The 57,671-nt window shown below is 47.9% G+C and carries 51 protein-coding genes, 2 tRNA genes, 5 pseudogenes and 1 riboswitch (1 of these 59 running past the window's edge); of the genes and pseudogenes, 23 read left to right on the top strand and 35 right to left on the bottom strand.

Annotation, left to right across the window (positions count from 1 at the left end; genetic code table 11):
* Positions 1-719, top strand: the 3' portion of a protein-coding gene (gene znuD, locus TW89_RS11520) for a TonB-dependent zinc receptor ZnuD (RefSeq protein ID WP_128581506.1). It extends 1,570 nt beyond the left edge of the window; only the last 719 of its 2,289 coding nucleotides appear in the window; its start codon lies off the left edge, out of view; the stop codon is at positions 717-719.
* 84 nt (positions 720-803) lie between these two features.
* Here znuD and TW89_RS11515 read toward each other — a convergent pair whose 3' ends face one another.
* Together TW89_RS11515 and TW89_RS11510 are read right to left on the bottom strand one after the other, a co-directional pair.
* Positions 804-1,616 carry a phosphatidylserine decarboxylase gene (locus TW89_RS11515; RefSeq protein WP_128581505.1) on the bottom strand — a complete coding sequence of 271 codons (813 nt, stop codon included), beginning with the start codon at positions 1,614-1,616 and terminating at the stop codon, positions 804-806.
* A 225-nt stretch (positions 1,617-1,841) separates the two neighbouring features.
* Entirely contained in the window at positions 1,842-2,108 is a 267-nt protein-coding gene (locus tag TW89_RS11510; RefSeq protein ID WP_128581504.1) for a hypothetical protein, read from the bottom strand.
* Between the two features lie 340 nt (positions 2,109-2,448).
* On the opposite strand from TW89_RS11510, the gene TW89_RS11500 reads away from it, so the two are divergent.
* Positions 2,449-2,775, top strand: a complete 327-nt coding sequence (locus tag TW89_RS11500) for a hypothetical protein (protein ID WP_128581503.1) — start codon at positions 2,449-2,451, stop codon at positions 2,773-2,775.
* A gap of 173 nt (positions 2,776-2,948) precedes the next feature.
* Here the strand turns inward: TW89_RS11500 and TW89_RS11495 are convergent, their stop codons facing one another.
* The 14 genes and pseudogenes from TW89_RS11495 to sdhC all read right to left on the bottom strand — a co-directional run bounded on the left by TW89_RS11495 (position 2,949) and on the right by sdhC (position 17,620).
* Positions 2,949-3,356, bottom strand: a complete 408-nt coding sequence (locus TW89_RS11495) for a phage holin family protein (protein WP_049330957.1) — start codon at positions 3,354-3,356, stop codon at positions 2,949-2,951.
* A gap of 110 nt (positions 3,357-3,466) precedes the next feature.
* The gene (locus tag TW89_RS11490; RefSeq protein WP_036491523.1) at positions 3,467-3,901 is read right to left on the bottom strand and encodes a DUF883 family protein; all 435 of its coding nucleotides are present in this window, start codon (positions 3,899-3,901) and stop codon (positions 3,467-3,469) included.
* A 193-nt stretch (positions 3,902-4,094) separates the two neighbouring features.
* Entirely contained in the window at positions 4,095-4,985 is an 891-nt protein-coding gene (sucD, locus tag TW89_RS11485; protein ID WP_070734676.1) for a succinate--CoA ligase subunit alpha, read from the bottom strand.
* Positions 4,986-4,995: 10 nt separating this feature from the next.
* Positions 4,996-6,161 (bottom strand): annotated as a pseudogene (gene sucC, locus TW89_RS11480) (ADP-forming succinate--CoA ligase subunit beta).
* A 71-nt stretch (positions 6,162-6,232) separates the two neighbouring features.
* A pseudogene (locus TW89_RS11475) lies at positions 6,233-6,519 on the bottom strand (hypothetical protein).
* A 124-nt stretch (positions 6,520-6,643) separates the two neighbouring features.
* A pseudogene (gene lpdA / locus TW89_RS11470) lies at positions 6,644-8,076 on the bottom strand (dihydrolipoyl dehydrogenase).
* A 259-nt stretch (positions 8,077-8,335) separates the two neighbouring features.
* Entirely contained in the window at positions 8,336-9,517 is a 1,182-nt protein-coding gene (gene odhB / locus TW89_RS11460) for a 2-oxoglutarate dehydrogenase complex dihydrolipoyllysine-residue succinyltransferase (protein ID WP_070825685.1), read from the bottom strand.
* Positions 9,518-9,616: 99 nt separating this feature from the next.
* Complete coding sequence (locus TW89_RS11455) at positions 9,617-12,445, bottom strand: 2-oxoglutarate dehydrogenase E1 component (protein WP_128581502.1); 2,829 nt, start codon at positions 12,443-12,445, stop codon at positions 9,617-9,619.
* Positions 12,446-12,654: 209 nt separating this feature from the next.
* Entirely contained in the window at positions 12,655-13,938 is a 1,284-nt protein-coding gene (gene gltA, locus TW89_RS11450; protein ID WP_128581501.1) for a citrate synthase, read from the bottom strand.
* A 124-nt stretch (positions 13,939-14,062) separates the two neighbouring features.
* Positions 14,063-14,311 (bottom strand): succinate dehydrogenase assembly factor 2, encoded by a 249-nt coding sequence (locus TW89_RS11445; RefSeq protein WP_003678830.1) that lies wholly within the window; start codon positions 14,309-14,311, stop codon positions 14,063-14,065.
* Positions 14,312-14,314: 3 nt separating this feature from the next.
* Entirely contained in the window at positions 14,315-15,022 is a 708-nt protein-coding gene (locus TW89_RS11440) for a succinate dehydrogenase iron-sulfur subunit (RefSeq protein ID WP_128581500.1), read from the bottom strand.
* 119 nt (positions 15,023-15,141) lie between these two features.
* Positions 15,142-16,905: a succinate dehydrogenase flavoprotein subunit gene (sdhA, locus tag TW89_RS11435; RefSeq protein WP_004519265.1), complete on the bottom strand. Its 1,764-nt coding sequence runs from the start codon at positions 16,903-16,905 to the stop codon at positions 15,142-15,144.
* Between the two features lie 2 nt (positions 16,906-16,907).
* The gene (gene sdhD, locus TW89_RS11430) at positions 16,908-17,249 is read right to left on the bottom strand and encodes a succinate dehydrogenase, hydrophobic membrane anchor protein (protein ID WP_003678837.1); all 342 of its coding nucleotides are present in this window, start codon (positions 17,247-17,249) and stop codon (positions 16,908-16,910) included.
* On the bottom strand, positions 17,243-17,620 hold the full coding sequence (sdhC, locus tag TW89_RS11425) for a succinate dehydrogenase, cytochrome b556 subunit (protein WP_004519263.1): 378 nt from the start codon (positions 17,618-17,620) through the stop codon (positions 17,243-17,245). Before sdhC ends, sdhD begins: the two co-directional genes overlap by 7 nt.
* Before the next feature lie 461 nt (positions 17,621-18,081).
* Between sdhC and TW89_RS11420 the strand changes: the two genes are divergently transcribed.
* On the top strand, positions 18,082-18,465 hold the full coding sequence (locus TW89_RS11420; RefSeq protein ID WP_049329785.1) for a YkvA family protein: 384 nt from the start codon (positions 18,082-18,084) through the stop codon (positions 18,463-18,465).
* 820 nt (positions 18,466-19,285) lie between these two features.
* Here TW89_RS11420 and TW89_RS11410 read toward each other — a convergent pair.
* The 4 genes from TW89_RS11410 to dapF all read right to left on the bottom strand — a co-directional run bounded on the left by TW89_RS11410 (position 19,286) and on the right by dapF (position 22,430).
* Positions 19,286-19,786, bottom strand: coding sequence for a membrane lipoprotein lipid attachment site-containing protein (locus tag TW89_RS11410; protein WP_371444493.1), 501 nt, complete (start codon positions 19,784-19,786; stop codon positions 19,286-19,288).
* A gap of 154 nt (positions 19,787-19,940) precedes the next feature.
* Complete coding sequence (gene cysK, locus TW89_RS11405) at positions 19,941-20,873, bottom strand: cysteine synthase A (RefSeq protein ID WP_094192812.1); 933 nt, start codon at positions 20,871-20,873, stop codon at positions 19,941-19,943.
* Positions 20,874-20,979: 106 nt separating this feature from the next.
* Positions 20,980-21,582 (bottom strand): hypothetical protein, encoded by a 603-nt coding sequence (locus tag TW89_RS11400; RefSeq protein ID WP_128581499.1) that lies wholly within the window; start codon positions 21,580-21,582, stop codon positions 20,980-20,982.
* Positions 21,579-22,430 (bottom strand): diaminopimelate epimerase, encoded by an 852-nt coding sequence (gene dapF, locus TW89_RS11395; RefSeq protein ID WP_128581498.1) that lies wholly within the window; start codon positions 22,428-22,430, stop codon positions 21,579-21,581. The genes TW89_RS11400 and dapF overlap by 4 nt, the downstream gene beginning before the upstream one ends.
* Positions 22,431-22,610: 180 nt before the next feature.
* Here dapF and TW89_RS11390 point away from each other — a divergent pair, with 180 nt between their 5' ends.
* Positions 22,611-23,096, top strand: coding sequence for a NemA protein (locus tag TW89_RS11390; RefSeq protein WP_128581497.1), 486 nt, complete (start codon positions 22,611-22,613; stop codon positions 23,094-23,096).
* A gap of 139 nt (positions 23,097-23,235) precedes the next feature.
* A tRNA-Asn gene (locus TW89_RS11385) sits at positions 23,236-23,311 on the top strand.
* A 260-nt stretch (positions 23,312-23,571) separates the two neighbouring features.
* On the opposite strand, the gene TW89_RS11380 is transcribed toward TW89_RS11385, so the two are convergent.
* The 3 genes from TW89_RS11380 to dnaX form a co-directional block, all read right to left on the bottom strand.
* Positions 23,572-24,138 carry a hypothetical protein gene (locus TW89_RS11380; RefSeq protein ID WP_128581496.1) on the bottom strand — a complete coding sequence of 189 codons (567 nt, stop codon included), beginning with the start codon at positions 24,136-24,138 and terminating at the stop codon, positions 23,572-23,574.
* Positions 24,139-24,325: 187 nt separating this feature from the next.
* Positions 24,326-24,661, bottom strand: coding sequence for a YbaB/EbfC family nucleoid-associated protein (locus TW89_RS11375; RefSeq protein ID WP_003678854.1), 336 nt, complete (start codon positions 24,659-24,661; stop codon positions 24,326-24,328).
* Between the two features lie 90 nt (positions 24,662-24,751).
* Positions 24,752-26,755 carry a DNA polymerase III subunit gamma/tau gene (gene dnaX / locus TW89_RS11370; protein ID WP_128581495.1) on the bottom strand — a complete coding sequence of 668 codons (2,004 nt, stop codon included), beginning with the start codon at positions 26,753-26,755 and terminating at the stop codon, positions 24,752-24,754.
* Between the two features lie 198 nt (positions 26,756-26,953).
* Between dnaX and TW89_RS11365 the strand changes: the two genes are divergently transcribed.
* Positions 26,954-27,667 carry an aldose epimerase gene (locus TW89_RS11365; protein ID WP_128581494.1) on the top strand — a complete coding sequence of 238 codons (714 nt, stop codon included), beginning with the start codon at positions 26,954-26,956 and terminating at the stop codon, positions 27,665-27,667.
* Between the two features lie 60 nt (positions 27,668-27,727).
* Here TW89_RS11365 and mltB read toward each other — a convergent pair whose 3' ends face one another.
* The 5 genes from mltB to rpsF form a co-directional block, all read right to left on the bottom strand.
* The gene (gene mltB / locus TW89_RS11360; protein WP_128581493.1) at positions 27,728-28,810 is read right to left on the bottom strand and encodes a lytic murein transglycosylase B; all 1,083 of its coding nucleotides are present in this window, start codon (positions 28,808-28,810) and stop codon (positions 27,728-27,730) included.
* A gap of 208 nt (positions 28,811-29,018) precedes the next feature.
* Positions 29,019-29,471: a 50S ribosomal protein L9 gene (gene rplI / locus TW89_RS11355; protein WP_003678862.1), complete on the bottom strand. Its 453-nt coding sequence runs from the start codon at positions 29,469-29,471 to the stop codon at positions 29,019-29,021.
* A gap of 16 nt (positions 29,472-29,487) precedes the next feature.
* A complete protein-coding gene (rpsR, locus tag TW89_RS11350) occupies positions 29,488-29,718 on the bottom strand; it encodes a 30S ribosomal protein S18 (protein WP_003678863.1) in 231 nt (76 codons plus the stop codon).
* 6 nt (positions 29,719-29,724) lie between these two features.
* Complete coding sequence (gene priB, locus TW89_RS11345) at positions 29,725-30,027, bottom strand: primosomal replication protein N (RefSeq protein WP_191620669.1); 303 nt, start codon at positions 30,025-30,027, stop codon at positions 29,725-29,727.
* Entirely contained in the window at positions 30,024-30,395 is a 372-nt protein-coding gene (gene rpsF / locus TW89_RS11340; protein WP_003686150.1) for a 30S ribosomal protein S6, read from the bottom strand. Before rpsF ends, priB begins: the two co-directional genes overlap by 4 nt.
* 245 nt (positions 30,396-30,640) lie before the next feature.
* Between rpsF and hscA the strand changes: the two genes are divergently transcribed.
* From hscA to fdx, 3 genes are all read left to right on the top strand, one after another.
* A complete protein-coding gene (hscA, locus tag TW89_RS11335) occupies positions 30,641-32,500 on the top strand; it encodes a Fe-S protein assembly chaperone HscA (protein WP_128581492.1) in 1,860 nt (619 codons plus the stop codon).
* Positions 32,501-32,576: 76 nt separating this feature from the next.
* Positions 32,577-32,939 (top strand): TIGR02328 family protein, encoded by a 363-nt coding sequence (locus TW89_RS11330; RefSeq protein WP_128581491.1) that lies wholly within the window; start codon positions 32,577-32,579, stop codon positions 32,937-32,939.
* Positions 32,940-33,031: 92 nt separating this feature from the next.
* On the top strand, positions 33,032-33,373 hold the full coding sequence (gene fdx, locus TW89_RS11325; protein WP_003686005.1) for an ISC system 2Fe-2S type ferredoxin: 342 nt from the start codon (positions 33,032-33,034) through the stop codon (positions 33,371-33,373).
* Between the two features lie 75 nt (positions 33,374-33,448).
* Here the strand turns inward: fdx and TW89_RS11320 are convergent, their stop codons facing one another.
* Positions 33,449-34,069: a hypothetical protein gene (locus tag TW89_RS11320; RefSeq protein ID WP_128581490.1), complete on the bottom strand. Its 621-nt coding sequence runs from the start codon at positions 34,067-34,069 to the stop codon at positions 33,449-33,451.
* 298 nt (positions 34,070-34,367) lie between these two features.
* On the opposite strand from TW89_RS11320, the gene iscX reads away from it, so the two are divergent.
* The 3 genes from iscX to metE all read left to right on the top strand — a co-directional run bounded on the left by iscX (position 34,368) and on the right by metE (position 37,984).
* Complete coding sequence (iscX, locus tag TW89_RS11315) at positions 34,368-34,565, top strand: Fe-S cluster assembly protein IscX (protein WP_003682097.1); 198 nt, start codon at positions 34,368-34,370, stop codon at positions 34,563-34,565.
* Between the two features lie 171 nt (positions 34,566-34,736).
* The gene (gene metF / locus TW89_RS11310; RefSeq protein WP_049330686.1) at positions 34,737-35,618 is read left to right on the top strand and encodes a methylenetetrahydrofolate reductase; all 882 of its coding nucleotides are present in this window, start codon (positions 34,737-34,739) and stop codon (positions 35,616-35,618) included.
* A gap of 89 nt (positions 35,619-35,707) precedes the next feature.
* Positions 35,708-37,984: a 5-methyltetrahydropteroyltriglutamate--homocysteine S-methyltransferase gene (metE, locus tag TW89_RS11305; protein WP_128581489.1), complete on the top strand. Its 2,277-nt coding sequence runs from the start codon at positions 35,708-35,710 to the stop codon at positions 37,982-37,984.
* 92 nt (positions 37,985-38,076) lie between these two features.
* Here metE and TW89_RS11300 read toward each other — a convergent pair.
* Both TW89_RS11300 and ilvE read right to left on the bottom strand, forming a co-directional pair.
* Positions 38,077-40,316: pseudogene (locus TW89_RS11300) on the bottom strand (right-handed parallel beta-helix repeat-containing protein).
* A 1,093-nt stretch (positions 40,317-41,409) separates the two neighbouring features.
* Positions 41,410-42,408, bottom strand: a complete 999-nt coding sequence (ilvE, locus tag TW89_RS11295) for a branched-chain-amino-acid transaminase (RefSeq protein WP_128581488.1) — start codon at positions 42,406-42,408, stop codon at positions 41,410-41,412.
* 213 nt (positions 42,409-42,621) lie between these two features.
* Here ilvE and TW89_RS11290 point away from each other — a divergent pair, with 213 nt between their 5' ends.
* The 3 genes from TW89_RS11290 to TW89_RS11280 all read left to right on the top strand — a co-directional run bounded on the left by TW89_RS11290 (position 42,622) and on the right by TW89_RS11280 (position 44,781).
* Entirely contained in the window at positions 42,622-42,945 is a 324-nt protein-coding gene (locus tag TW89_RS11290; protein ID WP_128581487.1) for a LapA family protein, read from the top strand.
* Positions 42,946-42,970: 25 nt separating this feature from the next.
* On the top strand, positions 42,971-44,140 hold the full coding sequence (lapB, locus tag TW89_RS11285) for a lipopolysaccharide assembly protein LapB (protein ID WP_003684462.1): 1,170 nt from the start codon (positions 42,971-42,973) through the stop codon (positions 44,138-44,140).
* A 185-nt stretch (positions 44,141-44,325) separates the two neighbouring features.
* Complete coding sequence (locus tag TW89_RS11280) at positions 44,326-44,781, top strand: GNAT family N-acetyltransferase (RefSeq protein WP_004521061.1); 456 nt, start codon at positions 44,326-44,328, stop codon at positions 44,779-44,781.
* Between the two features lie 76 nt (positions 44,782-44,857).
* On the opposite strand, the gene TW89_RS11275 is transcribed toward TW89_RS11280, so the two are convergent.
* Both TW89_RS11275 and recC read right to left on the bottom strand, forming a co-directional pair.
* Entirely contained in the window at positions 44,858-45,364 is a 507-nt protein-coding gene (locus TW89_RS11275) for a thioredoxin family protein (RefSeq protein WP_004521060.1), read from the bottom strand.
* A gap of 3 nt (positions 45,365-45,367) precedes the next feature.
* Positions 45,368-48,667, bottom strand: a complete 3,300-nt coding sequence (gene recC, locus TW89_RS11270; RefSeq protein ID WP_128581486.1) for an exodeoxyribonuclease V subunit gamma — start codon at positions 48,665-48,667, stop codon at positions 45,368-45,370.
* Between the two features lie 204 nt (positions 48,668-48,871).
* On the opposite strand from recC, the gene TW89_RS11265 reads away from it, so the two are divergent.
* A tRNA-Pro gene (locus tag TW89_RS11265) sits at positions 48,872-48,948 on the top strand.
* A 48-nt stretch (positions 48,949-48,996) separates the two neighbouring features.
* On the opposite strand, the gene TW89_RS11260 is transcribed toward TW89_RS11265, so the two are convergent.
* Positions 48,997-49,875 (bottom strand): lysophospholipid acyltransferase family protein, encoded by an 879-nt coding sequence (locus tag TW89_RS11260; protein ID WP_128581485.1) that lies wholly within the window; start codon positions 49,873-49,875, stop codon positions 48,997-48,999.
* 108 nt (positions 49,876-49,983) lie between these two features.
* Positions 49,984-50,094, top strand: a riboswitch (SAM-I-IV-variant riboswitch).
* A gap of 173 nt (positions 50,095-50,267) precedes the next feature.
* Here TW89_RS11260 and metK point away from each other — a divergent pair.
* The 7 genes from metK (at position 50,268) to TW89_RS11225 (ending at position 57,408) form a co-directional block, all read left to right on the top strand.
* Complete coding sequence (gene metK, locus TW89_RS11255; protein ID WP_049351011.1) at positions 50,268-51,437, top strand: methionine adenosyltransferase; 1,170 nt, start codon at positions 50,268-50,270, stop codon at positions 51,435-51,437.
* A gap of 171 nt (positions 51,438-51,608) precedes the next feature.
* On the top strand, positions 51,609-52,676 hold the full coding sequence (locus TW89_RS11250; RefSeq protein WP_128581484.1) for a DUF1176 domain-containing protein: 1,068 nt from the start codon (positions 51,609-51,611) through the stop codon (positions 52,674-52,676).
* A 124-nt stretch (positions 52,677-52,800) separates the two neighbouring features.
* Entirely contained in the window at positions 52,801-53,121 is a 321-nt protein-coding gene (locus tag TW89_RS11245; protein ID WP_003684455.1) for an accessory factor UbiK family protein, read from the top strand.
* A gap of 13 nt (positions 53,122-53,134) precedes the next feature.
* Positions 53,135-54,631 carry a YifB family Mg chelatase-like AAA ATPase gene (locus TW89_RS11240; RefSeq protein WP_128581483.1) on the top strand — a complete coding sequence of 499 codons (1,497 nt, stop codon included), beginning with the start codon at positions 53,135-53,137 and terminating at the stop codon, positions 54,629-54,631.
* A gap of 154 nt (positions 54,632-54,785) precedes the next feature.
* Complete coding sequence (locus TW89_RS11235; protein ID WP_128581482.1) at positions 54,786-55,886, top strand: SPOR domain-containing protein; 1,101 nt, start codon at positions 54,786-54,788, stop codon at positions 55,884-55,886.
* A gap of 11 nt (positions 55,887-55,897) precedes the next feature.
* Positions 55,898-56,539 carry a thiol:disulfide interchange protein DsbA/DsbL gene (locus TW89_RS11230; RefSeq protein ID WP_070608096.1) on the top strand — a complete coding sequence of 214 codons (642 nt, stop codon included), beginning with the start codon at positions 55,898-55,900 and terminating at the stop codon, positions 56,537-56,539.
* Between the two features lie 44 nt (positions 56,540-56,583).
* Positions 56,584-57,408 carry an undecaprenyl-diphosphate phosphatase gene (locus TW89_RS11225; protein ID WP_070608078.1) on the top strand — a complete coding sequence of 275 codons (825 nt, stop codon included), beginning with the start codon at positions 56,584-56,586 and terminating at the stop codon, positions 57,406-57,408.
* A gap of 72 nt (positions 57,409-57,480) precedes the next feature.
* On the opposite strand, the pseudogene TW89_RS11890 reads toward TW89_RS11225, so the two are convergent.
* Positions 57,481-57,671: pseudogene (locus TW89_RS11890) on the bottom strand (type IV pilin protein); the annotation flags it as partial.

Here is a 57,671-nt window from a genome sequence, read left to right as displayed (position 1 = left end):
ACGGCAAACACGTCGCCACCAATACCTTTGAAGTCGGCAACAAACACCTCAATAAAGAGCGTTCCAACAATATCGAACTCGCGCTGGGCTACGAAGGCGACCGCTGGCAATACAATCTGGCACTCTACCGCAACCGCTTCGGCAACTACATTTACGCCCAAACCTTAAACGACGGACGCGGCCCCAAATCCATCGAAGACGACAGCGAAATGAAGCTCGTGCGCTACAACCAATCCGGCGCCGACTTCTACGGCGCGGAAGGCGAAATCTACTTCAAACCGACACCGCGCTACCGCATCGGCGTTTCCGGCGACTATGTACGAGGCCGTCTGAAAAACCTGCCTTCCCTGCCCGGCAGAGAAGATGCCTACGGCAACCGTCCTTTCATCGCACAGGACGACCAAAACGCCCCTCGCGTTCCGGCTGCGCGCCTCGGCTTCCACCTGAAAGCCTCGCTGACCGACCGTATCGATGCCAATTTGGACTACTACCGCGTGTTCGCCCAAAACAAACTCGCCCGCTACGAAACGCGTACGCCCGGACACCATATGCTCAATCTCGGCGCAAACTACCGCCGCAATACGCGCTATGGCGAATGGAATTGGTACGTCAAAGCCGACAACCTGCTCAACCAATCCGTTTACGCCCACAGCAGCTTCCTCTCTGATACGCCGCAAATGGGCCGCAGCTTTACCGGCGGCGTAAACGTGAAGTTTTAAAACTAGATAGGCAAACAAAAAAGGTTTTCAGACGGCCATCTGAAAACCTTTTTCTTGTTTTAACCAATCATTTAAAACTGACTATTAATCTTTCAATACATCTTGCACAGCCGCTTGAATTTTAGCCGCCGCTGCTTCGATTTGCTGCTGTTCGGTAGATTGGCTTGCCACTGTTTCAGCCGGAGCAGCTTGTGAAACTGGCGCGGCTTGTAGAGCTGCGGCTTTAGGCTCAGATTCAGTTTGCGGCGCAGTCAGCGGCAAACGCGCCAATACAGTGCTGACACCGGTAACTTTATCGCCAATCGCCACTTGCGCCTGCGCATCGACAGGCAGATACATATCCACGCGCGAGCCAAAACGGATAAAGCCATAGCGTTCGCCACGGGACAGTTTCGCACCTGCTTGGGTGTAGCACAAAATACGGCGCGCCACCAAACCGGCTACTTGAACAAAAGTAATTTCACGACCAGAAGCCGTAGTCGCCAACACCGCATTACGTTCATTTTCCGTACTGGCTTTGTCCAAATCCGCATTCACGAATTTGCCTTTGTTATAGACCACTTTCGTTACCGTACAATCGGCAGGCGATTTTTGCGAATGCACGTTGAACACGTTCATAAAAATACTGATTTTCAAAGCATCGACATCACGATACGGATCGCGTGCGCGCTCAACCACCACGATACGGCCGTCAACCGGGCTCAACACCGCTTCAGGATTTTGCGGAATTTCACGCGCAGGGTCGCGGAAAAACTGCAAAGCAAATACGGTAAACACCCAAAACGGCAAAGACCACCAGCCGCAACACATCGACACTAGCAGGCTCAAAGCCAAACCGCCGCCGATAATCGGCCAGCCCTCACGGGCGATAATCGGGTGGGGATACAAACGGTTCATCACTTATCCTTCATTTAATAATTTCAAAATTGCCGCCATTATATCTGAAACTCCAAACATTGAGGCCGTCTGAAATGTTCAGACGGCCGGTGTCTTTTGTAAAAAATATTCAACATAGATAAAGTTTCAGTTTCAGCAACACAATGACGCAGCGTCCTCAACAAGCGGCTCACACGAGCCAACAACTCGCCGCAAATATCATTTTGACCAAACCTCCGCCCTCGATTATCTCGATAAACCCAGTATGACCGCCAATACCAGCCAAATCCAATGCCGACGGCGCGATGTAGAAAACAAAGAGCGTTGAGACAGCAAACGCGTTTGGCTCAACTGATACGCCACATCTGCGAGCTTAATCAACTGATTGCCCTGTCGTGTTTTGCTTTCTTCCGCTTTACGCAGTTTCAAATTTTCCGCTTCAATCCGCAGCCGCACCAGCTTAGCTTCTAAAAGCAGCAGCTCGCGCTCTTCTTCATACTCCTGTTGCTTCATCGTCCGCATCCTTATCTATCTCACCGCGCAAATACGCAATGTCTGATCGAATATCCTGCAAGGTTTCAGCCACACGACTGCCCTGCTCCCGATAATCTGCCGATACTGTTTAAAATGATACAGTATAATCAACAGCTTCATAAAAAATACCTAAAAATATCCTCAAAGCCACCAAATTTGACAATGCTATCTCAATATTATCTCTTTTCAGGAAAACATAAGGCTTAAACAAAAGAAGATGTAACTGTCCTAAAAAGTTAAAAATTTGAGAGTCTTTTTCCAATAAGAAATAACAACTCGAGATCTTCTGCTACCATAATACTCAAAGGAGGGAACCAGAATGAATAATGCTAAATTAGTGATTCCAAATTGTAATGAGTTTATGTCTATTTATGGGTTTGATTGCGAAATAGACGATGTTATTCAGACCGTTAAGTTTGTTAACGGTGATGAACAAGTTACTTTGAGCTTTGATCTGACAGTAAATTCTGTCCGACTCTTGTTTTACAGAAAAGATTATATTGTCATTGATCTTTATCTAGAAGATCTGTCGGAGCTATATGTGGATGAAAATGGTAATTACCTATCATTTGAATTTTCTAACAGTCTTCATATCCTGATAAAACTCTATCCCCAAATTAATATTACTGGAACTACCCTGCTATAGATAACCAGAACAAATCTTTCTTTACTGATTATTTGAGGACAACCCCTTATCATTAGAGAGCAAGTGCCTAATCAAGGTTTCAAGAGTATCTTAAAAGCTACGAGAATATTTTTATGTCTATCTATGACGGCATTTGCAATAAAATTGACATATTCTAATATTCTTAGAAAACTCTATACTCCTGTTGCTTCATCGTCCGTATCCTTATCTATCTCACCGCGCAAATACGCAATGTCCGATCGAATATCCTGCAAGGTTTCAGCCACACGACTGCCCTGCTCCCGATAGTCCGCTGATACTTTGCGGAACAATACGGCAATAATCAGCAGGCTCACGAAGAAAATGCCGAAAAATACCCACAAAGCGGCCACATCCGACAGCACGCGGTTCAAGCCGAACAGCAAACCGACCAAGCCCACCATCAACAGCGCGCCGGACAACACCAACCAGATCGCCAACCGGAACACATTCTCCGCCTGACGCGTCAAATCCAAGCTCAATACCTGCAAACGCAACAGCAGCAAATCCGCGCCCTGATTCAACAAAGCCTTGCCATGTTCAAAACGCTGGCGAATTCCCATCTTAACTATCCTTTTTTTCAGGAAAACATAAGGCAGAGGCCGTCTGCACGGCGCAATGAAATCCATGATTTCATGTGCACGCCTATTCAGACGGCCTTAACATATTCACATTAACGACGGTTCAACAACACACCGACAACCAAACCGGCCAATGCGGCAAAACCCATCGCATAATATGGTTTTTCATGCACCACTTCATCAGCTTGTTTGGCACCGCGTTTCAAACGCGCACCTGCATCGGCTTCAAATTCGGCAAAACGCTCTTTGCCTTCTTTCAAACGCTCCTGAGCTGCTTCTTCAAACTGCTCGTATTTCTCACGCGCACGCTCGGCATGATGGCGCAAACGTTCGCCGGCCTCTTCTTCAAAACGGCTCAAACGCTCTTTGGCCACGGCCAATTTTTCTTCCAATTTGGCTCGGGCTTTGCTGCCCTCTTCCGAACCGGCTTCAACACCATTGCGGTACAACTCTTCCACATCATCCATCACTTCTCGGATGTCTTTCAGCAAAGCCTCGCGACGTGCTTCAAAATCGTGTTTTTTCATGCTTTTCTCCTTGATATAGGTTGATATGGTTACAGACTGTTTATCTGTTAATAAATTATAACCGTTTATTCTAAAATAAACGTTAATTTAAATAAAATTAAGTGCTTATTATGAAAACAAGCAAATGAAATTTAAAAAAAGGCCGTCTGAAAACTTCAGACGGCCTTTTCAATTCAGCTTAAAGACTCAAGTCTTATGCCAAACCTTTTGCTTTCAACACTTCCAGCATGGTAGTGCCCAACTCGGCAGGGCTGCGGGTGTAAGCGATACCGGCTTTTTCGAAAGCGGCGAATTTTTCTTCGGCAGTACCTTTACCACCGGAGATAATCGCACCGGCGTGGCCCATACGTTTGCCTTTAGGAGCGGTAACACCAGCGATGTAACCTACAACAGGTTTGGTTACGTTGGATTGGATGTATTCGGCTGCTTCTTCTTCCGCAGTACCGCCGATTTCACCGATCATGATGATGGCGTCGGTATCTGGGTCTTCTTGGAAGAGTTTCAGTGCGTCGATTTGGTTCATACCAGGAATCGGGTCGCCGCCGATACCGATACAGGTTGATTGACCCAAGCCCAGTTTGGTGGTTTGTGCCACGGCTTCGTAAGTCAATGTACCGGAACGGGAAATAATACCGATGCGGCCAGGTTGGTGGATATGGCCCGGCATAATGCCGATTTTGCACTCACCCGGAGTAATCACACCAGGGCAGTTAGGGCCGACCAAGCGGGTACCGTTGCCGTTGGTTTCCAAGTAGCGTTTGGCTTTGAGCATGTCCAGAGTAGGCACGCCTTCGGTAATCACAACGACCAAGCCTACGCCTGAATCAACTGCTTCAACGATAGAGTCCAATACAAACGGAGCTGGAACGTAAATTACAGATGCGTCTGCGCCGGTTTCTTTAACGGCTTCTTTCATAGTGTTGAATACAGGCAGGTCCAGATGGGTTTGACCGCCTTTGCCCGGGGTAACGCCGCCGACAACTTTAGTGCCGTAAGCCAGAGCTTGTTCGGAGTGGAAAGTACCGTTTTTACCGGTGAAACCTTGAACCAATACTTTGGTGTCTTTATTAATCAATACGCTCATTCTTTTCTCCTTAGGCGTTTACGGCTGCAACAATTTTTTCGGCTGCGTCATTCAGGCCGTCTGCAGAAGTCAGTTTCAGACCTGATTCGTTCAGGATTTTCGCGCCGAGTTCGGCGTTGTTACCTTCCAAACGAACAACGACAGGAACGTTGACGTTGATTTCTTTAACGGCTGCCACGATGGCTTCCGCAATCATGTCACAACGTACGATACCGCCGAAGATGTTGATCAATACGCCTTTAACGGATTTGTCTTCCAAAATCAGTTTGAACGCTTCAACCACGCGGTCTTTGGTTGCGCCGCCGCCAACGTCCAAGAAGTTGGCAGGTTGGCCGCCTTTGAGTTTGATGATGTCCATAGTGGCCATCGCCAAACCGGCACCGTTAACCATACAGCCGATGTTGCCTTCCAGGGCAACATAGTTCAGGTCGAATTCAGAAGCTTTCAGCTCACGTTCGTTTTCTTGAGATTTGTCGCGCAATTCAGCGATTTTTGGCAGGCGGTAGAGCGCGTTGCTGTCGATGCCGATTTTGCCGTCCACGCAAGCCAGTGCGCCGTTTTCGCGAACTGCCAATGGGTTTACTTCAAACAGTGCGAAGTCGTTTTCGATAAACGCTTTGTACGCACCGGTCATCAATTTGACGAACTCGTTGATTTGTTTGTCTTTCAAGCCCAATTGGAACGCAACTTCGCGAGCTTGGCAAGGTTGCAGGCCAACCAGCGGATCAACGGTTACTTTGAAGATTTTTTCTGGAGTTTCGGCAGCAACTTTTCGATTTCCACGCCACCTTCGGTAGAAGCCATGAATGTAACGCGGCGGGTAGAACGGTCAACCACTGCGCCCAAGTACAGCTCGGTTTGAACCGGATACATGTCTTCGCAAACCAAAACGCTGTTGACAGGTTGGCCGTTGGCATCGGTTTGGTAAGTTACCAAGTTGGTGCCAATCAGGCTTTCAGCCACTTCTTTAGCTTCTTCGCGGCTTTTAACGACTTTTACGCCGCCCGCTTTACCGCGGCCGCCGGCGTGTACTTGTGCTTTGACAACAGCGAATTTGCCGCCCAATTTGTCGTAAGCTGCAGCGGCTTCTTCGCCGTTGTGTGCCAAAATACCGCCTTGTACGGGCAAACCGTAGCTAGCCAGCAGTTCTTTAGCCTGATACTCGTGTAAATTCATGGATTTCTCCTTAAGGTGAGTGGGTTTTAGGAATCGCCCTGCGGCCAATCCCATATTTTCAGACGGCCCTACTATTTACTGAAGGGCAACCACATCCGCGCCAGCAGATACATGGTTGCACCGCCTCCCCCGAGAATAAAAAGACGATGCCTTTTTTACGCGAATTCGGGCAGAGCAGATAAACGGCAAGGCTGAAACTGATAAACAACAATGCCACGCGCCAAACCAATTCTTTATCTTTGAAACGGTTGAGCGTATAAGTTTCGGTCATCATCACATACATCTGCCACAATGCGGCCATACACATGCTGATGATGCCCGCCGGTATAAAGAAAATACCGACTATTTCTTTGTTCATAATGAATGTAAATGCTGTGTGTTTGTCTGACTGAATTATAAATCAGAAAACGAAGCGCTCGGAACATTCAATTTGTCGAAGGCCTTAAGGCCGTCTGAAAAATTTCAGACGGCCTTAATGTCTATCAACCGTGTAAAGCGCGTTTGTCGGCCGCCAATGCAGCTTCGTGAACCACTTCGGACAAGGTTGGGTGGGCATGGATAATGCGTGCGATGTCTTCGCTGCTAGCGAAGAATTCGAGTGCAGTCACGCCTTCGGTAACCAATTCGCTGACAACCGGGCCAATCATGTGTACGCCCAAGATGCGGTCGGTTTTGGCATCTGCCAACACTTTAACCGTACCTTTGGCTTTGCCCATTGCCAATGCGCGACCGTTTGCACCGAAACCTGAAGTACCTTTTTTGTACTCCACGCCTTCGGCTTTGAGCTGCTCTTCGGTTTTACCCACCCAAGCGATTTCAGGATCGGTGTAAATCACGAATGGTACGTTGTTGAAGTCGATATGCGGTTTTTGACCGGCAATGCGCTCTGCAACGGCAACGCCTTCGTCGCTGGCTTTGTGTGCCAACATCGGGCCGCGAACCACGTCACCGATTGCCCATACGTTAGGCAGGTTGGTACGGCATTCGCCGTCCACTTTGATAAAGCCGCGCTCGTCTTTTTCCAAGCCTACGGCTTCGGCGTTCAGGCCTTTGGTGTTTGGAATACGGCCGATGGCAACGATCAGTTTGTCGAATACTTCGGTTTTGGCTTCGCCGGCAGCAGTTTCGTAAGCAACGGAAACGCCTTTGCCTTCAGATTTGATGTCGCCGATTTTCACGCCCAATTCAATGTTCAAACCTTGCTCTTTGGTGAAGTATTTGAAGGCTTCTTTGGCGATTTGCTGGTCGGCGGCAGCCAGGAAGGTCGGCGCAGCTTCAAGAATGGTAACTTCTGCACCCACGCGATTCCATACGGAACCCATTTCCAAACCAATCACGCCAGAACCGATCACGCCGAGTTTGGCAGGTACTTCGGTCAGGTTCAATGCGCCTTCGTTATCCAATACGTTCACGTTGTCGATGGCAACTTGTGGCAGCGGACGCGGTACGGAACCGGTGGCTACGATGACGTGTTTGGCTTCGATAACGGTTTTCTCACCTTTGTTATCGACTTCGATTTGGTAAGCATCGCCATTTTTACCGGCAAAGGAAGCAGTACCGAACAGGCTGGTTACTTTGTTTTCTGGAACAGGAATTTCACGCCGCCGGTCAGTTTGGTCACGATGGCATCTTTGCGCTCAATCATTTTGGCCGCGTCGAATTTTACGTCGCCGACAGTGATACCGTGTTCGGCAAAATCGTGTTGCGCAGCGTGGAAATGTTCGCTGGATTGCAACAGGGCTTTAGAAGGGATACAGCCTACGTTCAAGCAAGTACCGCCCAATGCAGGGGCATTGCCTGCTTTGTTAACGCCTGCATCGACGCAAGCGGTTTTGAAACCCAGTTGCGCGGCACGGATAGCGGCAACGTATCCGCCCGGGCCAGCACCAATCACTACTACATCATATTGAGACATCGTGTCATCCTTTGCTTTTTGCAGTATCTCAAAATAAAAACGATACTTTTTGTTTCTTTTTTATTTTGAATGACTGCGTTTTGATGGTTTTAAGAAAAGGCCGTCTGAAAGTCCATATCTGTCGATTCATTCGAATCAAATGTTTCAGACGGCCTCAATCGTTCGTTGAGCCTATTGTAGCACGATACTACATTACGCTACATCTAAATAAAAATTCAGACGGCCTTTTCATTAATAAATAAAAGGCCGTCTGAAACGATTACAGATCCAACAACAGGCGAGCTGGGTCTTCCAACGCGTCTTTAATGGCTACCAAGGTCAATACAGCTTCGCGGCCGTCAATGATACGGTGGTCATAAGACAGAGCCAGATACATCATTGGACGGACAACAACTTGACCGTTTTCAACTACAGCGCGCTCTTTAGTGGCGTGCATACCCAAAATCGCAGATTGAGGCGGGTTGATGATCGGGGTGGACATCATAGAACCGAAAGTACCGCCGTTGGTAATACTGAATGTACCGCCGGTCAGATCTTCGATAGCGATTTTGCCGTCTTTTGCTTTTTTCGCGTAATCAACAATTGCTTGTTCGATATCGGCAATGCTCATTTGGTCGGCATCGCGCAGGATTGGCACAACCAAACCGCGTGGGCTGCCAATCGCGATACCGATGTCGAAGTAGCCGTGGTACACGATGTCTTTGCCGTCAACAGAAGCATTCACAACCGGGTATTTTTTCAGGGCGGCAACAGCGGCTTTAACGAAGAAGGACATAAAGCCCAGTTTTACGCCGTGTTCTTTCTCGAATTTATCTTTGTACTTCGCACGCAAGTCCATGATTGGTTTCATGTTGACTTCGTTGAATGTAGTCAGAATAGCGTTTTCTTGTTGAGAAGCCAAGAGGCGTTCTGCAACACGGGCACGCAGGCGGCTCATTGGTACGCGTTCTTCAGGACGTGCGCCGGCAGGAAGTGCAACGGCAGGAGCAGCGGCTGCGGCAGGTTTGGCAGCGGCATTTTGTACGTCTTCTTTCAATACGCGACCGTCACGGCCGGAACCTTGCAATGCGTTCACGTCAACACCGGTCTCAGCAGCCAGTTTGGCGGCAGCAGGCATAGCGGCATTATTTTGTGCAGTAGCAGGAGCGGCAGCTGGGGCTGCTTCTGCAGGCGCGGCGGCAGGTGCTTCAGCAGCGGCAGTAGCAGCTGTATCGATACGAGCCAAAACTTGGTCGGCAACAACGGTTTCACCGTCTTGCGCTACGATTTCAACCAATACGCCGGCTTGTGGAGAAGGTACTTCCAAAACCACTTTGTCAGTTTCGATATCGATCAGAATTTCGTCACGGGCAACTGCTTCGCCAACTTTTTTCTTCCATTCCAAGAGCGTGCCTTCAGATACGCTTTCAGACAGCATAGGTACTTTTACATCAATAATCATTTTGTGTCTCCAATGGCCCTTTCAGACGGCCTGTTGTGTGTTTTTAATTCTGCATATGGGTATTCCGCCTGAGCAGACTCAGACGGAATGCTACTTGGTTTACAATACCAAAGCGTCTTCAACCAATTGTTTCAATTGAGCAATGTGTTTGCTTGAGTAGCCCACTGCAGGCGATGCGCTGCTTGGACGACCGGCATAAGACAGTTTTTGCTCTTCGCTGATAACGTCTTCGATGCGGTGGCGGATTTGGTAGAACGCACCTTGGTTTTTCGGCTCTTCTTGTGCCCAAACCACAGATTTTGCGTTCGGATATTTCGCCAGTTCAGCTTTAACCTCTTCGTATGGGAACGGATACAGCTGCTCAACGCGGACGATAGCAACATCATCTTCCAGTTTACGCTCGGCACGGCCAGCTTCCAAGTCATAGTAAACCTGACCGGCACACAATACCACGCGTTTCACGCTGTCGTTGCTTGCGCGTTCGGCGGTATCGCCGATAACCGGACGGAAAGTCGAACCTTCGGTAAAGTTTTCCAGCGGGCTCATTGCACCTTTGAAGCGCAACAGGCGTTTGGACATGAAAATCACCAGTGGTTTGCGGTATGAACCCAAGACTTGACGTTGCAAGAGGTGGAACATTTGCGACGCTTCAGACGGCATGATGACTTGCATATTGTTCTCAGAACACAGTTGCAACCAACGTTCCACGCGTGCAGAAGAGTGCTCAGGGCCTTGACCGTCGTAACCGTGCGGCAGGATGGTGGTCAGACCGCACAAACGACCCCATTTGGTTTCGCCTGAAGACAGGAATTGGTCGATAGTTACTTGCGCGCCGTTGGCGAAGTCACCGAATTGAGCTTCCCAAATGGTTAGCTTGTCAGGAGCGGAGCAGGCAAAGCCGTACTCGAACGCCATCACGGCTTCTTCGTTCAAGATAGAGTCGATAACCAGGAACTCGCCCAAGCCTTCGCCCATGTTGCGCAGAGGAACATAAGTACCGTCGTCCCATTTTTCGCGTTTTTGATCGTGCAATACTGCATGACGGTGTGAGAATGTACCGCGGCCGGAGTCCTCACCGGAGATACGCACGCCATGACCTTTGGTCAGCAGGCTTGCGTATGCGAGGGTTTCGGCCATACCCCAGTCGATGGCTTGTTTGCCGGATGCCATGGCTTTACGCGCTTCGATCACACGTTTTGCAGTCGAATGCAGGGCAAAGCCTTCCGGTACGGCGGTAAATTTCTCGGTAAGGCGCTCGATGTCGGCGGCAGGCAAACCGGTTTCGATTTTTTCGCGCCAATCTTTGCCTTGGTATTTGCTCCAGTCGATTTGTGTGCGTTGGAAGTTGCTCAAAGTTGTTTGTTCAACATGTTCGCCTTTGTCCAAAGCATCACGGTAGGCTTGGATGTAGCCGTCAGCCTCAGCTTGGGTTACCACGCCTTCGGCAATCAGTTGTTCGGTGTACAAAGCACGCGCACCCGGGTGTTGCGATACTTTTTTGTACATCATCGGTTGGGTCAGGGTCGGATCATCGCCCTCGTTGTGGCCCCATTTACGGTAGCAGACAACGTCGATCACGATGTCTTTATGGAATTTTTTGCGGTAATCCAAAGCGGCTTGGATAGCAAAGCAAACGCGTTCAGGGTCATCGCCGTTCACGTGGATAACCGGAGCGGAAACCATTTTCGCGATATCGGTACAGTATACGGTAGAACGGGTATCGCGGGTATCGGAAGTGGTAAAGCCGATTTGGTTGTTGATCACGATGTGAACAGTACCGCCGGTGGTATAGCCGCGTGTTTTAGACAGGTTGAATGTTGCTTGGTTAACACCCAAACCGATAAATGCGGAGTCACCGTGAATCAATACTGGCAAAACTTTATCGCGGCCGTTTTCGCCCAAACGTTTTTGTTTGGCGCGCGCAGAACCTTCCACTACTGGGTTAACAATTTCCAAGTGTGACGGGTTAAATGCCAAAGAAACGTGCATTGGGCCGTGTGGCGTAGCGATATCGGAGCTGAAGCCCATGTGGTATTTCACGTCGCCGCTAGGCAATTTGATTTCGGCACGGCCTTCAAATTCGGCAAACAGATCAGCCGGTTTTTTGCCCAAAATGTTAACCAAAACATTCAGACGGCCACGGTGTGCCATACCGATGATGACTTCTTCCACGCCGTCTTTACCGGCGTTTTGAATCAAATAGTTCAAACCGGCAATCGCGCTTTCGCCGCCTTCTACACCAAAGCGTTTTTGGCCGACATATTTGGTATGCAGGTAGCGTTCCAGAGTTTCGGCGGCAGTCATTTCTTTCAAGATACGGCGTTTTTGTTCAACGTTGTAGCTTGGCGTAGACAGTACGCTTTCAAAATAATTACGAACCCAACGACGCTCTTCGGTATTTGGAATGTAGATGTACTCTACCGCGATATGGCCGCAGTAGGTTTGTTTGAGGTTACTGATGATTTGGGACAGAGGCAGTTTGCTCTGACCGGAAAAATCGCCCTCGCCCATATTGAACTGAAGCGCCATATCGGCATCTGACAGACCATGGAATTTAGGATCGAGAGCTTCGATATTTTGAGGAGGAATACGTTTGAGCGGATCAAGTTGGGCTGCACCCACGCCTTGAATACGATAGGCAGAAATCAGTCGCAAAACGCTGACTTGCTTTTTCATCATTGCCTCATCCACACCGCCTGCAACAGCAGATGCAATTTTCTTTTTAGCCAAAGTGGCAAATGATTCACGAATCGGTGTGTGGGCAACATCGACAGCGACTGCGCCCGGCTGTTTACTCAAATCTGTAAAGTACTGTTTCCATTTTTCATCGACAGATTCCGGATTATCCAGAAACTTTTCATACAACTCCTCGATGTATGGCGCATTAGAACCAAACAGATAAGAGAAATTGAGTTTTTCGTCCATCATGGCGTGAGCTCTTTTCTTTAAAATATAAACAAAGGGTAGAATCCCGTGTTCTCCGAACGGAATTCAGGCCGTCTGAAATGACACTTTATTCTACCCTATTTCAAATCAAATTACCTGCTATCAACTTAATTAATTACGACCAACCTCATTGAAAACGGCAATTCGATTTTTTCAAACGACTTTTCAACAATATATTAATGTATTGTCTATCAGCGTTTATCTACCGGAACGTAATCGCGACGCTCTGCACCGGTATACAGTTGACGTGGGCGACCGATTTTCAGTGCCGGATCGCTAATCATTTCATGCCAATGAGAAATCCAACCTACACTGCGCGACAATGCGAAGATAACGGTAAACATTTCAGTTGGAATGCCCAATGCGGACAAGACGATACCGGAGTAGAAATCGACGTTTGGATACAGCTTGCGCTCAACAAAGAATGGATCTTTCAGTGCAATTTGTTCCAATTCCATCGCCAGCTTGAATTTAGGACTGTTTTCCAAGCCCAATTCTTTCAAGACTTCATAACAGGTTTCGCGCATGATGCTGGCTCGCGGGTCCATATTGCGGTATACGCGGTGACCGAAGCCCATCAGACGGTATTTGCGTTGTTTCACACCTTCCATGTATGCAGCAACATTAGATACATCGCCGATTTCGTCCAGCATCTTCAACACAGCTTCGTTTGCACCGCCGTGTGAAGCACCCCACAGACAGGCGATACCGGCAGCGATACAGGCAAATGGATTTGCACCAGAAGAGCCAGCCAAACGTACGGTCGAAGTAGAAGCGTTTTGCTCGTGGTCGGCATGCAAGATAAAGATGCGGTCAAGCGCGCGAGCCAATACTGGATTAGGTTTGTATTCTTCACATGGTGTCGCAAACATCATGTGCAAGAAGTTTTCAGCATAGGAAAGGTTATTTTTTGGATAATTGAACGGCAGACCGTTGGAATAACGGTAACACATCGCCGCAATTGTCGGAATTTTGGAGATTAAGCGGTAAATCGCAATTTTGCGGTGTTCAGGATTAGCAATATCCAAACTGTCTTGATAGAACGCAGACAAAGCGCCAACCACACCAACCATCATCGCCATTGGGTGCGCATCGCGACGGAAACCGCGGAAGAACCAAGTCAGCTGCTCATGCAACATAGTATGGCGACCGACTGTGGCATCAAATTCTTTTTTCTGTTCAGGGGTAGGCAGTTCGCCGTAAATCAACAGATAGCAAACTTCCAAATAATCGGATTTTTCTGCCAGCTGCTCGATAGGATAACCACGGTAATACAACAGACCTTCATCGCCATCAATATAAGTGATTTTGGATTCGCAACTTGCAGTTGACACAAATCCAGGATCGAAGGAAAACAGACCTGTATTTTTTGTCAAAGCACGAATATCAACCACATCATGGCCGATACTTGCTTCCAATACTGGCAGTTCCAAGGTCTCTTGATTTGGGGTGGTGAGCTTGACTGATTTAGACATTCTTAAACTCCTTTGTAAGTTGGGGCTTTCGTTTCCGCCTAAGCGGCACGGTCCTTTTTTTCAGACGGCCTCAGTATGGAAAGAGCTTGTTCGGATTGGCATCGCAAACAAGCTCTATAACACATCATGCCTGTCTGATTTTTTCAAGCATGGGAATCAGGTGCTTCTTGTCCGTCGCCGAATGTCCGTTAATCAAGGCAAGCAATTCTTGGTCTTGAAATTCGAGAATTTCGGAAAATTCAGACAATTCCTGATCACTCAGGTGCTCGAATTCTTTTTCCATAAACCTGCCGAAGATTAAGTCTAATTCCAACAATCCCCGGCGAGTTTGAAAACGGATTTTCCGTTTGGCAATATCGTCAAAAACCATCATTTCTTAAACGGCTCGTTTCAACATAATCTCTTTAATCTTACCGATGGCTCGGGTCGGATTCAAGTGTTTAGGACATACGTCTACGCAGTTCATAATGGTGTGGCAACGGAACAAACGGTATGGGTCGTTCAGATTATCCAAACGCTCATTAGTGATGGTATCACGGCTATCCGCAATGAAACGGTAAGCATTCAGCAAGCCAGACGGACCAACGAATTTATCAGGATTCCACCAGAATGACGGGCAGGCAGTCGAACAGCAGGCGCACAAAATACACTCGTACAAACCGTCCAACTCTTTACGCTCTTCCTGAGTTTGCAGACGCTCTTTGTCCGCATCGATAGGGTTGTCGTTGACAACGTAAGGTTTGATGGAGTGATATTGTTTGAAGAACTGGGTCATATCCACAATCAGGTCGCGGATAACAGGCAGGCCTGGCAGAGGACGGATTTTAACCGGCTGTTTCAGGCTGCGCAGATCGGTCAGACATGCCAAGCCGTTTTTGCCGTTGATGTTCATACCGTCAGAACCGCAAATACCTTCGCGACAAGAACGGCGGAAAGACAATGTATCGTCTTGTGCTTTCAGGCGCACCAAAGCGTCCAAAAGTTTAACGTCGGTCGGTTCCAATTCCAACTCGTAACGTTGCATATAAGGTTTGACATCAACGTCCGGGTTGTAACGGTAAATTTCAAAACTCATTTTTTCCATGAGAAGTGTTCCTTTTCTCATAAACTGCTCAATGATTTTGTATTATAAATTCAAGCAGTTCAATGTGGGTATGGTTAGGTTTCAGACGGACTTTAAGGTAAAGGCCGTCTGAAAACTCATCAATAAACGCGTTTAGCCGGTTTGATGTATTCCACGCTCAAAGGCTTGGTATGTACCGGTTTGTAAGACAAAGTATTGGTATCTGAATGATACAGGGTATGTTTCATCCAGTTTTCGTCATCGCGCTCAGGATGGTCGTCTGAAGCGTGTGCGCCACGCGATTCTTTACGTGCTTCGGCAGACACCAAAGTCGCTTTCGCTACTTCAATCAGATTATCCAATTCCAAAGCTTCGATACGCGCGGTATTCCATACTTTGCTCTTGTCTTTGATTTCAGTACGTTTCACGCGCTCGGCAATCTCCATGATTTCTCGAACGCCTTTGCTCAGAATCTCATCGGTACGGAACACGCCGGCATGCAGTTGTACAGAGCGTTGCAGTTCGCGACGCAATGCATCAACGTTTTCACCATCGGTTTGGTTGTCCAAACGCTCAATACGTTGGCGGGTCAATTCACCGGCATTAGCAGGCAAAGGTTTCCAGTCGCTTTGCTCTTTGATGAATTTAATCATACTGTCACCGGCAGCTTTACCGAATACCACCAAGTCCAACAGAGAGTTAGTACCCAAGCGGTTCGCACCGTGTACGGAAGCACAAGCGCACTCACCTGCCGCATACAGACCTTTTACAGGTACTTCGTAATCTTCACCTTGTGGAACAACGACTTCGCCATGGTAGTTGGTCGGAATACCGCCCATCATGTAGTGAGTAGTCGGCACAACAGGAATCGGGTCTTTAATCGGGTCGATACCGGCAAACTGAATGGAAATCTCGCGGATGCCCGGCAGTTTTTCCATAATTTTTTCTGCACCGATATGGTCGATTTTCAGCAATACGTGGTCTTTGTTTTTACCACAGCCGCGGCCTTCGTAGATTTCCATTGCCATCGCACGGGAAACCACGTCACGGGAAGCCAAGTCTTTTACAGTCGGAGCGTAACGTTCCATAAAGCGTTCGCCGTCGGCATTCAACAAAATACCGCCCTCACCGCGTACACCCTCGGTAATCAATACACCGGCACCGGCTACACCAGTCGGGTGGAATTGCCAGAATTCCATGTCTTCCAACGGAATACCTGCACGTGCACAAATACCCAAACCATCACCGGTATTCATATAAGCATTGGTTGAAGACGCATAAATACGGCCGCCGCCACCGGTAGCAAACATCACGGCTTTAGCGTGGAAAATATAAACTTCGCCGGTTTCCATTTCCATGGCGGTTACACCGACGACGTCGCCGTTTTCATCACGAATCAAATCTTGTGCCGTCCATTCCACAAAGAATTGTGTATTGGCACGGACGTTTTGTTGGTACAAAGTATGCAACATCGCATGGCCGGTACGGTCGGCAACTGCACATGCACGTTCTACCGCACGTTTACCGTGTTCGGCAGTATGACCGCCGAAAGGACGTTGGTAGATTTTACCGCTTTCCACACGGTCAAAAGGCATACCCATGTGCTCCAACTCAATTACGGCTTCAGGCGCGGCGCGACACATAAACTCAATCGCATCTTGGTCGCCTAACCAGTCAGAACCTTTCACGGTATCGTACATGTGCCAATCCCAACGGTCTTCCTGCACATTACCCAATGAAGCAGAAATACCACCTTGAGCCGCTACAGTATGCGAACGGGTTGGAAACACTTTAGACAAAACAGCACAATTCAGGCCGGATTTAGACAATTGGAGGGCTGCACGTAAACCTGCACCACCACCGCCAACAATCACGGCATCAAACTTGCGAACAGGAAAACCCATATTTACCCCCAAATTACTTTAACTGAATACACCAAGCAGCCTACCAACCAAACGATGGTGGCAACTTGTAAAAACAAACGCAGGCCGAAAGGCTTAATGTAGTCCATCCACAAATCGCGGATACCTACCCATGCATGCAGGAATACGGCCAAGAAGCTCACTTGGGTAAATACTTTCACCCAAGTCTGATCAAAAAATGCCTGCCATGCCGAATATTCTTTAGGCAACGTAAACAAAACAACCAAAAGAACCACGGTATACACCAGCATGATGACCGCAGTTGCACGTTGCATTGCCCAATCGCGCAAACCGTAATGCGCACCTGTCAATTTACGTTCTACCATAACAAAGCTCCCAAAACGACGGTCAGAATCAAAGCAGAAGCAAATACAACTTTAGCAGTAGTACGGGCAGTATTTAATTCCAGGCCTTTATGCACATCCAAAAACAGAAAGCGGATACCGGCAAAAAAGTGGTGCAGATATGCCCACAACAGACCGATAAGGATCAGCTTCACAAACGGATTGGAGATAGCAGAACGATATGCTTCAAATGACGCTTCGCGATCCAGCGTTCCAGAGAAGAAATACAAGAGAACAGGCAGCATCACAAACAAGCCGACGCCGCTGATACGGTGAAGAATAGATACAATCCCCGGTATGGGCAATCGGATATTCGGAATTTCCAAAAATACCGGGCGTGATTTGGCGGACATGGTCAGTTCCTCTAGATTTATTATCAGCTCAAAACCTATAGCTCAGCACTACAATAAGCTACATAAACCATAATTTACCTGTTTTATCTCATTTTGAACAGTGCAATTTATGAATGCTCTAATGATTTTTACCAAAAGACCAATAAAATCAAACAATCATTCTTAGATTTTTTTTGCGTGGCTAGCCTTTTTTGTTACTTTCCTGCAATTAAGCCATCTCCCCATCAAAGCACTTACAATAACATCATTATGATTTGAGAATTGTATCTATTGTGAGATAAATTCTCACTCTTGATACCTAATCTTTACAAAGGCATAAGCTATTCTTAACTTATTACCATTGCATTATCATCATTACTCTTACATAGTTATACATTCAAAGACATTTCATCTATCCCTAGATGGACTAAAATACAGTGCAATACCAACAATGTTTCCATACCTTATAAGGAAGCTGCATCATGACACACTCCCCTCATCAAAATACACCCGATCCGGAGGACTACATCCCCTCCTTCCGCCGTCGAAATTTAGACACATCCGGCTTTATGAAAAAACTCGGACGCTTTGCCGGCCGTCTGGGCAAACCTGTCGTCCGACAGCTTTATGCACTTTATTACCTTTGGGAATCCGAACACACGCCCAAACGGGCTAAAATGATTATTGTCGGCGCACTGGTTTATTTCCTCAGCCCTATCGACAGCATTCCCGACCTTCTGATTCCATTTGGCTTCAGCGATGACATTGCCGTCATTGCGCTGGTTTATTCTCAGATGAAAAACTATCTGACCGAAGATATTCAAGAAAAAGCCCGTCAAGCGGCTGACAAGCTGTTTGGTTCTTAACAACATGCACCGACCACAAGTCGGACACACTTTTTCTTCAAATACACCTAAATCGCCTATGAAAAACCACTCTGCACTTTCTGCCTACCTTAACAACAGCCAGGGTGATTCCCTGACCTTAGCTCTCGCAGTGTAAGAATTTCACTTCGAAAAACCTTATAGGCTTATTACTGGCGATATCGTGCACCACTAGAACAGACAGACTCGTGTTGCATCGGCAAACAACGTTTACAATACAGCAAAATAAAAGGCCGTCTGAAACCTAAAATCTAGGTTTCAGACGGCCTTTTCTCCATCATATCTCAACTTATGATGACTTCCTATTTTTTTGAACCTTCTTAGAATACAAATAGTCAATAAAAATCCCACATGAAACAACGAAATATACACCTGAAATAAACATATACAGCATAGTAATCAAACCCTGCCCCATATCTCCACAACAGGGAGGCGTAGAAGACATCCAATACAAATACAGATATACTCCATTAATAATCGATGTAATCGCAAGAGAAGTAAAAATATATCTCTTGAAACAAAAATAGGGGAGGCATAAAAAAACTGCAATAACAGACTCAATCCTGCAATCTCTACAGCCTCTCTTGACTCATTCGCTCCTAAATCAAAATATTTCGACCATGCATAAGACCATATAACCATAACGACAGAAATAAAAACAGCCGTAGTCAATAAATAGAAAAAACGCTGTTGTTTGTTTTGAAATTTTAAAAACATCATATTAAATAGAATTCAACGACACACATACATATAAAAAGAAGGCTGCCTGAATATTCAGACGGCCTTCTCAGTTTATGACTTTTTATTTCAAAGGTTGCATACCCATAACTTCCATCAGGAAGTTGGTAAATGCAGGATTGCTTGGCTTAGTATCCATGTTTTTCCAACGTTGCTGCCAACCGCGCAAAGCACCTTGGATGTACTGTTTGGATTGCTCGGTAGTAATTTCACCACGTTGGCTGTCAACGGCAGAACGCAGATAAACTTCGTACATACTGTCATCGACAGAGTTGCGTCCCACTTGTTGGATACGGAAGCGGTTCAAATATTGGGCAGCCTGAACTTTGGTCAGACTACCTTGGCTCACTTGGGTACTCAAGCGACGTGCTTCATCATGAATCTTGGAAACATCTGCCCAATGCGAAGGAGCCAAATGATAACCGGTAGCTGAAACTTGTGAATCAGCCTTAGGTTTCTTGACGTTGGTTGGTCGAACTGGCACTTCTTTCAATGTTGGAACATAAATCGATTCACAACCGGCAAGTGCCGCCACAGCAAGGATAGGAAGAATGTATTTTTTCATAATGCGCATTATAAGCATGATTCGTTGAAGAAACCAACTTTTGAATAACGGTATTCAAAGCTCATTAACTGAATTACAACAGATTTCATACGATATCTCAAGCCCATACGCAAAAAAGGCCGTCTGAAAACGGCCTTTTAACAATAATCCTATATTATGCCAAATCGGCAAACAAAGGCGTAGAAAGATAGCGTTCGCCATACGATGGCAACAAGACAACAATCAGCTTGCCTTCGTTTTCAGGTTTTTTAGCCAGTTGCAATGCGCTCCATACCGCGGCACCGGAAGAAATACCTACCAAAATACCTTCTTTTTCGGCCATAGCGCGCGCAGTTTCAAACGCTGCCTCGTTAGGTACTTTGGAAATGCTGTCGTAAACAGTCGTATTCAAAACGCTGGGGATAAAGCCTGCACCCAAACCTTGAATCGGATGTGGGCCTTTCTCACCACCGCTCAATACTGGGGAAGCTTCAGGCTCGACAGCCACGATTTGAACTTCGGGTTTGTATTTTTTCAACACTTCGCCCACGCCGGTAATCGTACCGCCCGTACCCACACCGGCCACGAAAATATCCACTTTACCGTCTGTATCGCGCCAAATCTCTTCGGCAGTGGTTTTGCGGTGAACTTCAGGATTGGCCTCGTTATCAAATTGGCGCGGCATGAAATAAGTGCCCGGATGTTCGTCCACTAAAGATTGAGCTTTGGCAATAGCGCCCGCCATGCCTTCGGCAGCAGGGGTCAAAATCAATTCTGCACCAAACGCACGCAGCAGCATTTTGCGTTCTTTACTCATGCTTTCAGGCATGGTGATGGCCAATTTATAACCGCGGGCCGCGCACACCATGGCCAAACCGATACCGGTATTGCCACTGGTTGCCTCGACGATAACGGTATCTTTATTGATTTTACCGGCTTGCTCGGCCGCTTCAATCATAGATTCGGCAATACGGTCTTTCACGCTGCTGCCTGGATTAAAGAATTCAAGTTTAACGGCGATTTGCGCTTTTAAACCTTCGGTCAGGCGGTTCAGTTTCACCAGAGGTGTATTGCCGATCAGCTCGGTAATATTATTTGCAATTTTCATTTCCTACTCCTGATTTAGATGTAATACAGCCTGCATATTAAACTCAGGCCGTCTGAAAAACCAATATCGAAAATTTCTTTCTTTATAACTTTTGGTTCAAGCGCGGTCAATATCCACTACGCTCAAAAATCAATGTAACGGCAACCATAGCCTGCATCACGACGGCAACCATCCAGCCTGCCCACATCTGCCGCATACTGAAAAGAGAGGCAGACTGCTTGCAAACAACCACACGGTGCAGATAAAACACCAGCATCAACACGCCCTGCAAAACAAACCAATAAATCGGTTTCAAGGCATAAATTTTCAGCAAGGCCGCCCATGCAAAAACCGCGCCTGCCAATGGCAAGGTGAAATAAACCACGCCTGCCAAGAAAACAAAAGCCAAAGTCATGACGACATTGGAAACCGCAAATAAGGTCAAACCGGCATATTCGCCTGCCGACCAAAACTTTTTGTCTTCGGTTTTACTGCAGTCATCAATAAAGAAGAAAATACTGGCGATTGTCAGATAAAAATGAGGGATGAACAAAGGGCCTGTATGCGTAAAACCCCACATTCCGGGCAACAAGCGCGCGCCTAGTGCCGAAATCCCCAGCCACAACAACACTGCAGCCCACAACCATTGAAACCGCTGCGCGCGAAAAATAAATGCCAACGATACCGCAGCATACGCGACGGCAAACCAAAAATCCAAAGAAACCATCATGAATACTGCAACTCACCTTCAAAAACGGTTTCAGCAGGGCCGGTCATTTGCACATCGCCACCTTCTTCCCAACTGATAAACAATTCGCCGCCAGGCAGAGTAACACGCACAGGCGCACCCGCTTTCAGCAAGCCATTGCGCACGCCTGCCACCACGGCCGCACACGCTCCAGTGCCGCAAGCCTGAGTTTCCCCCACCCCGCGTTCAAACACGCGCAGGCGGACTGACAATTCATCTTCGACCTGCAAAAAGCCGACATTGACCCGTTCAGGGAACTGCTCGTGCGACTCAATAGCGCTGCCCCAATATTCCACTGGCGCAGTCTCAACATCATCAACCAAAATCACCGCATGCGGATTACCCATATTCACGCAGCTTACCGGTACAGACTCCAAACCGACTAAGACAATATGTGTCAGCGCATCTTCATTTTCACCATGTGCAGGCACAAACGGAATTTCAGACGGCATGAAACGCGGTTTACCCATATTGACGGTAACCAAACCGTTATCCAACAGCTTCGGCACAATAATCCCTTTGGCCGTTTCGACCAAAATTTCCGTTTTATCCGTCAAACCCTTATCCGCGACAAAACGCGCAAAACAACGCGCACCATTGCCGCACTGCTCTACTTCCCGACCATCGGCATTGAAAATGCGGTACCGAAAATCGACCGCATCAGAAGAAGGCTTCTCCACTACCAAAAACTGATCAAAACCCACGCCGCGATAGCGGTCTGCCCATTGGGCAAGCGGCGCAGCCAACGGATCAAAGTCCTGATTGATGGCATTGACCACCATAAAATCATTGCCCAAGCCGTGCATCTTTGTAAATTTCAAAGTTTTCATTATTCATTCACATTCTTATTAAATCATTATTTCGACACATTCTACACCAGAATGATATATCCGTTTCTATCTTGTTTTTCAGACGGCCTTGCGCCCTTTTACCAATACTAACACCAGCCACACCGCAAAAATACTATACTTCCCACATTACAAACATTTCTTATTACAAGGATACACATTATGAAAAAAGTTCTCTTACCTACCCTTTTGGCCGCTTCACTCAGCGCATGTACAGTCGGCACGCCCGGCGTTTCCGTCGGTTTAGGCGTCGGCACCAGCATCGGCCGCCATGTCGGCCTGGGTACATCCATCAACATCCCTGTCGGCTTGGACAAAACCACCAAAGGCACGGATTCAGACGGCATCCGTATCTCAGAAGAACAAATCGTGACCTATTTTGATGCACACGGCACACCCAGCAACAGCGCAGTCAAAGGCGGCTTCCATCGCCAACTGATCAGCAAACGCAACAACGAATACGTCGTCCAAGACTTTTACAGCGACAACAGCCAAAAACGCACGGACCCTTACGTCCTCAGCCGCAACCAACTGATGCAGTTCCGCGCCACGCCAAGCAATGGCTCGTTAACCACTTACGCCTACAACGGCACCGTGATGCAGCAGCAAGTGTTCCAAAACGGCAAATTGGTTAACGCCAAATACTAAAGGCCGTCTGAAACGGCTGGGGAGTATGTGAAACTTGATTACAAAATATTTTTAACATTCAAACATTTGAAATATTTTGCACCATTTTCTTAAAAATATTGATTGACACATTTTTTCCAGCCATTATAATACGCCCCATTCCCCGATAGCTCAGTCGGTAGAGCGACGGACTGTTAATCCGCAGGTCCCTGGTTCGAGCCCAGGTCGGGGAGCCAAATTTTAAAAGCCTGAACTGCTGTTCAGGCTTTTTTACATCAATAAGGAACGATTGTTTTTTCCCAAAGAAAGCCCTGAATCCTCATAAGACCTTTGTAAAGTCCTCTACCCGCCAAACTGGCACGCCTTGCGCCCTAACCGCTTCGACTGATGAACAAACGCAAATAGCCCGAAACCTTTTGTCAATCAGGTTTCGGGCTGTTTTATTTTTGAATAGGCAGCATCTTTTCAGACGGCCTTGTCCATCAAATTTGGCACATCATTTCACACACGGATTATCTAAAACGACCGAGACATTGCGTTCGGCTTTGTTCATATACGTCATGCGGATTTTCTTGCCTTTAAATTCTGCTTCGACGACGGATTCCAGCGTGGCAACATCTTGGAGGAAGCCGAATTTTTTGTCGTTTGCAGCAATGAATTTGACAGGTTTGTCGCGGAACAGCGAGTAGAACGACACGCCTTTATTATCTGCTGTCACGGCGCATTGCGTTTTGCTGTCGGTGGCGATGACGGAGGAAAGCGTATGGGGCTTGTGGGTACGGTCGGCGAAGGTGGTGTAGGAATCATACGACCCGAAGCTAGTCCTTAATACGAAGGTATTGCCAAGCCACTTATGGCTAGTCCTGTCTTCGGGAAGATTTTTCTCGATGGCTTTTTTGCCTGCAAAGAAAGAGCATTCTTTGGTTTTGTGGTTGCAGACTTTTTTAACGCTGAACTGTTTATCCGGAGAAATAATGACAGTTTCGGCGGCAAAGCTGTTTGCGCTTGCTGCAGCGAATATACAGCTTAAAAGAAGTGAGCGGATGGAAAGGGACGGTTTCATTTTGTTTGGTGTATCGATTGGTTTTTAATATTGATTGAGCGGATTTGAATGCAATAAACACTCAATATACCTTCGGCGGAATAACTGCCGATATGTTGATTTCAATCTGCAAAACAGATAATCCAAAGGCCGCCTGAAACTGATTTTTGGCGTTTCAGACGACCTTTGTTTGCTTTGCGGAGCGGGTTTAGCGGAAGAAGTCGCCCATGCCTGCCGGCAGGCCTTGGGTGAATGCACCCATGGTTTTGTTGGTGGTTTCTTCGGCTTTTTCAGAAGCGGCATTGATAGCGGCCAATACCAAATCTTCCAGCATTTCTTTGTCGTCAGCGGCTTCTTGAATCAAATCAGGGCTGATTTCAAGTTTGCGGACAACATGCGAACACGTCATCACAACTTTCACCAAACCATTGCCTGCTTCACCTTCAACTTCGGTTTCAGCCAGCTTGGCTTGTGCCTTTTTCATGTTTTCCTGCATTTGTTGAGCCTGTTTCATCAGGCCGCCTAATCCGGCTTTTCCGAACATGTTTTACTCCTATGGGTTTGAATAAATGGGTTTCACTCATGCCGTCTGAAAAACACTATTGCCTTTCAGACGGCCTTGTATGTCAGTATTTTAAGAATGTCCTGCTAATTCTAAAGAATCCGGCAGCCATTGCGCTTCAAAGGTTTGCAAAATTTTCTGCGCCGTTGTATCCGCTTCCAGCAAATCTTGCGCCTGCTGCCGTCCTTCTTCTTGAATACGTTTGCGGCGCATCACCGGCGTTTCCCAGCCTTTATCATCCTGCCAAGGCTCGGTTTGCAACCTTAAATTACCAAGATGGTAGGCCTCGCTCAATGTCTGGCAGATTTTGTCCAAGCGCTCTTTATTAGCGGTGGCTTTGGCCTCATCCGTCAACGACAGCATGATTAAACCTGCTTCCGCATCATAACTCGTCCATGCCGCATTTTGTGCCAACATCTGCGCTGCGCCTAATTTACGGGCGAAGCGTTCGATAATGCTGTGCCAATTCTCAGTTTTAAACTCAGGCAAAGGAGCGAACTGAAGCTCTTCTTCATCCCCCTCCTCTTCTTCAGACTCAGCAGACACAACCGGCTGCGGCACTTCTATCACATCAGCACGGTGTGAATCTTCATATGCATATGCTTCATCAAAATACGGAGGCGGAATTTCATCATCCATGTGCGGATATGCTTCCGGCTCAGGGGCCGTCTGAACTTTTGCAACAGGCAATGGCTCCGCAGTTTCTTGCATCTGCGCCGTTTGTGTTTGAGGCGGCTCAGCCGATACTTGGCTCGGCATATCTTCCCAAGGCGGCACATCCGCCTGTTGTTGCTGAACAGGCTGAACCGTTTCTTCAGACGGCCTTTCAACGGTATCCTGCTTGGCAGAAACAGCCTCTTTCTCAACCGCCGGTGCTGCTATCGGCTCAGATTTCAGCAGCTGAAAAGGCTTTTTTTCGGCCTCAGCTTTCTGATGGTCGGAATGCAAATTCGTGTGTTCAATCTGACTTTGCGTATCGCAACCCGAAGCAGCCAACGGCGCAAATGCAAGCATGCGCAAAAGCGTCATGACAAAACCGGCATACTCATCCGGAGCCAGCGGCAAATCCTGTTTACCATGAATAGCACATTGATAATAAAGCTGAATCTGCTCTCCACTCAAAGCCTGACTTAATCGCAGCAAAGTTTCACGTTCAGGGTCATCATTTGCCAAGGCGGAAGGAATGGTTTGAATTAAAGCCAAACGTTGCAACAACATGGCCAATTCTGCCAATGCGCTGTCAAAACCAATCGCTCTGGCGGACATTTCCTGAGCTTTTTCCAGCAAGGCCTCACCGTTTTGATTGATGATTCCTTCAAGCAATTCAAACAAGTATTGTTTATCGACTGCTCCGATCATTTGGCGGACATCTTGTTCGGCCACTTTACCCGACCCCATGGCAATCGCCTGATCCAAAAGGCTCAACGCATCGCGCATCGAGCCGGCGGCGGCACGGCCTAAAAGTTGCAAAGCCTGTGGCTGATAAGGAACGTTTTCACGATCCAAGACATGTGCCAAATGCTCGGCAACCTGCTGGGTTGTCATGTTGCGCAAAACAAACTGCAAACAGCGGCTCAATACGGTAATGGGGACTTTATGCGGATCGGTGGTCGCCAAAATAAATTTAACGTGTTCAGGCGGTTCTTCCAAAGTCTTCAGCATGGCATTGAACGCGCTTTTGGAAAGCATATGCACTTCGTCGATGATATAGACTTTGTATTTACCCGCTGTCGGCGCGTATTGGGCGTTTTCCAACACTTCGCGGATATTATCGATACCGGTATTCGATGCCGCGTCGATTTCCAATAAATCCACATAACGGCCGCTGTCGATTTGCGTACAGCTTTCACACTGACCGCATGGTTCGCCATGCACGGCATTTTCGCAGTTCAAACTCTTGGCCAAAATCCTGGCAATCGTGGTTTTACCCACACCGCGCGTCCCTGTCAGCAGATAGGCATGGTGCAGACGGCCTTCGTCCAGCGCGTTGCGCAGGGCTTTGACGACGTGTTCCTGACCGACCAAATCGGCAAAGGTTTTCGGGCGCCATTTTCGTGCAAGAACTTGATAAGCCATGTTGTTTCTCTACGGGAAATAAATCGGAAGGCCGTCTGAAAAGAATTATCCGCTTTTCAGACGGCCTCAGAAAATGGCATATATTCTAGCATTTTTTTGATTTTTATTAAGGATTTTCTATCAAGCAAACAGCGACAGCATGTCATTGCAATGTTAGAATGCTACACAAATAATAAACAATTTAAAGCTTAAATCATTATGCCTGAAATCATACTACGCAACCAATCAGCCACAATGCAAGTCAACACAATGGGTGGATATATTGACTCCCTGATTCTAAAAGGACGGGAAGTCTTATTCCCGAAAACCAGCGTCCACGTGGGCGATGACACAAAATTACGCGGCGGCATGCACGTTTGCTTACCCCAATTCGGACCGGACAGCAAAAATCATCTGGCCCAACATGGTTTCGGCAGAACTTCAGACTGGGAAATCCGCCATCAAAATGAATCGGATATCGGCTTAAAATTAATCAGCACAGAAAAAGGCTATGAACACGTCGAATGGTTGCTTGATTACAGTCTGCCTAACGAAAATGAAGCCATCGCCATCCTAACTGTCTGCAATTACGGCGAATCACCCGTCCGCACGTCCCCAGGATTCCACCCCTACTTTACCGCTGCCGGCACACAATTTGATTTCAACGGTGCGCCATACGATGCCGACTATATCTCCCATACCGAATTTGTTTCCTCCAACCAGGATGCACACGTTGCATTTGACGGCTTAAAACTGGATATCCGCACCCACAATCTGCCTGTGTATGCCCTCTGGAGCGATCGAAACGGCCAATATACTTGTGCAGAACCAACCGCAGAAGGCAATGCGTTTTTATCCCCTGCCCGAGGCGGACAATTTGTTTCAGGGCACAGCAAAAAACGTTACGCCATGAAAATCAGACTAACAGCTTAAATTGTTCTGCAAAAGTCATAAATACTTAAAAACCACCCAAACGGGTGGTTTTCTTATGGCTTACAGGCCATTATTATTATTGATTGCATTCGCAATATCGCGTACCGCTGTTACATACATGCGGCTGTGGTTATATTGCCATACCGTGTAGAAGTTATTCAGGCCCAAATAGTATTCAAATACGCCCGGGCTGGTTTCCAAAGCATACAATACAGCCTTTTCATTATCCGCAACAGCAGCTTGAGGCACGACACCCAAAGCTTTGAAATCTGCGACAGTGCGCGTCAAGGCAGTTTTCTCATCGATAATCGCCTGCAAGTGTGGAGTAATCGTCAGACTGACCGGCACAACCATCTTACCGCCGGTCTGCCAGCCATGCTGTTTCATATAATTGGCGACAGAAGCCGCCACATCGCCAACATTATTCCAAATATCGCGATGACTATCACCATCATAGTCCACCGCCCATTTACGGTAGCTTGAAGGCATAAATTGCGGCATGCCCATCGCGCCGGCATAGCTGCCTTTGAAGTCAAAGATATTTTCTTTTTCTTCTTTTGCCATCAGCAAAAGTTCGCTCAATTCGTTTTGGAAAAATTCGGCACGGCGAGGATAATCAAAGGCCAATGTACTCAAAGCATCAGCAACGCGGAAGCTGCCCGTATTTTTGCCATAATTGGTCTCAATACCGAGAATCGCCACAATCAATTCGGCAGGTACGCCGTATTTGCGTGCCACATCATCAATTACAGCACGGTTTGCCGCATAGAATTGTCTGCCGCCGTTAAATTTGGCTGCACCAGAGTTACCGGTACGGAACTCATACCAAGGACGCGAAGTGCTTGGGCGGTACATAATGGTAATAATGTTGCCTTTATACACCACGTCATTAAAGAAATTACGCAATTCTTCCGCACTGAAATGACGGTTTTTCACTTCATATTGGATAAACTGCTGAACATTGACGTTTTCATTAAAACCGCTGCTGGCAACAGATTCAGCCGCTGCATCAAATACAGGGCGTTTTACAGAGGAAACAGGCTCGACAGGTTTTGCCGTATCAACAGCAGGCTTTTGTGGGGTACTACATGAAGCCAGAGCCAAAGCAGCCAGACCCATCCCAAAGATTTTGATTTTATTCATAAATAATCTCTTTATTAAACACCATGACAAATCCGAATACGAAAGAATATTCGTCCAACACATCATCTCTCTATGCCAACCGCCATACTTTTTAATCAGCCAAAAATATAGGCAACTCGACACCTATTTGCTTCGACTCAAGCACATAAACAAGGCCGTCTGAAATCCAAGGAAACCCTTGATTTTCAGACGGCCTTGAATGAATCAATTACTCAGCGGCTGCAACAACAGCAACGGTAATTTTAGCAACAGCGTCAGTGTGCAGAGCCACTTCCACTTCGTATTCGCCAACAGCTTTCAATGGACCGTTAGGCAGACGTACGTTTGCTTTAGCAGCTTGGATACCGGCAGCAACAATCGCTTCAGCGATGTCAGCATTGGTAACAGAACCGAACAGACGACCATCAACACCGGCTTTTTGAGCAACAGTAATGGTTTGGCCTTCCAGTTTTTCTTGACGGGCTTTAGCATCAGCCAAGATTTCAGCTTGTTTGGCTTCCAATTCAGCGCGGCGTGCTTCGAATTCTTTCATGTTGGCTTCGGTTGCACGTTTTGCTTTACCGGCAGGGATCAGGAAGTTGCGTGCGTAACCGTTTTTAACGGTAACGATATCACCCAAGTTACCCAGACCGCCGATTTTTTCTAACAGAATAATTTGCATGATTTAAACTCCAAAATTATTTGTGTTGATCGGTGTAAGGCAACAGAGCCAGGAAACGGGCACGTTTCACAGCAGTAGCCAACTGACGTTGGTAGTGTGCTTTAGTACCAGTAATGCGGGCAGGGATGATTTTGCCGTTTTCAGAGATGAAGTCTTTCAACAAATCAACTTGTTTGTAATCAACTTCTTGGATTTTTTCAGCCGTAAAGCGGCAGAATTTTCTACGTTTGAATGATTGACGAGCCATTGTCGTTTAACCTTTATATTCTTTAATGTTCTGTATGCGTAGTACCGGCTTGGGGAAGCGTTGGCTGCGTTGCGCCAAAAAACCTTCCGACTCGATGATGGCATCTTGCCGATACTGCCATTCCTCAGCCTGCTTACCTAAGATCCGCGCGGGAATTTCAAATTTGACCAGACATTTCTGTCCGTTTTCTTCCTGCCAGGACTCATGTTGCAACACAACATCTAAAACAGGAATTCCTGCCGGCGTATATCTCAAAGGCTGAACCTGCAAGATACGGGCGGTAAGCTTAATCAGATTGTTCAATCTTATTCGGCTGCTGCAACTTCTTCAGCTGCACCGTTCAGCAAGTTTTTTGCTTTTTCGCCGCCCAGCATTGGGGAAGCTTCAGTTACAGCGTGTTTTGTTTTGATGGTCAGGTGACGCAGTACGGCATCATTGAAGCGGAAAGCAGTTTCCAGCTCTTCAACCACTTCGGGAGTAGTTTCGATATTCATCAAAACATAGTGTGCTTTGTGGATTTTGTTTATTGGGTAAGCCAATTGACGACGGCCCCAGTCTTCCAAACGGTGGATTTTACCGCTGGCTTCAGTAATCATGGTTTTGTAACGCTCAACCATAGCAGGCACTTGCTCGCTTTGATCAGGATGAACGATAAACACGATCTCGTAATGACGCATGTTATCTCCTTATGGATGATTAAAAACAGCCTTTCACCATGCGAAGTAAAAGGCAAGGCAAAGAGGCTGAATTTTATCCGCATTTCTTAAAAAATACAAGTACGGATTCAAAATCCACTTTCTTTTCAATTAAAAAACAACATTAGGCCTTAGGGTTATTTCCTAGCAAACCACTCAACTATCTGCCAAAAATCTGCTAAAATCTGCCCCATCCTAATAAATACAGCATCAGAAGGCACACAATCATGGCTCTTTTGCAGATTTCCGAACCCGGCATGTCCGCCGCCCCCCATCAACACCGCCTCGCCGTAGGCATTGATTTAGGCACAACCAACAGCTTGGTGGCCACCGTACGCAGCGGCAGTGCAGTCTGCCTTCCTGATTCAGACGGCCGTACCACCCTGCCTTCGGTTGTCCGTTATTTGGATGGCGAAGTCGAAGTCGGCAAAAACGCCCTTTCAGCCCAAAAAACCGATCCGCTAAATACAGTCAGCTCTGCCAAACGCTTGATCGGACGCACCCTTACCGACCTTACACAAGACGCGCAATACCTGCCCTATCAATTTACACCCAATGAGCGCGTGGTTGAATTAAACACCCGTCAAGGTGCGAAAACGCCTATCGAAGTATCGGCAGAAATCCTCAAAGCCCTCAAATCGCGTGCCGAAGAAACATTAGGCGGCGATTTGGTCGGTGCCGTCATTACCGTACCTGCTTATTTTGACGACGCCCAACGTCAAGCCACCAAAGATGCCGCACGCTTGGCAGGCTTGAATGTATTGCGCCTCCTCAATGAGCCGACCGCCGCTGCAATCGCCTACGGACTGGACAACGCCTCAGAAGGTACGTTTGTTGTTTATGATTTGGGCGGCGGCACATTCGACGTATCCGTATTGCAACTGACTAAAGGCCTGTTTGAAGTAAAAGCCACCGGTGGCAACAGCGCATTGGGCGGCGATGACTTCGACCATCGTTTGTTCTGCTACCTGCTCGAACAAAACGACCTTTCCAAACTCAACGAACAAGACAGCCAGCTTCTGCTTTCCCTTGTCCGTACTGCCAAAGAAAAACTGACCACTCAAACCGAAACCGTCATCGAAACTACACTTTCAGACGGCCATAAAGTTCATACCGTCATTACCCGCCAAGAGTTTCATAATCTGACCCAAAATCTGGTACAAAAAACCATCGAACCCGTCAAACAGGCTTTGAAAGACGCAGGCGTAACCAAGGCCGATGTCAAGGGAGTGATTATGGTTGGTGGCTCTACCCGTATGTTGCACGTTCAACAAGCAGTTGCCACCTTCTTTGGCCAAACTCCACTGAACAACCTCAATCCTGACGAAGTGGTCGCACTCGGCGCCGCCATACAAGCAAACGTCCTTGCGGGTAACAAAACCGACGGCGAATGGCTGCTGCTGGACGTTACCCCCTTGTCGCTCGGCTTGGAAACCTACGGCGGACTCGCCGAAAAAATCATCCCGCGCAACTCTACCATTCCTACCGCGCGTGCGCAGGACTTTACCACTTTCAAAGACGGTCAAACTGCCATGACGATACACGTCGTTCAAGGCGAGCGCGAACTCGTTTCCGACTGCCGCAGCCTTGCCAAATTTACCCTGCGCGGTATTCCGCCCATGGCAGCAGGCGCAGCGCGTATCCGCGTGACCTTCCAAGTTGATGCCGACGGTTTGCTGTCCGTTTCCGCACAAGAACAAAGCACCGGCGTACAGGCGCAAATCGAAGTCAAACCTTCCTACGGCTTGGACGACGGCACCATTACCCAAATGCTCAAAGACAGCATGAGCAACGCCGCCGAAGACATGGCCGCACGCGCACGCGCCGAAGCCGTAGTCGAAGCCGAAAGCCTAACCGACGCCGTTAACGCAGCCCTTGAGTTAGACAGCGATTTGTTGGAAGCTGAAGAGTTGCAACAGATTCAACAAGACATTGCCAACTTGCAAGGCCGTCTGAAAGACGGCAAAGCCGAAGACATCCGTGCCGCCGTCGCCAAACTCAGCCACAGCACAGACAACTTCGCCGCCAAGCGCATGAACCGCAATATCCAACGTGCGCTGACAGGTCAAAGCGTTGATAATATTTGACGGCAAATGGTTTCAGACGGCCTTTGATAAAAAGGCCGTCTGAAAATCTAATATCCAAAACGACCTGATTACTTCTATGAGACTCTGGCACCAAACCCTTATCCCCCTGCTCCCCCGCGCCCAGCTTTTGGGGCAACGCCGTGAATGTGCCGCTTTACGCGGAGCGGGCTGGGGCAGGCCGCATGCGACGGTTAATTACGTTTTTACCCACTCACCCTACAAACTCTACCTGTATCACGCGTTGATTATGGAAGAAATGGAAAGGCGTGGTTACAAACCCGATGCCTTATGGAAAGACCCGCTATATCGCGGTAAAGCCGTTGCCCCATACCATTCGCACGCAGCTGAAACAGCTACTTCGCCGATTTATGCCGAACATGATGATGCTTACTTGGACGAATGTCTGAAAAATTTAAGAAATAAAGGCATCATGTTATAAACCCATTTTTCAGACGGCCTGAATATTGAATATCCAAAGCCGTCTGAAACCGCTTTAACCACAACCACTCTTAAACAACTGAGACAATAAAAATGCCAAAAATTACCGTACTCCCACACGCGACATTATGCCCCGAAGGCGCGGTTATCGAAGACGCACCGGAAGGCCAAACCGTCCTTGACGTACTGCTCGACCACGATATCGAAGTCGATCACGCCTGTGAAAAATCCTGTGCCTGCACAACCTGCCACGTGATTATCCGCAAAGGTTTTGACAGCTTGGAAGAACCAACCGAATTGGAAGAAGACCTGCTCGACCAAGCATGGGGCTTGGAAGCCGATTCACGCTTGAGCTGTCAGGCAGTCGTTGCCGATGAAGATTTGGTCGTAGAAATTCCTAAATATACGATCAACCACGCGCGTGAAGACCATTAAAACAAGGTTTAATGAAAAGGCCGTCTGAAACCATAAATTCATGGTTTTCAGACGGCCTTTTGGTTATGCAGCAAATTATTTGATATGAGGGAAAATAAAACGCATACGCGAAATCTGCATGGAGGCCACTTTCTGCGTAGCGGAGTAATTTTCAATTTTTTCTTGCATTCTGATTTGATGCATATTGCCATTATAACGGGGAGCAGCGTTCTGAGATTTATTTACTGTCGGCAGTTCAGCCTCAGCCTTCAAAGCTTCCTCTGCCTCAATCGCCGAAAGTGCAGCCTCATCTCTTACCAAACCGAAACGCTCGATAATGACATTGGCTTCATCTATATAATGAGATTTGTCCGCGCCATTTTCCAACACCGCATCTTCAAGCACGACCGACAAATGCTTGCCGCAATTTTCGATACGCTCTGCGATACGCGAATAAACCATCCAACGTTTCAGCCTCAACGCGCCTGCATCGTCATTGGGTGAAGCGGCATCCAGTTTAATCAAACCATAATGCTTGCCGTAATACAGACGGAACACCAGCTGCTTCAAACCTTCTGTTTCGTCCAGCATCCGATAAAATTCGCGAACCAACAACAGCAAACGGTCAAATGCGCCTGCTTTAGACAGATACTCCGGATCATCGGAAGCAAGCGCGTAAATCAGTTTGGACAGCTTGGCGTTGAGTGCGTTATTCATCTTTTTTCCTTTATTTTTAAGCGATGGATTTTCTTAAGAGCCATTCCAAAAAATTTGGTTGCATAACAAAGTGTAAATTTTGTATGAAAACCAAATCATACAAAGCGGAATAGAAAGTATAAAACGGCAGATTGCCGTGAATTTTAAGTGTCTTGCCGTATTTTAACGCAACTATGCTATTTTGTTAAAAAATAGCGCCATCATTTATCTGCCAATCTTCCGTAAAACAATCTGGCAGTCCGACTTCTTCTTGATTAAAATAATTACTAATAGCCCAAACCCAATAAAGGAACACATCATGAAATGGACAGATACCCAACGCATCGCCGAAGAACTCTACGACTTACACGGCGACAGCATCGATCCGAAAACCGTACGCTTTACCCAACTGCGTGATTTGATTATGGCGTTGCCTGAATTTGACGATGATCCGGCGCGTTGCGGCGAGCGTATTCTTGAAGCCGTGCAACAAGCATGGATAGATGAAGCAGAATAATCCTTCCTCCCTTCCCTATCAAACAAGACCTTAGGCTGTTTTTCAGACGGCCTGAGGTCTTTATTAAATCTATTCATACAATTTCGGAAAATTTCGAAATTGACTCATGTTAACCTCAAATTTATTATGCAACCTGACAACAAATAAAAGATATGCAGAAGGTGCATAACCATGAATCACGCTCGAGAAATCGCCGCTTTAAACAACAGCCTTTCAGATTTAAAAGGCGACATCAATGTTTCGTTCGAATTTTTCCCACCGAAAAACGAACAAATGGAAACCATGCTGTGGGATTCCATCCATCGCCTGCAAACCTTGCATCCGAAATTCGTTTCCGTAACCTACGGTGCAAACTCCGGCGAACGCGACCGCACACACAGTATCGTTAAACGCATCAAACAAGAAACCGGCCTTGACGCAGCCCCTCACTTGACCGGTATCGATGCCAGCCCTGACGAGTTACGTCAAATTGCCAAAGACTATTGGGACAGCGGTATCCGCCGCATCGTTGCCTTGCGTGGCGACGAGCCGCCCGGCTACGAGAAAAAACCTTTCTATGCCGAAGATTTGGTCAAACTGTTGCGCTCCGTTGCAGACTTTGACATTTCCGTAGCGGCCTATCCTGAGGTTCACCCGGAAGCCAAATCCGCCCAAGCCGACTTGATCAATCTGAAACGAAAAATCGATGCGGGTGCAAACCACGTTATTACCCAATTCTTCTTCGACGTGGAAAGCTATCTGCGCTTTCGCGACCGTTGCGTGATGATGGGCATTGACGTTGAAATTGTTCCCGGCATTCTGCCTGTAACCAATTTCAAACAATTGACCAAAATGGCCCAAGTGACCAACGTCAAAATCCCAAGCTGGCTGTCTAAAATGTACGAAGGTTTGGATAACGACCAAGGCACGCGCAACCTTGTTGCCGCCAGCATCGCCATCGACATGGTCAAAGTCCTCTCTCGCGAAGGTGTCAAAGACTTCCACTTCTACACCCTCAACCGCAGCGAACTGACTTACGCCATCTGCCATATTTTGGGCGTGCGTCCGCGTTAATAAAACAGACGGCCTCCCCATTCTGATTTACAATATTGAACATTCAGGCCATACCGGCCTGATTCAAAATTCCAACTAGGAGAGTTAACATGACAACATTGCATTTTTCAGGCTTCCCGCGCGTCGGTGCCTTCCGCGAATTGAAATTCGCACAAGAAAAATACTGGCGCAAAGAAATCAGCGAGCAAGAATTGCTGGCTGTTGCTAAAGACTTGCGCGAGAAAAACTGGAAACACCAAGCTGCTGCCAACGCCGATTTCGTTGCTGCAGGCGATTTCACTTTCTACGACCACATCCTCGACCTGCAAGTTGCTACCGGTGCCATCCCTGCCCGTTTCGGCTTCGACAGCCAAAACCTGTCTTTGGAACAATTCTTCCAACTGGCCCGTGGTAACAAAGACCAATTCGCTATCGAAATGACCAAATGGTTCGACACCAACTACCACTACTTAGTGCCTGAATTCCACGCCGATACCGAATTCAAAGCCAACGCCAAACACTATGTTCAACAACTGCAAGAAGCCCAAGCTTTGGGCCTGAAAGCCAAACCGACCATCGTCGGCCCATTGACTTTCCTGTGGGTGGGTAAAGAAAAAGGCGCGGTTGAATTCGACCGTCTGAGCCTGTTGCCTAAACTGTTGCCTGTTTACGTTGAAATCCTGACTGCTTTGGTTGAAGCCGGTGCCGAGTGGATTCAAATCGACGAGCCTGCTTTGACTGTTGACCTGCCTAAAGAATGGGTAGAAGCATACAAAGACGTTTACGCTACTTTGAGCAAAGTAAGCGCCAAAATCCTGTTGAGCACTTACTTTGGTTCTGTTGCCGAACACGCCGCATTGCTGAAATCCCTGCCTGTTGACGGCCTGCATATCGATTTGGTACGCGCTCCTGAGCAACTGGACGAATTTGCCGACTACGACAAAGTTCTGTCTGCTGGCGTTATCGACGGCCGCAACATTTGGCGCGCCAACCTGAACAAAGTTTTGGAAACTGTTGAGCCTCTGCAAGCCAAACTGGGCGACCGTTTGTGGATCTCCAGCTCTTGCTCTCTGCTGCACACTCCATTTGACTTGTCAGTTGAAGAAAAACTGAAAGCCAACAAACCTGATCTGTACTCTTGGTTGGCATTCACCCTGCAAAAAACCCAAGAATTGCGCGTTCTGAAAGCCGCATTGAACGAAGGTCGTGATTCTGTTGCCGAAGAACTGGCCGCCAGCCAAGCTGCTGCCGACTCCCGTGCCAACAGCAGCGAAATCCACCGTGCAGACGTTGCCAAACGCCTGGCCGATTTGCCTGCCAACGCAGACCAACGCAAATCTCCATTTGCCGACCGTATCAAAGCGCAACAAGCATGGTTGAACCTGCCTCTGCTGCCGACTACCAACATCGGCTCTTTCCCACAAACTACCGAAATCCGCCAAGCACGCGCAGCCTTCAAAAAAGGCGAACTGTCTGCCGCCGATTACGAAGCTGCGATGAAAAAAGAAATCGCCTTGGTGGTTGAAGAGCAAGAAAAACTGGACTTGGACGTACTGGTACACGGCGAAGCCGAGCGTAACGACATGGTTGAATACTTCGGCGAATTGTTGAGCGGTTTTGCATTCACCCAATACGGCTGGGTACAAAGCTACGGCTCACGCTGCGTTAAACCACCTATCATCTTCGGTGACGTAAGCCGTCCTGAAGCCATGACTGTCGCTTGGTCTACTTACGCACAAAGCCTGACCAAACGCCCGATGAAAGGTATGTTGACCGGCCCTGTAACCATTCTGCAATGGTCTTTCGTCCGCAACGATATTCCTCGCTCTACCGTGTGCAAACAAATCGCACTGGCTTTGAACGACGAAGTATTGGATCTGGAAAAAGCCGGCATCAAAGTCATCCAAATTGACGAACCTGCCATCCGCGAAGGTCTGCCTTTGAAACGTGCCGATTGGGACGCCTACCTGAACTGGGCCGGTGAATCTTTCCGCCTGTCCTCTACCGGTTGCGAAGACAGCACTCAAATCCACACTCACATGTGCTACTCCGAGTTCAACGACATCCTGCCAGCCATCGCCGCTATGGACGCTGACGTCATCACCATTGAAACTTCACGTTCCGATATGGAGCTCTTGACTGCGTTCGGCGAATTCAAATACCCGAACGACATCGGCCCAGGCGTTTACGACATCCACAGCCCACGCGTACCGACTGAAGCTGAAGTTGAGCACCTGTTGCGCAAAGCCATCGAGGTTGTACCGGTTGAACGTCTGTGGGTTAACCCTGACTGCGGCCTGAAAACACGTGGTTGGAAAGAAACTCTGGAACAACTCCAAGTGATGATGAACGTAACCCACAAACTGCGTGCCGAACTGGCTAAATAATGTGAGTTAGATGAAAAGGCCGTCTGAAAATTTTCAGACGGCCTTTTTTTATTTATCGATATTTAAACTATAAAGATTACGACTTCAACAGCTTACAAAATCCCTGTCGTTGTATGATGTTCTTCCACTCCTGATGTATACACGTTCTTAGCATGATGATACACAGTCTCTTTAGTCGTTTCGACAATATGGTTGGCTTCTGACAAGATATCGCTCAATGCAACTTTACTGCCGGTCGTATTCACCTTTTTCAGTGCTTCGCCATTATGGCTATTGCCTTCTGAATACGTCTTGATGTCGTTTTCAAAGCGCAGCCATGAATCATACAGTTCACCTTTAATGTCCGTCATGATTTTGTTGTTGGCTACATTTAAAGATGCTTTGCCCTTAGGGTTGGTACTGTGTACGTCTACCAAAGCATCATTCAGGGCACCACCAAGTTTCAATGTGTTATTGGTGATGTTGTACTCTTTGGCATTGCTTTTCAAATAAGCAAATTCGACATAGCCTTCAGATTCTTCACGCACGGAAATTTTGTTATTGTGAATCGTTACCGCACCATGCATAGCGACATTACCATGGTGTTCTTCCACATAAACCGGTACTGCGCCTTTCATAATCTTGCCGATATCGGCATCATTGCCGCTGATGGTAATGGTACCGCTACCAATGCCGTTTTTAGATAAAACGCGGTCGTAGGTATCGTTGATGACGGCAATCAGATATTTGGTGGATTCGCCGCTGATCTTGTTGTTTGCCATATTGAGCGTGTAATCCATTTTGCTTTCATGGTTACGGAACTCAATCGCGTAGGTCTGAATATTGTTTTGATAAACCGTCAGATTTTTAATGACATTATTACTGATATCAAAATAGCCTTTGTCAGCCGAGTGCAAATCTTTGTATTGGGTATTGGTTTGCACCTGAATACCTGAATACATGTGGTAGTACTTGCCCAAGTCATCATCAACATTTAAACGGAAGCTCGGATCTTGAATAATGGTATTGCCGGTAATTTTGACTTTATCCATAGAAAACTGGCGGTTGTAGGCAACAATGCCATACAGTCGGTCACCCGTTAACACATTGTCTTCAATGACAATGCCTGTACCATCATGCACATCCAAACCCTTGCGGTAGTTATGGTCGGTCGTGTTTTTACGGTATGTGATGCCGTAATTGTAGCTGCCGGCAGCCACAGCCATACCGTAGCCGGTACCGCCGTCCGCTTCGTGTCCGTTCCAATCCAAACGGTTGCCCTCGCCGATAAAGTTTTGTTGGAAACCAATCAGCGCACCGGCAACGCGGTTGTGGTGCAGATACGAATCAACAATACGGTTGTTTTCACCCAAAGGCAGCGCTTCATATGTTTCATCAATTTCGCCACTTTGTACGCGCGCTTTAAAGGTCAGCTTTTGACCTTTTTCCGTCTCCAAAGAGGCGGTCGATGTAAACATCACACCAGCGCGATTGGCACCGGAAACCTCTACTTTGCTGATTAAAGTATTGTCCGCATCGTTCACCAAAATGCCGTTTACCTTGCCAAAATAGCTTAAGCCTTTGCGGTAAAAATCAGGGTTGGTATATTGAACCGACAAGTCGGCAATGGTTTTATTGTTTTGCCCATCAATCAAGATACCGGCAAATTGGCGAATGTCATCATGGTTGGTGTCCGGATTGAACACACCCGTCTGCGCCTTATCAAACGTTACCTTGGTTTTGCCCATCCCCGAACCAAACAAGCCACGCGCGCCGGAGACGGTTTTATCCATCACAATCTGATTGGAAATATAGTAAGTACCATCCAAGAAAACCATGGCTTTTTCTTTGTGCGCCGCCTCTAAAGCCGCTTTAAATGCCTGAAGGCTGTCTTTTTCACCCTGCGCATCGGCACCAAAATCATTCACACGAACATAATTGCCGTACTCTTTAGATTGATACACGCGGTATTTTCCAGATACACCGGCCCTGCTTTCGGCATGATCGTCAATTTTGTTTGCTTTACCCGAACTGAGGTGTCCGTCGTGACTATTGATTGCTTTTTTGCCGTAAGAAACGCCCACTATTTTGTCATGGCCGTCTGAATCCTTCAGATTCTTTTTATGGACAATCTCAACGGTTTCTTTTTCTTCGGCAATTCTGTCTTCCGCCTCTTTTTCTTTGCGTGCGGCTTCGAGTTTGGCTTTACGCTCTGCAACCGCTTTTTCGACTGCCGCTTTATGCGCTTCTTTTGCGCGTTCGACCGCCTTTGCTTTGGCAGCGGCAGCCTCGGCTATTTTTTTGCTTTAGCTTCTTCGTAAACTTTTTGCCTTTCAGCCAGGACTTTTTCCATCGACTGATTAACCGACTTGTTTACCGGTTCTTTTGAAACAACGTGTTTACTCGCCACTTTAGGCGCAATGATATGTTTACTGGAAACGCTGCTTACAGAAGCAACGCTGGCCCGTGTAACATGCATTTTTGTCACAAGGCCGTCTGAAGATGATGGAGAACTGTCGAATCTTGCTGCCTCCGCCACATACACTACTTCTCTCGTTACAGTATTTTTACCGCTTAATTGCTTAAGCTCAGGAGAAACCGACGGCATATCCCCCCAATTGTGGGTGTGTATCCATTCTTTTAGAGGAGAAGATGATTTGGGATTTGCTTCAGGTGTAGATGAGCCGTGACGAATGTGGGTGCGGCCAAGAGGAGCAAGTTTATGTGACATAATCAGCGTATTTCCTTGTATCGAATATCGCCTTTCCCGCCGCACAAGCGTGCAACAAAAAAGCCGATTGATTAAAGAGGTAAGACGGATTCTGTCGTAACAACAATTGCCTGTATAAAGGCCAAACTGAAGTTGGCCGCTTTGAGAAACTCGGCAGCGTTTCCCCTTCTGCCGGTTTTCTGATTGGAAACGGTCATGGTGTCAGACAGAACCCTTGGATGACTTTATATAGGCGATCTGTCCGCGTACCATGTGTCCGGTTATTTTTGACGGAAATGTATCAGAGTCCCTTTTTAATTGATTAGTTCATCCAGAGTTAAGTTATTTTTGATTTTTATAGCAAAATAAAAATGGTTTTATCTTGCACTGGTTTCCTTTTTGACTTGACAGAGTGAATCCCGCGAAGCCAAAAAGGAGGGAAATTCTAACACGACATGTCTTTAGCATTCCCTATTTAACTAAATTTACAAAATATACAGAATAAATATCTATAACTGTTTTTAACTTCTTCTAAAAATCAATAAAATTCGATATTTCCAATATGTATTTTTACAACATGACTATTCATTATATACCGATTATCTTAAAATACTACCGTTTATTTGTACTAAAATTTAGTATTTTATTATTGCTTCACCATACTAAAAACCAATAAAAAAGGCCGTCTAGTAAAAATATTTCAGTACGGCCCTTTTTTTTATTAAATGCGTTCTATTCAACAAACTTCGAACAACCAGCCGTGTTTGTCTTCTGTCAAACCGTATTGAATGTCGGTAATCGCCTTACGGATTGCGTAACCGCGCTCTTGGCTCTTCACTTCGATTTCTTTGCCATCAATCACGAAAGAAGTTACCGGAGAAATAACCGCAGCCGTACCAGTCAGAATCGCTTCCGCACCATTCTCAATCGCGGCTTTCAGCTCATCAACGGTAAAGTTGCGTTCGGTAACGGTGTAGCCCAAATCTTTGGCAACAGTCAGTACGGAATCGCGGGTAACGCCGTGCAAGAATTCGTCGGTCAACGGTTTGGTAATGATTTCATCGCCGTTAATCAGGATAAAGTTAGACGCGCCGGTTTCCTGAACGTCGCCATTCGGGCAGAACAGCACTTGGTTTGCACCGTGCTCTGCTTTGGCTTTCAACACCCAAGGCATGGCGGAAGCGTAGTTGCCGCCGCATTTCACACGGCCCATGTGCGGGGCGCAACGGATGTGTTCGGTTTCCACCAAGATTTTAACGGGCGAACCGGCTTTGAAATAGTCACCGACAGGAGAAGCCAAAATGTACAGCAAGGCTGTTTCGGAAGGAGAACCGGCTTTGCCGATCACAGGGTCGGTACCGATCAAAGTCGGACGCAGGTACAAAGCGGCAGGCGCATCAGGGATTTCCTCAGCGGAACGTTTGACCAATTCGATCAAAGCATTCAAATAAGCCTCTGTCTCAGGACGCGGCAGGTGCAGAATATCTGCGCTTTGCTGCATACGCGCAATGTTGGCGGTCGGGCGGAACATCACGATTTTGCCGTTTGCCTGACGGAATGCCTTCAAACCTTCAAAACATTCACTGCCGTAATGCAAAGCATGTGCGCCGGGGGCGAGTGTCAGGTCTTTGGAAGATTGCCATTCTACCGGTTGCCATTTACCTTCACGATAAGCGATAACGGGCATTTCAGCGTGGAAAACGCTGCCGAATACGGCTGGGACTGGTCTGCTCATGATGATTGCCTTTCTTATTCTGATTTGTAAGATAATAACTAAAGACTGAACAATACGCCTTTCAATATGGGTTTGACAAGTACCCGTCAGCATTAAAGATACCCTTCCCATGCCGTCTGAAACATGCCGTCCTATCCGAAATCTGGCAAATCGTTTAAACTGATACCATTTTTCAGACGGCCTGCCCCAACCGCGGCCCACCCGGAGCAACCCATGAAACTCATCTCTACCATCATCAAAATCCTGATTCTTCTTGTTTTCCTCCTGCTGGCCATTACCAATACCCACACCGTATCCTTCTTCTACCTGCCCGGCCAAAACATCAATCTGCCGCTAATTGTCGTGCTTTTCGGTGCATTTATTATCGGTATCGTGTTCGGTATGTTTGCCCTCTTCGGCCGTCTGCTGTCCCTGCGCAGCGAAAACAACCGCCTGCGTGCCGAAGTGAAAAAATACGCCCACCTTTCCGAAAAAGACCTGACCCCGGTCAAAACCGAAACACCGGCAACGACTTCCGAAGCCACTCCCAAAGCGTAATGCCACCAATCAATAAAGGAATACCATGGACAACGAATTGTGGGTCATCTTACTGCCCATCGTCCTCCTCCCCGTTTTCTTCGCTATGGGCTGGTTTGCCGCGCGCGTCGATATGAAGACCGTCCTGAAACAGGCCAAAAGCATACCGGCAGGGTTTTACAAAAGCCTTGACGCCCTCGTTGACCGCAACAGTGGCCGCGCCGCGCGCGAATTGGCGGAAGTGATTGACCAACAGCCGCAGTCATACGACTTAAACCTGACCCTAGGCAAGCTCTACCGTCAACGCGGCGAAAACGACAAAGCCATCAATATGCACCGCGCCCTGCTCGATTCGCCCGACACAGTCAACGAAAAACGCGCGCGCGTGCTTTTTGAATTGGCGCAAAACTACCAAAGCGCAGGCTTGGTGGACCGTGCCGAACAAATCTTCCTCGGCTTGCAGGAAGGCGATATGGCACGCGAAGCCCGCCAACACCTTTTGAGTATTTACCAACAAGACCGCGACTGGGAAAAAGCCATCGAAATGGCGCAACTCTTGAGCCATGACGAACAAACCTACCAGTTTGAAATCGCCCAGTTCTATTGCGAAATCGCCCAAGCCGCACTGTTCAAGTCCAACTTCGACGCCGCACGCTACAACATCGGCAAAGCACTCGAAGCCAACAAGAAATGTACGCGCGCCAACATCATCCTCGGCGACATCGAATACCGTCAGGGCAACTTCCCTGCCGCAGTGGAAGCGTATTCCGCCATCGAGCAGCAAAACCACGCCTATCTGAGCATGGTCGGCGAGAAGCTCTATGAAGCCTATGCCGCGCAAGGCAAGCAGGAAGAAGGCCTCAACCGCCTCATCGGCTATATGCAAACCTTTCCCGATCTTGACCTGATCAACGTCATCTACGAAAAGGCTCTGCTGCTCAAAGGCGAAACCGAAGCGGCGCAAATCGCTGTCGAACTCGTCCGCCAAAAACCCGACCTCAACGGCGTGTACCGCCTGCTTGGCTTGAAACTCAGCAGTATGAATCCGGAGTGGAAAGCCGACACCGATATGATTCGTTCCATTATCGGCCGCCAGCTGCAAAAAAGCGTTATGTACCGCTGCCGCAACTGCCACTTCAAATCCCAAGTCTTCTTCTGGCACTGCCCAGCCTGCAACAAATGGCAAACCTTTACGCCGAATAAAATCGAGATTTGATCAAACGTTGAGCATCAAAAAAGGCCGTCTGAAATCTTTTCAGACGGCCTTTTTATTACAAAGCAAAGAAAGGAAGCAAGAATCGTTCCAACAAGAAAAAATAAAGTTGAATCATACTTAATTATTCGGAAAAAATATGAGAAAGAGTATAATAGTTGGATATAAGAGAAGTTTTAGGAGCAAATATGAAAATTCACTTTGAAAAAGGACTTCAGTTAGAAAATGCCCAACTCATTTGTCAGTGGTCTAATGCTTTGGGAGAAAGTTTTCAGAAGCAATGGATGGGGCCAAAGATTTCTTATCCCTTGATTGCCCAATCCTTGCAAAAGATGGAAGGGATTTTTTCCATTTTTGTTGGAGAAGAGTTTGTAGGCATCATCCAGAAAATCAAACTAGAAGATAAAAATCTTCATATTGGAAGATTTCTCATAGCTCCACAGAAGCAGGGAAAAGGATTAGGTAGAAAAGCTTTTCAATACTTTCTTCAAGAAATGTTTGAAAATGAAGAAATAGAAAGTATTTCCCTAACGGTTTTTGAGTCAAATCAAATAGCTAGAGACCTCTACCAAAAAGAGGGATTTGAAATTGTTCAAACCATTGAAGTTCCAGAACGTAAATACATAATGAGAAAATCTAGGTAAGAACTAAATTACACTAGAAATTGTCCCCTTTATCAAAGTGGCTCAAAATATAGTCTTACACACCAACAATATCTACTCAACAACGCTGCTCTGCCCATGCCAACGCCGCTACAATCTGAGCCTCAATATCGGCATTAAATTCGCCGGCACGGTACGCATCGCGCAATTCCGTGCGACCGGTTTCATCTGCCGCAATTTGGTTTAACACCACTTGCGGAAACTCGTTAAACACAGGCCCGGCCTCTTCATGCCCCATCAGGAACAGTGCAGGAATTTTTTGGTTGGTACGGACGATTTCCTGTTGGCGAGGATTATCGAAACGGCTGCTGTCGTCAAAATCGTTACGGGCAATATAGTTGACGCGGATATTGGGGTTCAACTCCGCCATTTTCTGAATAAACGGCACAAACACGCGACAATCAGGACAATATGGCGCAGCGGCAAGCAACCAGTTTTGCGGACGACTGATCTTTTTAACCTCTGCTACCGTTTGCGCCGACAACTCGGTCGCCTGATAGAGTTGCTGCTGTTTCAATTTGTCTTCTTCAGTATCAAAATCTAAATATTCTGCATAAGTGGCCATGCTTTACTCCTGTTCTGTTGCATTGGTTTTCCCTGCTACGCCGGTCAAAAGTGGAACAAGTAGATTGACGACGAGGTTTTCAAATAGTGGCTCATCAAGCGGCGATTCTTCCGAATGACCAAACACCAGCTTCACTTCGGTATATTCTTTCTGCCCTTTGCTCATTTTATTGCCATTAAAAACATCATGGGCTTTTCTCAAGGCAGCATCCCAATCCTCTTTCTTGTTGTACTCCTCCGCAGCGGCAAGGCTGGTTTTGGCAAAAAACGGCAAGGGGGTATTTTGTCCGATTCGGAAATATACCAACCATTCTTTCAAAAGTGTCCTCGCCACCTCTTGCCCGATGGCGGCATAGGTTTCGGTCTGTCCCAGGCTGACAATATAGGTTTGTCGGCTTTCAACGGATTTAGGGGCGATGGCGCAAAAAATCAAATGCTCCAATAAACGGGCAATGCGGTTGGGCGCATTGTCTTTTTGATTTAGGAACACAATGCGGCCGCACTCATAAAGATTGCCGATGGTGCCTTGTAAAACCAAATCGTCAAAGGATTCTTCATAAGGTTCAGACGGCCTTTTGTTACTGTGTATCAACTCGGTATCCACGTTTTTCGCAGATATCTGATACTGCTTCTGCCATAAGCCGCCCAACTCGCCTACCGGCATCAGACTTTCCGCATTCAGCCGAATGGCCGTATCTTCAAAATCTTTACCTTTGCGCCGCGCATCCAAATAGGCATCGGCAATCCGACCTTCATGTTGCGGCTCAAACGGTTCGGCAGATTCCCATGCGCCGTCCAGATACGGCTGATCCCAGCTTAAATTTTTCTTCAGCCAAACTTTGACAGGATTGCGCCAAAAACTGATGAGTTCGCCTTGATGAATGGTTTTGCCCGGCTCTTCCTGACTTAAAGCCTCAAGGAAAAACGGCTGCGCTTCCGCTTGCGGTTGGTTCAATGCATCGGCATAATCTTGGCGCGTACTGAAGAGGCCGTCTGAAAGCGCGTCCTTTTGGAAATAACGGCGCGAAAACGCCTGCAAAGGATGATGTTTCACCCATTTCTCCGACAACTCACGCCCGCTTTTCCCCGTCATGGCGGCGATGGTATCCAGCAGCTCGCTGATTAATGAAGACGGCGCAAACTCGGCATCATTGCGTATATCGCGGCCGATATAAGACAAATACAACATTTCGCGCGCGCTGATTAAGGCTTCGAGGAAGAGATAACGGTCGTCGTCACGGCGGGCGCGGTCGCCTTTTTTCGGATGTTTGGCAATCAGGTCGAACACCGCCGCTTTGGTATTGCGAGGAAAATCGCCGTCATTCAAACCCAGTAGGCAAACCATTTTAAACGGCAGGCTGCGCATCGGCACCATACTGCAAAAAGTGATGCCGCCGCTCAAAAATCCGGCTTGGCTTTCGCTGTCCAAAAAGCGGCGGATATGGCGGATAACGGTTTTACACGGCAACAATCCGTCAAATTCGGCCAACTGCGCCTCTTCCTGCCATTTCGCCAAAGACTGCTCAAACTGCTGCTTGGCGTATTGGTCGTCCGTATCCGGAGCAAACAGTTTCTCCAGCAAATCACGGCAACGCTGCACCCAGCTCTCCACATTGGCAGGCTCTTGCCATTGCGCCGCCATATCGGCCAAAGTACGGATAAATTCGGCAAAACCGCTGAACACGTCCAACTGGTTGACATTGCTATGCCACGCGCTCACGCCCTGCCACATGCCGTTGCCGCCTTCGGGCAGCATCCAGCCCAAGGCCAAACGCTCTACCGCCTGCTGCCAAGTAAAGAGGTTGTCTTTACCCTCGCGCATGGTTTGGTCCAAACCCCAATGCACATTCAACCCGGCAACAGCCTCATGCAGCAGCGGCACATCTTCCTCGCTCAACCCGAAGCGTTGCAGCACCAACCGGCTTTCCAGCAAAGGCAAAACCTTGTCCACTTCAAACCGGCTTTCCAGCAAATCCAAAGTTTGCGCCAAAGCATACAGCAAGGGTTGGCGGCGGCTGAGTTTTACATCCGAAATCGAATACGGCAAAGCCTGGCTGCCCGCCTGCTCCTGTCCAAAAACGGCTTCGATAAACGGGCTGTACGGCTCGATGTTCGGCGTCAAAACGGCAATATCGTGCGGCTGCCAGTCGGGATTTTTTTGCAGCACCAGCGACAGCTCTTCTTTCAAAATCTGCAATTCGCGCAAAGGGCTGTGGGCCGCGACGATTTTAATGGAACCGTCATTCAACAGTTTGTCCGGCTCGACGCACACTGGATTGCCGTCCGCATCGTGAACCTGAAGCAAAGTCGGCTGCGCGCCTGCTTCGCCTTCTTCCTGTTGATACAAGCGTTCAGACGGCATGATTAAGTTTTGAATATCGTTTTGCAGGCAATGCAACAAGGTATCGTCTTTTCCCTCTTCATAAACCTGAATATCCTGCTCGGTTTCCACTTCCGACAGAAAATCAAAGAAATCGCGCCCCTGCTTACCCAAAGAAGCCAACAGCGGATGCCCTGCCTGCGACAAATCCGCCTCATCGCCCCTTTTCAAAATCTGTGCCTCGTCGATGACCTCGCCCCAATATTGGCTGCTCGGGTTGAGCGCAAACACAAACACATCGCAATGCTTGGAAATTTGGTGCAGCAGTTGCAGATACATCGGCGCCATTGTCGAAATGCCGAATACAAAAAACCTTTGCGGCAAGACCGATTTATCCAACTGCGCCAACAGCTTTTCCCACAAGGCCACGCGGTGCGGCGCTGATTGGCTGCCATCGTCCAAATAACGCCACAGCCGCGCCTGCCAATCCTCATCATCGCCCAAACCCAGCAGCTTCCCAGCCTGCCACGCATCAATCCAATCCGGGCGGTACACCAAATATTGGTCGAAAATATCCGCCATCTGTCCAGCAAGCTGATAATCCGCCGATGCCGAGCTGTGCAAATAACTTTCCAGCTTCAGGCGCACGTTTTCGTATTCCGGGGCCGTCTGAAACGCTTCGCTGCGGAACAAATCCAGCAAACGCCAACGCATGACCTCAGGCGAAAACGGGCTGAGCGGCGGCACATCGGGAACCAATTTACGCATCAGCTGCCACGCCAAACCGGCCGGCAGGCTGAACTTCAAATTCGCCGCCACGCCGAGTTTGCGCGCAAAAAACACATTCAGATACCGCCGCATCCCCTGGCTCTGCACCACCACTTCTTCCTGCGCCAATACCGCATCCAAAGGCAAGGCCTGATGAATATGCGCGCACATTTCGGCAAGCGCTTCCAAACGGTCGGACTGATAAAGATAAAACATAGCAGACAATCTAAAAAACAATTGCCCACATTATAATGCCATTAGGACAAATGCTTCAGCAGAAGCGGCAAACAAAAATACAGGCCGTCTGAAACGCATCGCTTCAGACGGCCTAAAACAAAACAAACCCATCGGCAGTCAATTATTAATTATTTATCGACCCCTGTACAAACCGGCTTCTCCTATCCTATAATTTCCCACATTCGGAATGTAGCGCAGCCCGGTAGCGCACTTCGTTCGGGACGAAGGGGTCGGAGGTTCGAATCCTCTCATTCCGACCAAATACAAAACCTGCTTGAGTCCAAGCAGGTTTTTTACATTCGGCAAGCCTATATTTCCGGCGGGAAAGGCGCGCCCTCGGGATGTTTGTAGCGGTTGTACATAAACAAATATTGCTCCGGGAAACGGCGTATCCAATACTCAGTATTTTCATTGATCACGCGCGCGTCGTTCTCCTTATCGCCGTTCAATTCGCCGCGCAAAGGCTCGATGTGCAAGACAAAGCCTTTACCGTCAGGCAGACGCTCGCCGCAGAAAAACAAAGCCTTCACGCCTTTGACTTGCGCCAGCTTGCCCGCCAACGTCATGGTGTAGGCAGGTTTGCCGAAAAAATCCACCCACACGCCGTCGCCCCCTTCTTCCGGAGACGGTACATGGTCCGGCAAAACAATGGTCGCTTCGCCGCCGCGCAGCGCTTTGATGATTTGTTTGACGCCCTGAATACTGGTCGGCGCAGTCTTACCTTTGCCGCGCACGCGCCCTGCCTGCATTACCGCATCAAATGCCTTGATTTTCGGCGGTTTGTACATCGCAGTCAGCGGAAACGGCAGTTGCTGGCTGATGTAGCGACCCGCCAAATCATAGCTGCCGATGTGCGGCGTGATAAACAGCAAACCCTCGCCCGCACTCAAGGCCGTCTGAACATGTTCCCAACCGTTGACGCTGACAAACAGGTTTTCAATTTCCTCAGGCAGTCTGAAAAACGCCACCGGCAATTCCAAGCCGCCTTTTGCCGTTTCACGGAAAACTTTTTTTACTGCCTCATCCGTCGGGTTCAATCCGGCAAGTGTCATGTTTTCGAATACCCTTCGGCGATCTTTCGACAGCAAGCGGAAACCCAAACTGCCAAGCAGGTTGCCTAATTTGTGCAGCCAAGCCAAAGGCAGCGCGGCCAAAAATTTAAAAACAAAGGTAACAAGCGTTTGCATAAGATTTTACCGAAATGAAGTGGACAGATTGTAAACGAAACAGGCCGTCTGAACAAAACAGACTTCGGGCAAATATATTGCGGCACACCTGCTTTTCTGCTACTATCCGCGCTGCATTAAGAGTTGGGAATTCCATGCCAACCTGCTTTTCAGAAAGAAAGGTAAGGTGGACGGTTGAAAAACCGATGTGGCTCGCCAGAGCAATCCAAACCCGCTTAATGCGGGAATTTTTTTGCCTGTAAGAAACGTGCAACAGGATTCCGAAACAGCAGGCAAGTGCGAATGTTTCTCACTTGTATAGAGAAAAAGCGGAGTTTTTGTTATGATTTCCGCTGTCCGAAATAAAAGGCCGTCTGAAAACACAGCAGCCTGTTTTTAATGAAAGAATAGCAATGAGCGAATATCTGTTTACTTCCGAATCGGTATCCGAAGGCCATCCGGATAAAGTTGCCGACCAAGTGTCCGATGCGATTTTGGATGCCATCTTGGCGCAAGACCCAAAAGCGCGTGTCGCCGCAGAAACCTTGGTCAACACAGGCTTGTGTGTATTGGCAGGCGAAATTACTACTACTGCCCAAGTGGACTACATCAAAGTCGCACGCGAAACCATCAAACGCATCGGCTACAACTCCTCCGAGCTGGGCTTTGATGCCAACGGCTGCGCAGTCGGCGTGTACTACGACCAACAATCTCCGGACATCGCCCAAGGCGTGAACGAAGGCGAAGGCATCGACTTGAACCAAGGCGCGGGTGACCAAGGTTTGATGTTCGGCTATGCCTGCGACGAAACCCCTACCCTGATGCCGTTTGCCATCTATTACAGCCACCGTCTGATGCAACGCCAAAGCGAATTGCGCAAAGACGGCCGCCTGCCTTGGCTGCGCCCTGATGCCAAAGCCCAACTGACCGTGGTTTACGACAGCGAAACCGGCAAAGTAAAACGCATCGACACCGTCGTCCTGTCTACCCAGCACGATCCGTCTATCGGTTACGAAGAGCTGAAAAACGCCGTGATCGAACACATCATCAAACCGGTTCTGCCATCTGAACTGCTGACCGACGAAACCAAATACCTGATCAACCCGACCGGCCGCTTCGTTATCGGCGGCCCGCAAGGCGACTGCGGTTTGACCGGCCGTAAAATCATCGTCGATACCTACGGCGGCGCAGCTCCGCACGGCGGCGGCGCATTCTCCGGCAAAGACCCGTCCAAAGTGGACCGTTCCGCCGCTTACGCCTGCCGCTACGTTGCGAAAAACATCGTCGCCGCCGGTTTGGCAACCCAATGCCAAATCCAAGTTTCCTACGCCATCGGTGTTGCCGAACCGACTTCGATTTCCATCGATACTTTCGGCACCGGCAAAATCAGCGAAGAAAAACTGATTGCCCTGGTTCGCGAACATTTCGACCTGCGCCCTAAAGGCATCGTCCAAATGCTCGACCTGCTGCGCCCGATTTACAGCAAATCCGCTGCCTACGGCCACTTCGGCCGCGAGGAGCCTGAATTTACTTGGGAGCGCACCGACAAAGCAGCCGCATTGAAAGCAGCCGCAGGCGTGTAAAAAAACAATAAAGGTCGTCTGAACGGGAGTTTCAGACGGCCTTTTTACACCTAAATATTCAAAACCTTTTTACGAACGACACATCGTATTTTCACAAAAACAGTGCAACGAAATTTTGGATTGCTATGCTGTCTTTGTGAATCTACATAAATAAAATTGAAAGAATACATCATGAAAAAATGGCTGCTGGCTGTTTTGCCTGCCACCGTACTGGCTACTCCGCCTCAAGGCTTTTATCAAAATTACAAAGACTGGGACATTGCTTGCGACAATACCGGCACCTGCCGTCTTGCCGGATATCAGGCAGATGAAACAGAGCCGCCGGTTTCTATCCTGTTTACCCGACAAGCAGGGGCGAATGCAGCCGTAATTGGCGAAGTTTCCCTACTGCCATTTAATGACGATGAAGCACAACTCGCCAGCATTGCAACCCGCAACGAATTGGTATTGAACGGTAAATCACTGGGCAAATTGGCGTTCAATAAAAAAGGCCAAGGCAAATTGAGTAGCGCACAAACCAATGCCTTGCTCGAAGCATTGAAAAAAGAGAGCCAAATCAGCATTCGTTCTGGAAATTATGAATGGCATTTGTCCGACAAAGGCGCAGCGGCGGCAATGTTGAAAGCGGATGAATTCCAAGGCCGTCTGAACACACCTTCCGCGCTGATACGCAAAGGCAACAGCAGTCAGGCCGTATTAAATCCTCAGCCCAAACCCGTTATCCGCGCCATTGCCGTGCCGAAAAATGCAGGCAAGACGCTGGAGCAAAACACGCCGCGCCACAATGCCGTCATGAAACTGCTGCGAGACAGCAACAACCATGCTCCCACTGACGATGACAATTACTGCCCCGCCCTGCATGATAAAGAGCACATGGATTGGAATCGCAGCCTGTATGTCCATCCGCTCAACGATCGTCAGGTTTTGATTTCGGCCATCTGTATCGGCGGTGCTTATCAAACCAGCGGCTACTATGCCATTGCCGATAAAGAATTGACCAAAATTGAACAAGTGCTGCCGCCAATGACATACGGCGGGCACGGCGGATTCGATGAGAAAACAGCCACCCTTAGCGGCAGCTTCAAAGGCCGAGGGATCGGCGACTGCTGGTCTGGCAATGCAGCGGTGTGGGATGGTAAAACGTTTGTCCGCAGTGAGGAACACACCACCGGTTCATGCAAAGGCTTCACAGGCGGCGCGTGGCTGATGCCTATTTTTGAAGCCCGTGTTGAACGTTAAAATACACGGAATATTTACGATAGAAAGCAAAGGCCGTCTCAAAATTCCCGTTTTCAGACGGCCTTTTTCCTTATACAATAGCCACTTGAATTTCTATATACATTCTGAATAAAGGATACGGATTATGTTCGGCAAACAACTTTTTGAAGAAGTCAGCTCCAAAATCAGCGAAACCATCGCCAACAGCCCTGCCAAAGACATGGAAAAAAACGTTAAAGCCATGCTCGGCAGCGCATTCAACCGCATGGATTTGGTGACCCGCGAAGAATTCGACATCCAACAACAGGTTTTGATTAAAACCCGTACCAAACTGGCCGAATTGGAAGCCCGTTTGGCCAAACTCGAAGCCGCTCAAGAGCCTGAAGAAGCTGCTTTGAAAGCTGCCGAAGCTGCTGCGGAAGAAGCTGTTGCCGAAATCAAACAACAAACTGAAGCTGCCGAATAAGGCCGTCTGAAACATGTCGCTTGCTTTGGTTTACAGCCGCGCCTTAAGCGGCATGAATGCGCCGTTGGTCGAAGTGGAAGCCCACCTTGCCAACGGCTTGCCACATTTCAATATCGTCGGTTTGCCCGATACTGAAGTCAAAGAAAGCCGCGACCGTGTACGTGCCGCCATCATCCAAAGCGGCTTCAACTTTCCCGCCAAGAAAATTACCGTCAACCTCGCACCGGCCGACCTCCCAAAAGAATCCGGCCGTTTCGATTTGCCTATTGCCTTAGGCATTCTTGCCGCATCGGGACAAATCAATCCTGAAAAACTCGTGCAATATGAGTTTGCCGGAGAATTGGCACTGTCCGGCCTGCTGCGTCCCGTGCGCGGCGCGCTGGCCATGGCATGGCAGGGAATGCAGGCCGGCCGTTCATTCGTCTTGCCGCAAGAAAATGCCGAACAGGCTGCCGTCATGCGCGGTATCGCGGTTTATGGAGCGCGTTCTTTAGGCGAAGTGGCCGCCCATTTAAACGGCATCGAACCGTTGACACAAACCGAATGCAAGCTGACGCAAAGGCCCTCTGAACAAAGTAAAATTCCTGATTTAGCCGATGTTAAAGGCCAGCATACCGCCCGCCTCGCTTTGGAAATCGCAGCGGCAGGCGGACACAGCCTGCTGATGATGGGTCCGCCGGGTACAGGCAAATCCATGCTTTCGCAACGTTTGCCCGGTATCCTTCCGCCTTTGACCGAAGACGAATTGGTCGAAGTATGGGCATTGCGTTCGCTCCTGCCCAACCATCAACAGCAACTCGACAGCAACCGTCCTTTCCGTAGCCCTCATCACAGCGCCAGCTCGGCAGCCATGGTAGGCGGTGGTTCAGACCCACGTCCGGGCGAAATCTCATTGGCGCATCACGGTGTGTTGTTTTTAGACGAATTACCCGAGTTTGACCGTAAAGTATTAGAAGTATTGCGCGAACCTTTGGAAAACGGCGAAATCCATATTTCCCGCGCCGCACGCCAAGCAGTTTATCCGGCCAAGTTCCAACTTGTCGCCGCCATGAACCCCTGCCCTTGTGGCTATCTTGGCCATCCGTCCAAACCTTGCCGTTGCACGCCTGAAAGTGTTGCCCGCTACCGCAACAAAATTTCAGGGCCATTGCTCGACCGTATTGATTTAACCATCGAAGTACCCAGCCTTTCTGCTGCCGAATTGATGCAACAAGAAGCAGGCGAATCCAGTGCCACAGTATTGGAACGCGTTACCGCCGCACGCAAAATCCAATACAACAGACAAGGCAAAGTCAATGCCGAACTGAGTATCAGCGAGCTCGATGGTAAAGCCCGCATCCAAAAAGAAGCGCAAGAAGCCTTGGGAACCATGCTCGAAAAACTGTCCCTTTCCGCTCGAAGCTTCCACCGCATCATGCGCGTTGCCCGTACGCTGGCTGATTTGGCAGGCGACGAAGAAGTCAGCAAAACCCATGTGATGAAAGCCATCGGCTTCCGTCGCGCCCTTTAACTTTTCAGACGGCCTGAATCTTTATGTTTAAGTAAAACTAGAGTAAACAAAGCATCAGGATTTTGCCGTCCATAACGGTTATTGATAAAATATCGAATCTAAACTCAGACAGTCTCCCCTCAGGCCGTCTGAACACATTATTACAAGGTAAGTCATGAAAAAATCTACACAATATGGCAAAGGCTTGGCCGGTTTCTTTTTCGGCCTGATACTGGCAACAGGTATTATTGCCGGTATTTTGTTCTTCTTGAACCAAGGCAACCAAAACGTTTTCAAAGAGCTGACTCAGCCTAAACAAAGCGAAGAACCTGAAATCCTGAAACCTCAGGACAAAGCAGAGAAACGCCCAGCTACCGACACTTCATCTACCCAAGCAGATGAAGAAAAAGCCAAAGCAGAAAAAGAAGCTGCTGAAAAAGAAGCAGCAGAGAAAGAAGCCAAAGCTAAAGAAGAGGCTGAAAAGGCTGCCAAAGAAGCTCAGGAAAAAGCTGAACAAGCAGAACGTGAAGCCAAAGAAAAAGCGGATAAAGCTGAAGCAGAAAAAGCCGAACGCGAAACTAAAGAAAAAGCTGAAAAAGCCGCCGCCGACAAAGCTGAACGCGAAGCCAAAGAAAGAGCAGACAAAACTGCCGCCGATAAAGCCGAACGCGAAGCCAAAGAAAAAGCCGCAAAAACGGAAGCAGAAAAAGAAGCCGCCAAGAAAAAACTGGCCGAGAAAAAAGCCGAATTAGAGAAAAAACGCGCAGAAAAAGCCAAAGCTGAAAAAGAAGCTACTGATAAAACTGCAAAAGATAAAAAAGCAGCCGACCAACTGACCGACAAACAAAAAGAGCGTGCCGAGCGCAAATTGGCTGAGAAAAAAGCAGCCGAAGCCAAAAAACAAAACAAGCCGACACCTGAGCAAATCCTCAACAGCGGCAGCATCGAAAAAGCACGTAAAGCAGCAAATGCCTCTACAACAAAAGAAAGCAGCAACACTGCAAGTAAACAGTCAGCAGAAAAAGCCGAAGCAGCTGTGAACAGCGGTAAAAAAGCCTTCCTGCAACTTGGTTCATATGCAGACCGCTCCAGCGCAGACTCACAACGTGCAAAACTAGCTATTTTAGGTGTTTCTTCCAAAGTGGTTGAATCGCAAAACGGCGACAAAACCATTTACCGAGTTCAAAGTAATACCATGCCGCAGGAAGCCGCTGTAAAACTGCAAAAAAACCTGCAAGGCCATAATATCAACAGCTTGATTCGTTCTAGCAAATAATGGAATCACTGATGAAGCAGCATATAAAACAAACCATTTCCGCACTCAGCCTGAGCCTGCTCAGTCTGAGTGCGCAGGCTGCTACCGAGGGCGTGGACTATACTGTCCTCAGTCGCCCTATTCCGCAGCAACAAGCCGGAAAAATTGAAGTGCTAGAATTTTTCGGCTACTTCTGCGTCCATTGTTACCATCTCGATCCAGTTTTGTTGCAACACAGCAAAACCTTTGCCAAAGATGTTTCCTTACGGACAGAACACGTCGTTTGGATGCCTGAAATGTTAGGCTTGGCTAAAGTAGCCGCTGCCGTCAATCTTTCAGGTTTAAAATATCAGGCCAATCCAGTCATCTTCAAAGCAGTTTACGAACAAAAAATCAACCTGGCTGATGCAAATGTATTCCGATCATGGGTTGGTAAACAGACAAGTTTTGACAGTCAAAAACTGCTTCAAGCCTACAATAGCCCTGCTGCCGCGTCGGCTGCTGCAAAAATGCAGCAATTGACGGAAACTTATCGAATTGAAAACACACCAACTGTCATTGTCGGTGGTAAATACAAAGTCAATTTCAATGGTGGCGACTGGAAAGTCGGTATGAAAACCATAGATGACCTCATCGTCAAAGCCCGTCGCGAACAATCCTCAAAACCACTTTAACTATTCAACAAAAGAAAGACGGCCTCAAGGCCGTCTGAAAACTTATGGACATTCTGATTTTATTTAAAGCACTTATTCTCGGTATTATCGAAGGTTTAACCGAGTTCCTCCCTATTTCAAGTACCGGTCACTTGATTGTATTCGGCGACTTAATGAATTTCCAAAGTAACGGTAAAGTATTCGAAATTGCCATCCAGCTCGGTGCCGTATTAGCCGTCGTATTCGAATATCGCCAACGATTTACCCATATCATAAAAGGACTAGGCAAAGAGCGAACAGCCAATCGCTTTGTGCTGAATTTATTTATCGCATTCATCCCCGCTGCGATTGTTGGCCTCTTATTCAGTAAACAAATTAAATTGCATCTTTTCAACCCGATTACCGTTGCTACCATGCTGGTACTGGGAGGCTTCTTCATTTTATGGGTTGAAAAACGCCAAGCAACAGCAAAACCTAAAGTCAACCATGTCGATGATATGCGCCCAATTGACGCATTTGTTGTAGGATGCGCCCAAATTTGTGCCCTTATCCCTGGGACATCACGTTCAGGCAGTACCATCATGGGTGGTATGCTGTGGGGGCTGGAACGTAAAACGGCTACTGAATTTTCATTCTTCCTTGCTGTACCAATGATGATTGCGGCCACAGGTTACGACATCTTAAAAAACTACAAACTTTTTACCTTGCAAGATGTCGGACAAATTGCCATCGGTTTTATCGCAGCATTTATCGCCGGTTTATTGGCAGTAAAAGCTTTGCTGAAATTTGTCTCCAGTAAAAACTATGTGCCTTTTGCCTACTACCGCATCGTATTTGGTGGTCTGATTCTCCTTACTTGGATGCTGGGCTGGGTCAGCTGGAGCGAATAACCCCTCTCCCCAAAGGACGTACCCGCGCACGTCCTTTTTTCTTTATCCGCTTCCTCCCTTTCGATCAGATTTCTACCCCATAAAAGGCTTACACTCCGCATCATTACCCCTAAATATCTCCTCGCCGTCCGTACAACTGCCCTTCCCCTTCATCTTCCCGCACACCACCGCCGTCAGTGACTCGTTCAAGCGCAGCACCCTCGGCTCCGCTTCCCTATCCAGCGCCACCGCCTTCAAGGTAAACTTACCCTCCAGGATGCCCT

The sequence above is a fragment of the Neisseria flavescens genome, assembly GCF_001618065.1.
In the GTDB taxonomy this organism is placed as follows: Bacteria; Pseudomonadota; Gammaproteobacteria; order Burkholderiales; family Neisseriaceae; genus Neisseria; species Neisseria flavescens_A.
The sequence above is the reverse complement of the archived record's forward strand: the minus strand, read 5'-3'. Positions and strand labels throughout refer to the sequence as shown.

Excerpts from the sequence above, each read along its gene's own strand:
- TW89_RS11515 (WP_128581505.1), bottom strand. The coding sequence starts at position 1,616 with ATGAACCGTTTGTATCCCCACCCGATTATCGCCCGTGAGGGCTGGCCG.
- TW89_RS11510 (WP_128581504.1), bottom strand. The coding sequence starts at position 2,108 with ATGAAGCAACAGGAGTATGAAGAAGAGCGCGAGCTGCTGCTTTTAGAA.
- TW89_RS11500 (WP_128581503.1), top strand. The coding sequence starts at position 2,449 with ATGAATAATGCTAAATTAGTGATTCCAAATTGTAATGAGTTTATGTCT.
- TW89_RS11495 (WP_049330957.1), bottom strand. The coding sequence starts at position 3,356 with ATGGGAATTCGCCAGCGTTTTGAACATGGCAAGGCTTTGTTGAATCAG.
- TW89_RS11490 (WP_036491523.1), bottom strand. The coding sequence starts at position 3,901 with ATGAAAAAACACGATTTTGAAGCACGTCGCGAGGCTTTGCTGAAAGAC.
- sucD (WP_070734676.1), bottom strand. The coding sequence starts at position 4,985 with ATGAGCGTATTGATTAATAAAGACACCAAAGTATTGGTTCAAGGTTTC.
- odhB (WP_070825685.1), bottom strand. The coding sequence starts at position 9,517 with ATGATTATTGATGTAAAAGTACCTATGCTGTCTGAAAGCGTATCTGAA.
- TW89_RS11455 (WP_128581502.1), bottom strand. The coding sequence starts at position 12,445 with ATGATGGACGAAAAACTCAATTTCTCTTATCTGTTTGGTTCTAATGCG.
- gltA (WP_128581501.1), bottom strand. The coding sequence starts at position 13,938 with ATGTCTAAATCAGTCAAGCTCACCACCCCAAATCAAGAGACCTTGGAA.
- TW89_RS11445 (WP_003678830.1), bottom strand. The coding sequence starts at position 14,311 with ATGATGGTTTTTGACGATATTGCCAAACGGAAAATCCGTTTTCAAACT.
- TW89_RS11440 (WP_128581500.1), bottom strand. The coding sequence starts at position 15,022 with ATGGAAAAAATGAGTTTTGAAATTTACCGTTACAACCCGGACGTTGAT.
- sdhA (WP_004519265.1), bottom strand. The coding sequence starts at position 16,905 with ATGGGTTTTCCTGTTCGCAAGTTTGATGCCGTGATTGTTGGCGGTGGT.
- sdhD (WP_003678837.1), bottom strand. The coding sequence starts at position 17,249 with ATGGTAGAACGTAAATTGACAGGTGCGCATTACGGTTTGCGCGATTGG.
- sdhC (WP_004519263.1), bottom strand. The coding sequence starts at position 17,620 with ATGTCCGCCAAATCACGCCCGGTATTTTTGGAAATTCCGAATATCCGA.
- TW89_RS11420 (WP_049329785.1), top strand. The coding sequence starts at position 18,082 with ATGACACACTCCCCTCATCAAAATACACCCGATCCGGAGGACTACATC.
- TW89_RS11410 (WP_371444493.1), bottom strand. The coding sequence starts at position 19,786 with ATGAAAAAATACATTCTTCCTATCCTTGCTGTGGCGGCACTTGCCGGT.
- cysK (WP_094192812.1), bottom strand. The coding sequence starts at position 20,873 with ATGAAAATTGCAAATAATATTACCGAGCTGATCGGCAATACACCTCTG.
- TW89_RS11400 (WP_128581499.1), bottom strand. The coding sequence starts at position 21,582 with ATGATGGTTTCTTTGGATTTTTGGTTTGCCGTCGCGTATGCTGCGGTA.
- dapF (WP_128581498.1), bottom strand. The coding sequence starts at position 22,430 with ATGAAAACTTTGAAATTTACAAAGATGCACGGCTTGGGCAATGATTTT.
- TW89_RS11390 (WP_128581497.1), top strand. The coding sequence starts at position 22,611 with ATGAAAAAAGTTCTCTTACCTACCCTTTTGGCCGCTTCACTCAGCGCA.
- TW89_RS11380 (WP_128581496.1), bottom strand. The coding sequence starts at position 24,138 with ATGAAACCGTCCCTTTCCATCCGCTCACTTCTTTTAAGCTGTATATTC.
- TW89_RS11375 (WP_003678854.1), bottom strand. The coding sequence starts at position 24,661 with ATGTTCGGAAAAGCCGGATTAGGCGGCCTGATGAAACAGGCTCAACAA.
- dnaX (WP_128581495.1), bottom strand. The coding sequence starts at position 26,755 with ATGGCTTATCAAGTTCTTGCACGAAAATGGCGCCCGAAAACCTTTGCC.
- TW89_RS11365 (WP_128581494.1), top strand. The coding sequence starts at position 26,954 with ATGCCTGAAATCATACTACGCAACCAATCAGCCACAATGCAAGTCAAC.
- mltB (WP_128581493.1), bottom strand. The coding sequence starts at position 28,810 with ATGAATAAAATCAAAATCTTTGGGATGGGTCTGGCTGCTTTGGCTCTG.
- rplI (WP_003678862.1), bottom strand. The coding sequence starts at position 29,471 with ATGCAAATTATTCTGTTAGAAAAAATCGGCGGTCTGGGTAACTTGGGT.
- rpsR (WP_003678863.1), bottom strand. The coding sequence starts at position 29,718 with ATGGCTCGTCAATCATTCAAACGTAGAAAATTCTGCCGCTTTACGGCT.
- rpsF (WP_003686150.1), bottom strand. The coding sequence starts at position 30,395 with ATGCGTCATTACGAGATCGTGTTTATCGTTCATCCTGATCAAAGCGAG.
- hscA (WP_128581492.1), top strand. The coding sequence starts at position 30,641 with ATGGCTCTTTTGCAGATTTCCGAACCCGGCATGTCCGCCGCCCCCCAT.
- TW89_RS11330 (WP_128581491.1), top strand. The coding sequence starts at position 32,577 with ATGAGACTCTGGCACCAAACCCTTATCCCCCTGCTCCCCCGCGCCCAG.
- fdx (WP_003686005.1), top strand. The coding sequence starts at position 33,032 with ATGCCAAAAATTACCGTACTCCCACACGCGACATTATGCCCCGAAGGC.
- TW89_RS11320 (WP_128581490.1), bottom strand. The coding sequence starts at position 34,069 with ATGAATAACGCACTCAACGCCAAGCTGTCCAAACTGATTTACGCGCTT.
- iscX (WP_003682097.1), top strand. The coding sequence starts at position 34,368 with ATGAAATGGACAGATACCCAACGCATCGCCGAAGAACTCTACGACTTA.
- metF (WP_049330686.1), top strand. The coding sequence starts at position 34,737 with ATGAATCACGCTCGAGAAATCGCCGCTTTAAACAACAGCCTTTCAGAT.
- metE (WP_128581489.1), top strand. The coding sequence starts at position 35,708 with ATGACAACATTGCATTTTTCAGGCTTCCCGCGCGTCGGTGCCTTCCGC.
- ilvE (WP_128581488.1), bottom strand. The coding sequence starts at position 42,408 with ATGAGCAGACCAGTCCCAGCCGTATTCGGCAGCGTTTTCCACGCTGAA.
- TW89_RS11290 (WP_128581487.1), top strand. The coding sequence starts at position 42,622 with ATGAAACTCATCTCTACCATCATCAAAATCCTGATTCTTCTTGTTTTC.
- lapB (WP_003684462.1), top strand. The coding sequence starts at position 42,971 with ATGGACAACGAATTGTGGGTCATCTTACTGCCCATCGTCCTCCTCCCC.
- TW89_RS11280 (WP_004521061.1), top strand. The coding sequence starts at position 44,326 with ATGAAAATTCACTTTGAAAAAGGACTTCAGTTAGAAAATGCCCAACTC.
- TW89_RS11275 (WP_004521060.1), bottom strand. The coding sequence starts at position 45,364 with ATGGCCACTTATGCAGAATATTTAGATTTTGATACTGAAGAAGACAAA.
- recC (WP_128581486.1), bottom strand. The coding sequence starts at position 48,667 with ATGTTTTATCTTTATCAGTCCGACCGTTTGGAAGCGCTTGCCGAAATG.
- TW89_RS11260 (WP_128581485.1), bottom strand. The coding sequence starts at position 49,875 with ATGCAAACGCTTGTTACCTTTGTTTTTAAATTTTTGGCCGCGCTGCCT.
- metK (WP_049351011.1), top strand. The coding sequence starts at position 50,268 with ATGAGCGAATATCTGTTTACTTCCGAATCGGTATCCGAAGGCCATCCG.
- TW89_RS11250 (WP_128581484.1), top strand. The coding sequence starts at position 51,609 with ATGAAAAAATGGCTGCTGGCTGTTTTGCCTGCCACCGTACTGGCTACT.
- TW89_RS11245 (WP_003684455.1), top strand. The coding sequence starts at position 52,801 with ATGTTCGGCAAACAACTTTTTGAAGAAGTCAGCTCCAAAATCAGCGAA.
- TW89_RS11240 (WP_128581483.1), top strand. The coding sequence starts at position 53,135 with ATGTCGCTTGCTTTGGTTTACAGCCGCGCCTTAAGCGGCATGAATGCG.
- TW89_RS11235 (WP_128581482.1), top strand. The coding sequence starts at position 54,786 with ATGAAAAAATCTACACAATATGGCAAAGGCTTGGCCGGTTTCTTTTTC.
- TW89_RS11230 (WP_070608096.1), top strand. The coding sequence starts at position 55,898 with ATGAAGCAGCATATAAAACAAACCATTTCCGCACTCAGCCTGAGCCTG.
- TW89_RS11225 (WP_070608078.1), top strand. The coding sequence starts at position 56,584 with ATGGACATTCTGATTTTATTTAAAGCACTTATTCTCGGTATTATCGAA.